This window comes from Synechococcus sp. CCAP 1479/9, from assembly GCF_019038535.1.
Classification (GTDB): domain Bacteria; phylum Cyanobacteriota; class Cyanobacteriia; order PCC-6307; family Cyanobiaceae; genus Cyanobium.
Genome location: NZ_JAFKRK010000024.1, coordinates 331,889 through 387,417, shown reverse-complemented (window position 1 = coordinate 387,417; position 55,529 = coordinate 331,889). Strand labels below are relative to the sequence as shown.

The window sequence follows — 55,529 nt, the reverse complement described above, 5'->3', positions numbered from 1 at the left end:
CCGGCCGCCGCGGGGGGGGAGGCCACCGGGCCGGCGAACAGGCGGGCCCGCAGGGCCGCCTCCAGCCGGGGATCGGGGCGGTTGATCGGTGGAATCACCGAACCCGGCGGTGCCAGGGGGGGCGGTCTGTCGCGGGGATCCGGACCATCGGGGCCCAGCAGGGACCGGGGCGGTGGGGCCGGCGGCGCCAGCGGAGGGGGCGCCAGGGGCTGGGCCGGCGCCGGCCCAGCGGCGGCGAAGAGCAGCAGCAGGGCGAACAGCCCCAGGGGCCCTGTCCTCTCAGCCCGCATCGGCCTCGTCGAGGGCGTCGAGATGCCGCTCGATGCGATCGGCCAGCGCCAGGCAGCGGTCCATCTCCTCCCAGAGCAGTTCCCGGCGCCGCGCATCCACGGCGTAGGAGCGGTGATGGAGATCGCGGCCCTGATAGCGGAGCGCGTCCCTGAGACGGCGCCAGTCGTCCGGGGCGAGGTGAGGAGGGCCGGGATCGGGAGTGGCGAGGTCGGGAGGGGAGGGGGCCATCAGGTCCGCATCATCCGGGCAGCGTCATGGCACAGGATGGAGCCGACAGCGGCATTGTCCCCCCTTTCCATGCAAGTCATTCCCGCCATCGATCTGCTCGACGGGCATTGCGTGCGACTGCATCAGGGCGACTACGGCCGCGTCACCCGCTTCAGCGACGATCCGGTGGCCCAGGCCCGCGAGTGGCAGCGCCAGGGGGCCACACGCCTGCACCTGGTCGATCTCGACGGGGCCAGGAGCGGCGAACCCCGCAACGACGCCGCCGTTCAGGCCATCGCCGCGGCCCTGGAGATCCCGGTGCAGCTGGGTGGAGGTGTGCGAACGGCAGAGCGGGCCGAACAGCTGCTGGGCTGGGGTGTGGACCGGGTGATCCTGGGCACGGTCGCCGTGGAGAACCCGGCCCTGGTGCACGATCTGGCCGCCCGCCATCCGGGCCGCATCGTGGTGGGGATCGATGCCAACGAGGGCAAGGTGGCCACCCGAGGCTGGATCGAGCAGAGCACGGTGGAGGCCACGGCCCTGGCCGCCAGCCTGGATGGCACCGGCGTGGCGGCGATCATCAGCACCGACATCGCCACCGACGGCACCCTGGAGGGCCCGAACCTGGCGGCCCTGCGCGCCATGGCCCAGGCCACCTCCCTGTCGGTGATTGCGTCGGGCGGTGTGGGCAGCCTCACCGACCTGCTCAGCCTGCTGAGTCTGGAGCCCCTCGGTGTGGGCGGGGTGATCGTGGGGCGGGCGCTGTACGACGGACGGGTGGAGCTGGCCGAGGCGCTGCAGGCCCTCGGTGATGGTCGGTTGCAGGATCCGTTGCGGTTGCCGATCGCCTGACGCTGGCCGGCCCCCGAAGTGAGGTCCATACCGGTGATGAGGCAATTGCCCTATAACAGAGCCAATGTGTTCTGAGGCAACGTTTGCCTTCCACCACGACCACCGCATCCTCCGCGGCCTCCGGCCGCCGTGGCGAGGCCGGTGATCGCCATGCGGTGGTCACGGCCCCGTCCCATGTGGAGGAGGTCTACCAGCGCTGCCGGGAGCTGGGCATGCGGCTGAGCCGCCAGCGGCGCATGGTGCTGGATCTTCTCTGGGACGAAAAGAGCCATCTCTCCGCCCGCGACATCTTCGAGAAGCTCAACAACCAGGGCCGCCACATCGGCCACACGTCCGTTTATCAGAATCTCGAGGCGCTGCAATCGGCCGGCGTGATCGAATGCATCGAGCGGGCCAGTGGTCGCCTGTACGGCTATCGCGCCGATCCCCACAGCCATCTGACCTGCACCCAGTCCGGCGCCATTCACGACCTCGACGTTCTTCTCCCCGACCATCTCCTCCAGCAGATCGAGGACCAGACGGGCTTTGCGATCGAGTCGTACACCCTGCATCTCTCCGGCCGCCCCCGCCCCTCCTGAAGCTCCGGCACTGGAGAAAGCCCAGCGCCTTGGTTAAGGTCGGCCCATCAGTTTCGTGGCAACGTGGGACGACGTCCGGCACAGCCCCTTCCCCAGCTGCTGCTGTTCGCCGATCCCCTGGAGCGGGCGGGCCTCACCAGCTGGCTGGAGGCTGCTGACACCAGCGCCGACCCCGATGGCTGGGGTGGCTGCCGGGTGGTGGTCGACAGTGGTGAGCTCCAGGGGGCACCCCAGCTCGTCCTCTGGTGCCTCGGCAGCCTTCCCGAACCCCAGGCCCTCGACGCCGAGAGCCGCCGGCTGCTCGAACGCTGGTATCCGGCGCCGCTGCTGCTGCTGCTGCCCTCCAAGCACCCTTACGGCAGCGATGTCCTGCTGCAGCTGCCGGCCCAGGGCCTGATCGAGCAGGCCGATGCCGAAACCCTGCGGCAGGCGGTCACCACGCTGCTGGCGGGCGGCCGGGTGCTGGCCATCGCTGCGACGCGACCGGGCGACGACCCGGGCCCCTCCGTGCCGATGGGCCTGGGTCAGTGGCTGCTGCTGAGCGGCCTGCAGCAGATCGATGCCGAACTGCGCCTCTGCCTGCGTCTGCTGGATCCGCCGCCGGTCGACCTGCTGCCGCTGCTCCTGCTTCAGGGCCGGGTCAGGGAGCTGCGGCTGGCCCGGCGGCTGCTCCTCTGGCTCTGGGGCCCCGTCAGCCTGGCCTGGAGCCAGCCCCTCCATGGCCCCGATAGGGCGCCCGTCGCCCCCACCGCACCCGAGGGCCCGGACAGCGGTTCGCCCGACGCCCGGGCCCCTGGTGTGGCGATCACCCTGCGGCAACGCACCGCCGAAGGCCTCTGGGAGGCCCTGCGCGGCCGGCTCACGGCGGCGGCCGCCGCTTGCCCCAGCAACAACAGCGGCCAGCTGCTGGCCCTCGACGGCCTCCATGCCTCCCGCCGCAGCGACCTGCTGCTGGGGCTGCTGGAGCAGTTCCACCGGCTGCGCCAGCGCCTGCTGCAGGACGATCCCCGCGGTGAGCAGCTGGAGCGACTCTGGAGGGAGCTCCAGCCCGAGCTGCGTCAGCAGGCCCTGCGCCACATGGCCGGGTCCTACGTGCAGCTGCCCATGGAGGGCCGGCTGTGCCCGGTGGCCGAGACGCTGCTGCACCGCAGCAGCCTCGACGCCGACGACCTCGAGCTGCCCGATCCCGCCGCCATGCTCAGCCCGCTGCTGCAGGCCCGTCCCCTGCTGGTGGATGGCCGGCTGGTGGCGCCGGATGAGCCCCAGGCGGTCCTGTATCTGGAGCTGCTGCTCAGCAACTGGCTGGTGCGCAGTGCCGAGCTGATCAGCGCCGAAGTGCTGGCGGCCTGCGCCGAGTGGCCCGAACTGCGCCGCTACCTGCTGCGCCCCGAGCTGCTCGCCACCCGCAACCTGGAACGGCTGCGCAACCAGCTCAACGCCCAGCAGCGCTGGACCAGCTGGTTCGAGCGGCCGATCCATCTCTACGAGAGCCGGCGTCCCCTGTTCCGATTGGGCGACGGCGCGATCGACTGCGTGGACCTCACCGAGCCCCGCGATGCCGAGCTGCGCCAGCTGGGCTGGGTGCAGCAGGCGGTCACCCTGGCCCTGGAGGCCCGCGATGCCCTGGGCCCCCAGCTCCGCAGCCTGCTGAAGCGCCTCGGCGACCTGCTGGTGGTGCTGCTGACCCAGGTGCTCGGCCGGGCCATCGGCCTGGTGGGCCGCGGCATCGTCCAGGGGATGGGCCGCAGCCTCAACCGCTGAGGCGGCCGGGTACCACGGCACAATGAGCCCACCCGCCCGTGTCCCCTTGCCCCGTTCGCTGTCCCGGCCCTTCGCCGGCCTCTGGGCCCTGCTGCTGACCGTGGTGCTGGGGCTGTTCTGGGCCCCGGGTCAGGCGGCAGCCAGCCTCGAGAACGACCGCTACGACGGCAACATCTTCGCCCTCTACGCCGGCAACGGCTCCCTGGTGCCGCCCCGCAGCAGCCTGGCCCAGTCCCTCGACGAGCACCGGGTGGCGGTGCTCGTCTACTACCTCGACGACAGCAGCGTCAGCAAGCAGTTCTCGCCGGTGGTGTCGGAGCTGCAGCGGGTCTGGGGCAACGCCATCGACCTGATCCCCCTGGTCACCGACCCACTCCAGAACCGGCCCGATGGCGGCGTGGCCGATCCGGCCCACTACTGGGACGGCCTGATTCCCCAGGTGGTGGTGATCGACGGCTCCGGCCGCGTCGTCTTCGATCGCCATGGCCAGGTGAGCGTCGATGCCATCAACACCGCCGTGAGCGACGCCACCGGCATCCCGATGGCGCCTGGCTCGGGGAACAGCGCCACCTTGAGCTTCAACGAACTCAACAGCGAAGTGGTGGCGTCCCGCTGATGCCGGCCACCCGCACCGAAACCGACAGCCTCGGCCCGGTGGAGGTGCCGGCCGAGCACTACTGGGGCGCCCAGACCCAGCGCTCCCTGCGCAACTTCCCCTTCGGCGCGCCGATGCCGCTCGCCGTGGTGCAGGCCTTCGGCCAGCTCAAGGCCGCCTGCGCCGAGGTGAACGCCGCCCGGGGCGTGCTTCCCGACCACCTGGCGGCCCTGATCGTGGCCGCCGCCGAGGAGGTGAGCCGGGGCCAGCTCGATGCTGAGTTCCCGCTGCGGGTCTGGCAGACCGGCTCAGGCACCCAGACCAACATGAACGTCAACGAGGTGATCGCCAACCGGGCGATCGCCGCCACCGGCGGCGTGCTGGGCAGCAAGAAGCCGGTGCACCCGAACGACCACGTCAACCTCAGCCAGTCGAGCAATGACACCTTCCCTGCCGCCATGCACATGGCGGTGGCGATCGAACTGCATCAGCGGCTGATCCCGAGCCTGGAGGCTCTGATCGGCGCCCTGCGCCATAAGGCCGAGACCTACGCGGGCCTGATCAAGATCGGTCGCACCCACCTGCAGGATGCCGTGCCCCTGAGCCTGGGCCAGGAGTTCGGTGGTTACGCCTCCCAGCTGGAGCTGGGCCTGGCGGGTCTGCGGGCCACCCTGCCCCAGGTGCTGCAGCTGGCCATCGGCGGTACGGCCGTGGGCACGGGGCTCAATGCGCCGGCGGGGTTCGGCGAGGCGGTGGCCACCCGGCTGGCCGAGCGCATCGGCCTGCCCTTCACCAGCGCCCCGGACAAGTTCCAGGCCCTTGCGGGCCAGGAGGGCCTGGCGGCGGCCCACGGGGCGCTGACCGTGCTGGCGGGCAGCCTGATGAAGATCGCCAACGACATCCGCTGGCTGGCGAGCGGGCCCCGCTGCGGCCTCGGCGAACTGGTGCTGCCGGAGAACGAACCTGGCTCCAGCATCATGCCCGGCAAGGTGAATCCCACCCAGTGCGAGAGCCTCACCATGGTGGCCGTGCAGGTGATGGGCAACAACACCGCCGTCCAGATGGCGGCCAGCCAGGGAAATTTCGAGCTGAATGTGTTCAAGCCCCTGATCGCCCACAACCTGCTGGAGAGCATCGGCCTGCTGGCGGGGAGCTGCGGCACGTTCCGGGAGTTCTGCATCGAGGGCCTGCGGGCTGATGTGGCCCACATCGAGGCCCAGCGGGACCGCAGCCTGATGCTGGTGACGGCCCTGACGCCGGCGATCGGCTACGACCGGGCCTGCGCTATCGCCCGCCATGCCCACGAGCACCGGCTGAGTCTGCGGGAAGCGGCCCTGGTGCTGGGGGAGATCAGCGGGGAGGAGTTCGACCGCCTCGTCAGGCCCGAACAGATGGTCTGAGGCTGATGGTTTCAGGCTGATGGTCCGGGAGCGTCCCGGTTGATTTTCCGAGGATCGTCCGTAAGATCTCCCAAAGACCCATGGTGTGGTCCCTGAGTTGTGTCCCTGAGGACGTTCTTCGGCTTCAGGATCCACTCAAGGACGGCCTTCTTCCGGGAGGCCCGCCTCTGAGTTCCCCGGTCTTCCTCCCGGGCGACGAAGAAGGGGAACCCGACGACTGAGATGTCCCAGAGCCCCCGTTCCGATCCCCCTCCCCCATCTGCCCGCGACGTTCTCCGCCGCGCCCGGTGGGTCATGCTCCGCAGGATCAGCGCCCGACGCAGCCGCCCTGAATCCGTACAGCAGGGGAACTCAGGGATGTCCGGGTTCACCCTGATCGAGCTGATGATCGTGGTGGCCATCGTGGGCATCCTCAGCGCCGTCGCCCTGCCCCAGTACCGCCGTACGGTGGCCATGGCCGAAGCCTCCAGCAGCATCCTGGAAGCGGTGGCCTTCGCCGAACAGTGCGCCGTGGCCCACAAGTCCGGGCTGCATACGGTGGTGGCCCAGCCAGGGGGCGGGCCCACCCGGAACTGCAACGGCACCGCGATCCGGCTGCTCAACAGTCGGCGCTGGACAGGGGATGCCGAAGGAACGCTGTGCTTCGGGGTCCCCGCCGCGGCCGGCGATCGTCGGGCCATCCTGCGGGTCAGCATGGATGGATCCACCATCACCTGCAGCTTCTCAAGCTGAAGGGCTCCAGTCCCTGGGGCTCCCGTCGACTTCGGTGGCAATGAGCCGCCTAGAGCAGGTTGGCGGCCAGCTCGGCAAGCTCGGAGCGTTCCCCCCGCATCAGGGTGATGTGGCCGGAGAGCAGTTGGCCCTTGAAGCGCTCCACCAGCCAGGTGAGCCCGTTGCTCTCCGCATCCACGTAGGGATTGTCGATCTGGTAGGGGTCACCGGTGAGGACGATCTTGGTGCCTTCCCCCACCCGGGTCACGATCGTCTTCACTTCATGGGGGGTGAGGTTCTGCGCCTCGTCCACCACCATGAACTGGCGGGGGATCGAGCGGCCGCGGATGTAGCTGATCGCCTCCACTTCCAGCAGTCCCATCCCTTTGAGGTCGCTCCAGTTGCTGCGGGGCGGGCGATGTCCCCCCCGGACGGGTTGGCCCTCGTCGCCACCGAGCAGGAAGTCGAGGTTGTCGACGATCGGTTGCATCCAGGGGGCCATCTTCTCCTCGAGATCCCCGGGCAGGAAGCCCATCTCCTTGCCCAGGGAGATCACCGGGCGGGTCACCAGCAGGCGCTCATAGAGGTGCTCGTCGGCCACCTGATGCAGACCCGCCGCCAGGGCGAGCAGGGTCTTGCCGGTGCCGGCCTTGCCCACCAGGGTCACCAGGGCCACCGCCGGATCGAGCAGCAGATCGAGGGCGAAGGACTGCTCCCGGTTACGGGGCTGGATGCGACCCATCTTGGCCTTGGCTGATTTCTGCAGCGGCTGCAGGGTGCCGGTGCGGCCGTTGTAGCGGGTGAGCAGGGTGTGGGCCGGCTGGGCCAGGTCCACCAGGGTCACCCCCTCGTTTGCCTGCAGCGGCGAGACGGCAACCGGCTGCTCCGGGATGGCATCGGCCGGCAGGCCGTCGCCGGTCTTCACCCGGTCCATCTGATCGGCGTCGACCCAGCGCTCGCAGAACCCCGGGTAGAGGTCCGCCATGTCCACCTTGTCGGTGGTGTAGTCCTGGGCGATCAGGCCCACCGCATCGGCCTTGATGCGCAGGTTGGTGTCCTTGGTGACGAGCACCACCGGCGGCTGGCTGCCCACCACCTCCTGCAGGCGCTGCTCCAGGGCCACGGCCAGGATGTTGTTGTCGCCGTTGCCCGCCTTCAGCTCGGGGGGCAGCTGGCGCAGGGTCTCGCTGCGGCAGAACACCACCTTCAAGGTGCCGCCGCTGACAGCGTCGATGGGCACGCCTTCGGCCAGGTTGCCCTTCTCGCGCAGCTGGTCGAGCAGCCGCGACACCTGGCGGGCGTTGCGGCCCTTCTCGGACGGGTCCCGCTTGAAGCGGTCGATCTCCTCGACCACCTCGATCGGGATCACCACCTGGTTGTCCTCGAACCGGTTCAGGGCCTGGGGGTCATGCAGCAACACGTTGGTGTCGAGCACGAAGGTCTTGCGCATGCCTGTGACCTGCCGGTTCCATGGGGCCGAAGCTAGGTCCGCGGGCGCATCTACGCTCCGGCCGGACATTCCCTGACGTATCGGCTTGCCGTTCCCCGTTTCCTGCCTGCTGGTTCTGCTGCTGCTCCTCGGCCTGGGGCTGGTGGTGCTCGAACTTCGCCATCGCCTCCGGCCCGCCTCCCCCCTGCAGCTGCTGCCGGGATCCTTCCAGGTGCGGCGCCGGGCCCAGGGCCTGGAGATCACCGGCGAGATCCGGATCCGCAACCCCCACCCCCGCATGGAGGTGATGGTGCCCGAGATCACGGTGGAGCCCACCCTGCTGGGCCGCAGTGACGTCAGCCAGGTGCGCCACGAGCTGCACATCACGCCGCTGCACCCCGACGAGGAGGCGCGTCCCGATGGCTACTGGGCCGCTTACATCGTCAAGGGCCGCAAGACCACCGCCGCCCACATCCGCCTCAACCTCACCGCGCCCGGCGGCCTGGATCTGGAGAGCGTGCTCGACACCCTCTGGATGGACATCCACTGGGTGAACTACGGCCCCTTCGGCCGCCTGCAGCGGCGCCAGGGGATCCTGCTGCCGCTGCAGATGCCGGAACCGGGCGACCCCTCCGCCCCGGGCTGGCGCGAAGGCGAGCGCTGCCGGGTGCTGCCGGTGCGCACCCACCTGCTCGGGGTGCTCGACGATCCGCTGGAGGTGCTGCAGCGCTACACCTCAGGCCTGCTCCAGCCCGGTGATGTGCTCACCATCGGCGAGACGCCCCTGGCGGTGATCCAGGGCCGTTACCACCACCCCTCGACGGTGGAGCCCTCCTTCCTGGCCCGCCTGCTCTGCCGGGTGTTCCACCCCACCAGCTCCCTGGCCACGGCCTGCGGCCTCCAGACCCTGATCGACGTCTCCGGCCCGGCCCGGGTGCTCGGTGCCTGGGTGGTGGGCACCGCCCTGAAGCTGGTGGGCAGCAAGGGCTGGTTCTATCGGCTGGCGGGCGAGCAGGCGCGTCTGATCGACGACATCACCGGCACCACGCCTCCCTACGACCAGACGATCGTGCTCGGCCCGGACCAGCCGGCCGCCTGGTGTGAGCGGATGGCGGCGGCCCTCGGGGTGGCGGTGGCGGTGGTGGACGTCAACGACCTGGGGCGGGTGAAGGTGCTGGCCGCCAGCGGCGGCACCGATGAAGCCCTGCTGATGCGGGCCCTGCGCCCCAATCCCGCCGGCAACGCCAACGAGCGCACGCCTCTGGTGCTGGTGCGTCCCACGTAGAATTCTGAAACGACGCCGCCAGCACCCGCCGCGTCGGTTCCGATTCGCCCACGCCCCCTTCTCCACCGTCGTCTGCCGTGCCAGTGCCTGCCGTGCCAGTGCCTGCCCAGGGCAGAACCTCCCCCACCTGGACGGTGGAACCCCTGCAGGGTTGGCACCTCCCCCTGCTCGATGACCCCGCCTTCCTGCCGCTGCAGCCGCTGCTGCAACGGTCGCTGCTGCTCGCCCTGCCGGAGCAGCTGCTGACGGCGGTGACCAGTCGCCGCCCGGTGGCCGCCCAGGTGCTGGTGGCCCTGCAGCGCCAGGGGCTCACCCGCCAGCAGGCCCTGGGCCTGATCGTCTGCCGCCGCCTCAACCGCAGCGGCACCTGCTGGCAGGTGCAGCACCTGCGCCTGGCCCTGGCCGCCACGGAGGGGGCGCCCCTGGCTGGGGATCTGCTGCGCCAGGCCATCGGCCGGGTCAAGGGCGCCGCCAGCTGGATCGCCACCGCCTCCAGCCTCGACACCCCCCGGCTGGCCACCCTGCGGGAGCAGGGCTTCCAGCCCCAGCGCACCGATCGCCTCTGGCGCTGGCAGCTCCCGGCCGACCGGCCTGCCCCCGCCGCTCCGGCCGATCTGCAGCTGCGCCCGCTCAACCGCCGCACCGCCCCGCTGCTGTGGCATCTGGAGCAGGCCACCTGCCCGGCCCACCTGCGCCAGCTGCAGGACCGCCGCATCGAGGACCTGCTCGACCAGAGCCGCAGCCATGGCTGGATGTTGGTGGATGCCGTCCGCAACGAGGCCGTGGCCGGCGTGCGCTGGCTCGATGAGCATCCCGGCGGCGGCCAGGCCGTGGAGCTGAGCGTCCACCCCGGCTGGGGCCATCTGCTTGGCAACGCGGCCGAGTCGTTGCTGCACCGCATCGGTCAGGGGGGCGGCAGCCTCTGGCTGCGTTGCGAAGTGAGCGACGGTGAGCGCCAGCGCTGGCTGCAGGCCCTCGGGGCCGAGTCCCATGGCGAGGAGGTGCTGATGGCCCGCAGCGTCTGGCGTCGCCAGGAGGGCCAGCCGGCCAAGCGGGCGGCGCGACGCATCGAGGCGGTGCTGGAGCAGCTGCAGCCGCGGCGGCGTCCCATGCCCACCCCCACCGGCCCCCTCGGCAGCCTGCCCACCGCCCCCCTGGTCCTGCGCTGAATGGCGCCCCCCAGCCCGCGTTCGGTGCTGGCCCTCGATGTGGGTCGCCGACGCATCGGGCTGGCGGGCTGTGATCCCCTCGGCGTCACGGTGACGCCCCTGCCGGCCCTGGCCCGGGGGGAGTTCCAGGCCGACCTGGACCGGCTGCTGGAGCTGGTGCGCCAGCGGCGGGTGGTGGCGCTGGTGGTGGGCCTTCCCCTCGATGCCGGCCAGAGGCCCACCCCCCAGGGGGTCCACTGCCGCCGCTACGGCCTGCGGCTGGCTCGGGCCCTGGCGGCCCTCGGCCAGCCCCTGCCCCTGGCCTGGGTGGATGAGCACGCCAGCAGCTGGGCGGCCGGCGAGCGCTTCGGCCTGCACGGCGACCGCAGCGGCCGGCTCGACAGCGCCGCGGCGGTGCTGCTGCTGGAGCAGTGGCTTAGGGAGGGGCCCGAACCGCTCGATTCGGCCGCATGCTCGGCCGCGTTCACGGCCGATCCGGTCGCCCCGGCGGCCATCGCCGTGGGCAGTCGGGCCGGCGCTGATTCATTCTGAGAAGACCCGCTTCCTCTTGATGGCCTCCGACCCCCCTGCGATGACGGGTTCCGGCGATGTGCCCACCGTGCAGGTGCGGGATGGCAGCGGCCGCCAGCTGCTCTGCTTCCTGGAGCAGCTGATCCCCCTCGACGGCCACGACTACGCCCTGCTGACCCCGGTGGACACCCCGGTCTGCCTGTTCCGGCTGCGGGAGGACGACGACCCCGAACTGGTGGAGACCCTGGATGCCACCGAGCCGATCCTGTCGGTGGCGGATGTGGTGCTCCAGGAGCACGACCTCACCCTGGTGCGTTCCGCCGTCACCCTCACCGTCAGCGGTGAGCTGGAGGAGCCCGATCCGGACGACCTCGAGGACGAAGAAGGCGATGACGACAGTGAGACCTACGAGCTGCTCGTGAGCTTCATGGCCGGTGATGAGGAGTACGGCCTGTACATCCCCCTGGATCCGTTCTTCGTGGTGGCCCGCATGGAGGGCGCCGACGCGGTGATGGTGGAGGGTGAGGAGTTCGAGCGGGTCCAGCCCCGCATCGAGGCCGAGCTCGACGAACGGGAGAGCGACGACTGATGCTGCGCGATCTGCTCACGCCCGACTGGCTGCCGGGAACGTCCCTGGCGCACCTGCCCCTGCAGGAGCTGGTCGATCGTGGCATTCGCGCCCTCGTCCTGGACGTCGATCGCACCCTGCTGCCGCGCCGCCAGGCCACCATGCCCCTGCAGGCCGAGGTGTGGCTGCGCCACGCCCGTGAGCGCATGCCCCTGCACCTGCTCAGCAACAACCCCTCCCGCCGCCGGATCGGGGCCGTGGCCGACACCATGGGCCTGCCCTACACCACCTCGGCGGGCAAGCCGCGGCGGGCGGCCCTGCGCAAGGTGCTGCAGGACCTCGCCCTGCCCCCGGCCTCGGTGGCCCTGGTGGGCGACCGCCTCTTCACCGACGTGCTGGTGGGCAACCGCATGGGCCTGTTCACGGTGCTGGTGAAGCCGATCGATCCCGACGGTGAACCCTGCCGCCAGGACCGGCTGCAGAACCTGGAGCTGCGCATGGCCCGCTGGGTGGGCTCGGTTCCCGGCTGATGGGGACCTCCGGCACCCCCGCCGCCGGCGGCCTGCGGCGTGTGATCAAGGTGGGCACCAGCTTGTTGCGGGGCACCCCCGAGCGGCCCACGGCGGCGGTGATCGCCGACCTGGCCGCCAGCTTCGGCCGCCAGCAGCGCCGGGGCGACCGGCTGGCCCTGGTGACCAGTGGCGCCGTGGGCCTGGGCTGCGAGGCGCTCCGCTTCAGCCGGCGCCCCACCGAGGTGGTGGCCCTGCAGGCGGCCGCCGCCGTCGGCCAGGGCCGGTTGATGGGGCTGTACCAGGAGGCCTTCGCCGTGCGGGGGATGGCGGTGGCCCAGGTGCTGCTCACCCGCAGCGATCTGGCCTCCCGGCGCCGCTACCAGAACGCCTGCCGCACCCTGGAGCAGCTGCTGGAGTGGGGGGTGCTGCCGGTGGTGAACGAGAACGACACCCTGGCCACCGACGAACTGCGCTTCGGCGACAACGACACCCTCTCGGCCCTGGTGGCGGTGGCGATCGGCGCTGATGAACTGGTGCTGCTCACCGATGTCGACCGGCTTTATTCCGGCAACCCCCGCACCGATGCCGATGCCAGCCCGATCGAGGAGGTGCGCGACCTGGCCGAGCTGGAGCGCCTCAGCCACGTGGCCGAAGGCGGCGGGCAGTGGGGCACCGGCGGCATGACCACGAAGCTGGCGGCGGCCCGCATCGCCACCTCCAGCGGCATCCGGGTGCGCCTGGCCGATGGCCGCGATCCGGCGGTGCTCGATGCCCTGTTCGCCGGCGAGAAGGTGGGCACCGTGTTCCAGCCGAGCGCCACCCCCCTGGCCGACCGCAAGAGCTGGCTGGCCCATGCCCTGCTGGTGAAGGGCAGCGTGCGGGTGGATGCGGGCGCCGAGCGGGCCCTGCTGCAGCAGGGGGCCTCCCTGCTGGCGGTGGGCATCCGTGAGGTGGAGGGCCACTTCTCCCGCCGTGACGCCGTACGGGTGCTGGCCAGCGACGGCCGCGAACTGGGGCGGGGCCTGAGCACCCTGAGCAGCGAGGAGCTGCGCCGGATCATGGGCCTCAGCAGCGAGGAGGTGCGCCGCCGGCTGGGGCCGGTGGGGGATGCGGTGGTGCACCGCGACCAGCTGGTGCTCACCAGCCGTCAACCGACCGATTGATCGAGGAGAGCCACCAGCTTCTCCAGAAGCTCGGCCGCCTCCCGTTCACCGGAAAGGCCGTCCACCACGATCGGCGGCCGGCGTTCGCTCCAGAGGATCACCCGGGGGTCGTTGCCGCCCAGCAGCAGCACCCCGGTGATCAGCCGCAGTGGCAGCTGGCGGCTGGGCTGGCCTGGGCGGCGGAGGCGGAGCTGGTCGCCCATCAGCGAGAGCTCCTGGGGGATCCACTGCCGGTAGCTGCCGACGCCGGCGGCGCCGAGGGCGGCGACCACCAGCATGGCCTGGACCACGGTCCACTCCGGCAGGGCCAGCGACAGCAGGCCCGGCAGGGAGAGATCCAGCACCAGGGTGGTGGGTTCGCTCAGGCCCAGGCGCGGCCCGAACATCCAGACCAGAAAGCCGCCGTACTTCACCATCACGGTGTTGAGCACGGCCACGAACAGCAGGTAGCTGCCCTGCTCGGCGAAGGAGCGCCACCACTGGGCCGCGCCCACGCCGCGGCGGCTGCGAATCAGGCGTGTGCTGGAGGACCCCCTCTCCAGCCTCCAGAGATCATCCGGCTGCGGCCCGGCCGGCCGGGACCCGGCGAGCTGGCGGGCGTCGAGGGCGCCGGCCAGGCGCAAGGGCACCCCCAGGTCGGCGGCAAGGGTGTGGGCCTGCTGCCAGGCGCCGGAGAAGCTGGCGGCACGGGCCAGCAGGTGCTCCCCGGCGGGATCGGCCACGGCCAGAACCAGATCCCAGCCGAGGGGCCGCTCCCCCAGCGGCGGCAGCTGGACGCTGGCCTGGCGGATCACCACGGCCGTGATGGCGGCCCGGTCCAGCTCCAGCCGTTCGCTGCACCCGGGCGTGTCAACGAACAGGCGGAGGCGGTCGCCCCAGCTCTGCAGCTGCACCCGCCGCTGCAGCGGTGCGCTGTAGCCCAGCCTGGCCATCAGCCACTCCATCGGCAGCAGGAACAGCAGCAGGCCGATCACGTAGCCCACAGCCCCCTGGAGGCTGACCAGCAGGCAGAGTCCGGAGAACAGCAGGAAGGCCAGCAGGCTGACGAGCGGGTTGGCGGGGACCTCGTCCTCAACCAGTTCCCGCCAGATCATCCGTTCCAGGGCCAGGGCCAGCCCCTGCACGGAGCGGCGCAGCAGCACCAGCGGGGTGAGCAGCAGCCCCAGTCCGTTGCGCCGGGCGCCGCGAACCGTGGCGCTGAACGCGATCAATCCGCCAGCAGGGGCAGGCCGGCCGGCGGGACCGCCAGCAGCAGGAGGCGTTCAGCGGCCACCTGCTGCTTGAAGCGCCGCCACTGGGGCGAGGCGATCACCTCCTGGCTGATCGCCACGGCGAGGCGCTGGCCGGCCAGCACATCACTGGGGTAGTGCATGGCGCAGTAGGCACGCACGTAGCCCCCCTGGAGGCCCACCGGCAGCAGCCGCTCCCGGCGCTCCGGCAGCAGGTCGGCCAGCAGCAGGCTCGCGGTGGCAAACCAGGTGGCATGGCCGCTGGGGAACGACCAGGAGCTCTCCAGGGGCAGGCAGGGCTTCAGATCCGGGTGGCTCAGGAAGGGGCGTGGCCGCGCCACCCCATCCTTGAGCTGATCCTTCAGACCATCGGCCCGCGCCAGAAAAGCCGGCAGGCCCGCGTAGAGGAGGGGAGAGGTGCGGGCCAGATCGGCGCCCACGGCGGCATCGAAGACGCTGAGATTGCGGTTCAGGAAGCGCCAGCTGTGCACGATCCCGGCGGGCGTGCGGCTGCGCTGGTTCCAGCGCAGGATGGCCAGATCGTCGAGCTCCAGCCGGCTGCCGGGGGCCGGTGGCTGGCCGAGCACGCTGCGGTAGGCGGCCGGTTGGAGCACCAGGCCCGCCGCCGGATCCGCCGGCTGGGCCAGCGACGGCCCGCCCAGCGCCAGGGTGCCCGGCAGCAGGGTGGTCTGGAGCAGCAGCAGGCCGGTCAGCCAAGGTGCCGGGCGCAGGGTGTGCATGGCTCCGGCGCCGGCGGTGGGATGGCAGCACCGTAGGGGTGCTCCATGCTCCCTCATTCAGAACCGTTCGTCGCCGATGGCGGGCAGGACCAGCTCGCGCACGAAGGACGCCGGTGAGAGCTGCAGCAGGGCCGAGACGATCCGGATCACGTCGTGGAGCGGAATCTGACGGCCCTCACCGCGCCCGGCGGCCGCCTCGGGCGACACCTCCAGGCCGTCGTCGGTGTTCAGGTAGCCCAGCTGCAGGCAGGTCACCGCCAGTTGCCGGTCCCGGAAGCTCTCCCGCAGGGCATCGGCGATGCCGCTGAGGGCGAACTTGGAGGCGCCGAAGGTCACCTCCGGCTGCCCGCTCTGGCGCAGGCCGGAGGTGGAGCCCGTGAGGATCAGCTGGGGCCTGGTGGAGCCGAGCAGGCGCGGAATCAGCCGCCGGAGCAGCATCAGGGTGCCGGTGATGTTGATGGCCACCAGGTTGGCGATGCTGTCGTCGGGATCCTCCAGAAAGCTGTAGGCCTCGCTGAAGGCGTTCGCTTCCCAGACGCCGAGGTTGTAGATCAGCACGTCCAGCTGGGCGGGGGCCTGCTGCTCGATCCACCGGGCCGCCAGCAGCGGCTCCGCCAGATCCGCCTCGATCCAGGCCAGCTCGACACCCTCCGGCAGCCTCAGGCCATCGGGCCGTTGCCTCGAGACGCCGATCACCGTGTCACCGACGCTGCCCAGACCTTCGACAAAGGCACGGCCAAGCCCGCGGCTGGCCCCGACCACCATCAGCTTCATGGACCCGCTCCCGCAGGGGCGATGTCGAAGTGCAGCACATCTTCCCCGACACCCAGCCTGGCGTAGAGGGCGATGGCGGGTCCATCGTCGCGATGGGCCTGGACGAAGATCCCGTCAAAGCCGCGCTCGGCAGCCAGCGTCTGGAGGCGCTCGATCATCGCCTTGGCCACTCCCTGCCGCCGGTGATCGTGAGCCACGGCGAGGTCGTAGAGGTAGAACTCGCAGCAGGCCTGCTCAAACTTCGGCAGGACGTAGCCCGTCAGTCCACCCACCACCCGCGTCCCGGCCTCGGCGACGATCGCCAGGAACATCTCCGTGCTGAGCAGTTTGTGCAGGTAGGGATCCGAAGGCTGCCGCTCGAGGTATCTCTCCGGATCCTCGAAGGCATCGGCAAACACCGCCAACAGGGAGCGCAGGGTGCCCACGTCGGCCGGTCCGAGGACACGAACGGAGGGCTGAATCGTCATGGGCAGAGGTGATCCACAACATCTGGCCAGTGTGGACGTGATCGGGGTGCGGGCAGGATGCGGCGTAACGCCCACCCCATCGCTCTGCACCAGCACCAGCCAGAGACCGGGGAACCGTCCATGCTGGACCCCGTACCGGAGGCGGGAAGACTTTGGTGATCGGTGCCCGAAGGATTCCAGAGACCTCTGGTGTCGCGCCGGAGCCTCCCCGTTCGCCCATGACGCGGTCAGCTCGTTCCTCGTTGGCCCTGTTCCGCTGGGGAGCCGCCCTCGCCATGCTCCTGCTGGCCGAGGGGCCTCGGGCTGCTGCCGTCGATCACCAAGGCCCGTCTTCACGGCCACGGCAGCAGGGGTGGCTCGCCCAGCCGTTGGGAGAGCGCTACCCCCAGATCCCAGCCCAGGTTTGGGACTGGATTGACCAGGCCAACGCCCTCGAAGCCAAGGGCGACTACGCAAAGGCGGCGATCCTATGGGAACAGGTGCTGGCCTGGCGTGAGAAGGCGCAGGGTCCCGACCATCCCGATACCGCCACCAGCCTCAACAACCTCGGGCTGCTGTACATCAAGGAGAGCAACTTTTCCAAGGCAGAGCCCCTGCTTGTTCGTGCCCTGGCGATCAGAACCAGGATCCTCGGGCCGGACCATCCCTTCACCGCCCTCAGCATTAACAACCTCGCCTGGCTGTACTACAAGCAGAACAACAATGCCAAGGCCGAACCGCTCTACCTGCGAGCCATTGCCATCGCTGAGAAGGCTCTGGGGCCTGACCATCCGGGGCTCGCCCTCGGCTTCGACAACCTTGGACTGCTGTACACCAGTCAGGCCAAGTATGCGAAAGCGGAACCCTTCTATCTGCGCGGCCTGCGGATCAGAGAGAAGGCGCTGGGCCCTGATCATCTTGACACCTCGACAAGCCTCATCAGTCTTGGGATCCATTACAGCAAGCTGAACCTCTATCGGAAGGCCGAACCTCTGCTTCTTCGTGCTCTGGCCATCAGGGAGAAAACACTGGATGCTGATCACCCTGATGTCGCCGTTGGTCTGGTCACTCTTGGTCTGCTGTATAGCAATATGGGCGCTTATTCCAAGGCCGAAACTCTCTATCTGCGCGCCCTTGCAATGATGGAGAAGCGGCGAGGGCCTGACCATCAGGAAGCCGCTCTCAGCCTGAACAACCTGGCAACGCTCTACATCAACCAGGGCCGGTACGCCGAGGCGGAGCCCCTGCTGCGCCGCACCCTGGCCATCAAGCAGAAGGCCCTGGGTGACGATCACCCCGACACCGCCACCAGCCTCAACAACCTGGCGGCGCTCCAGGAGAACCAGGGTGCCTTCGCCAGGGCCGAACCCCTCTATCAACAGGCCCTGGCGATCAACGAGAAGGCGCTGGGCCCGGAGCATCCCGCCACGGCCACCAGCCTGAACAACCTGGGCCTGCTCTACCGGAGCCAGGGGGCCTATAGGCGGGCGGAGCCCCTGCTGCGCCGTGCTCTGGCGATCCGGGAGAAGGCGCTCGGCGCCGGCCACGCCGATACCGCCGCCAGCCTGAACAACCTGGCCATGCTGTATAGCGATCAGGGCGCTTACGCCCGCGCCGAACCGCTGCTGCGCCGGGCCCTTGCCATCCAGGAGACGACGCTGGGGCCCGCCCACCCCGTCACCGCCACGGGTCTCAACAACCTGGCGGTGCTCCTCGACCACCAGGGTGCCCCCGAAAGGGCCGAGCCGCTGCACCGACGTGCCCTGGCGATCCGGGAGAAGGCCCTGGGGCCCCACCATCCCGATACCGCCGGCAGCCTCAACAACCTGGCGGATCTCCACCGCCTTCAGGGGGCCCACGCCAAGGCGGAACCCCTGTTCCTGCGGGCTCTGGCGATCTACGAGACCGCGCTGGGGCCCGATCACCCCACGACCGCCCTCAGCCTCAACAACCTGGCGAAGGCCTACCTGAGCCAGGGGGCCGAGGCCCGGGCCGAACCCCTGCTGCGCCGCGGCATCGGCAGCCAGTCCCTGTTCCTGCAGCGGGAAGCCCCCCTGCTGCCCCAGGCCCGGCGACAGGAGCAGATCAAGGCCCTCGGCAACGTCTGGGAGATCCCCTATTCCCTTGGGGTGCGCTCGCCGGCGGGCGCCTCCCTGGCCCTGTTCACCCGCCTGAACCGCCACGGTCTGCTGCAGGACATCGAACGGCGCCAGGCCCAGCTGGGCCGTGGCTCCCCTGCCCAGCAGATCCTGGTGAGCCAGCTCACGGACCTGACGGCCCGGCTGGCCGATGTCAACCTCAGTGAGTCGCAGCGCCGGACGCTGCAGGGGCAGCGGGAGCGGCTGGAGCAGGAGCTCTACCGCCAGCTGCCGGCCCTGACCCCGCGCCTGGTGGACGCCGCCCAGGTGGCCGCTTCCCTGCCGGCGGATGGGGTGCTGGTCGAATTCCAACGCTTCCGCCCCTACGACGCCCGTCAACCGGAGGCCAGGAGCTGGGGGGAGGCGCGCTATCTGGCGATGCTGCTGTTCCCCGACCGGACAACCCGCGCGGTGGACCTGGGCCCGGCGGCGGCCATCGATCCCCTGATCCAGCAGGCCCTGGCTGAAAGCCTGGCCCGCAACCGCCCCGCCGGACCGTTCTGGGCCCAGGTGAGCCAGAAGGTGCTGGGGCCCCTGCTGCCGCAGCTGCAGGGGCGGCGGCGGTGGTTCGTCTCCCCCGATGGCGAGCTGAGCCGCATCCCGTTCACGGCGCTGCCGGCTCCCACCGAGGGTCCCAGCGGGGCAGGGTCCGACTCGGCTCCCACCCTGGGCCAGCAGGTGCAGCTGCGGATCCTCACCAGCGGCCGCGACCTGCTCAGCCTGGGCAGCCCCGGTGCCGGAGGCCAGCGCGCCCTGGTGCTCGCCGCCCCCGATTTCGGTGGCCCTGGCCAGTGGCAGCCGCTGCCCGCGACGGCCGCCGAGGGGAGCTGGATCGCCGAACGCCTCGGCGCTGCCCTCTATCAGGGATCCGCCGCCACGACCGCCGTGCTGCAGGAGGCGCGCGGCCCCAGGGTGTTGCACATCGCCAGCCACGGGTTCTTCACCATGGGCAGCGGTGACCCGCTGCTGAACAGCGGCATCGTGCTGGCGGGCGCCAACCACAGCCGCGAGGCGGGCGACGACGGCTACCTCACCGCCAAGGAGGCGGCCCAGCTGCAGCTCGATGGCACCGAGCTGGTCGTGCTCTCCGCCTGTGACACCGCCTCCGGAACCCTGCAGACCGGCGAAGGGGTCTACGGCTTGCAGCGTGCCCTCACCGTGGCCGGCGCCCGCTCCACCCTGCTGTCGCTGTGGAAGGTGGACGATGACGCCACGGCGGCGTTCATGCAACGCTACGTCGCCCTGCTCAAGCGGGGAATGGGTCGCATGGAGGCGCTGACGGCGGTGCAGCAGGAGTTCCGCAGCAATCCGCCGGAGCCGGACTGGGCCGACCACAAGTTCTGGGCCGCCTGGCAGCTCACGGGTGATGGGGGGCCGATCCCCGGTTTATGAGCCAGGCGCTGCACACCAGGCAGACTGAAAGCCGGCCGTGAGTCGGTGTTGCCAACCCATGCGAAATCACCGGGGGTCTGCGGCACTGGGCGCTCTGCTGGTCACCGCCTCGCTGCTCGCGCCGGTGGCCCCTGGGGCCGCTGCCCCTGAACTGGACGCCATGGTGGCCTCCATTGCCGGCCAGCTTCGCCAGAGCTGGAACGCGGATCCAGGCACCGCCTCACTGCCCTGGCCGGCCATCGAGGTGCTTCCCGCCGGCCAGACGCCCCAGTCGGCCTGCCCCGGGGCCAGCACCGCAGCCAGCGCGGCCGGGGGAGTTCAGAGCCCGGCCCTCTACTGCGCCGGCGGCGGCAGGGTGCTGCTGGATCGCACCAGGCTGGCGAAGGAGGCCAGCCGCCATGGGGAGTGGGGCGTGGCCTACTGGGTCGGGATCGGCCTGGGCACGGCAATCCTTGGCCAGCGGCCAATGGCGCGTCGTTCAGCCGCCGCCGCCAACCTTCAGGCCAACTGCCTGGCGGGGGTGCTGATCGGTGGCACCAGCCTGCAACCCAGGCCCCAGGACCCCCCCAGGCCCGACCAACTCGTTGCCCCGGCCAACGGGGCCTACGCGACCGCCATGGCCGAGCAGATGGGCACCCGCAGCCAGCGCTCCTATGCCCTGCTCACCGGCCTTGGCATGACGGAGCTGGCTGGTTGCTCCGATGGGGCGATGGCCCAGCTCGCCAGGGACCAGGTGCCCGATCCTGCGCTGCTGAGCGCCCTGGCCACGGGGACAGACCGGGCCGCCTTCAACACGATGGCGGTGATGAACCGACGCTGCAGGAGGCTGCCCAACTCCCCCTGCCCGAGGCGTGTGCCCCCCTTCACCGGCCAGAAGTGAGGCACCCCTCGAACCCGTGAGCAGCGAACCCCCGATCAAGCCCCATGGAGACAGTGAGACGCTGCCCCCGAAAGGCATGCCGGGCTCCCGAACCAGGGCGCGATCGTTGCACCTGCCGGCCTGGATGCGCTCGCCGTCGCTGCACGAATGGGTCAGGACGCTGGGCATCATCATCGCCGCCTCCTGGGGGATCTACACCTTCGTGTGGAAGGAGATCTATGTGCCTTCCCAGGCGCCCGCCAGCATCAGTCTGGAGATCAGCCTGACCCCTATCGCCGCCGACGGACCGAGTACGGGATCGTCGCCCTCGCTGCAACGGGAACTGAAGGTCAGCGCCACCAACGCCAGCACGCGCAGGCTCTACCTGCTCAGCAGCTTCTGGGAGCTGTTCCCGATCCGCCGCCAGGTGCTGAATCGATCGACGTTTCCGGCGCGCGCCAGCGGCCCCTTCGATGTCATCCACGTGGAGAGGGGGGCGGTGCTCCAGCCCTATCCCACCGAAGCGGCCGGCAAGTTGTTCGTTGACGACCACATCAATCCCGGCGAAACGATTCACCGTTCGGTGATCGTCTCCCTGCCCTCGGGAGCCTATGCGGCCCAGGTGGATGTGCTGGTTCCCGTCCTGACGCGGGAGCCACCCAAGGGCAACGCCCTGCTGGGGGGGAGGGTGTTGGAGTGGGGCTATGACAAGAGTGACGTGGTCATTCCATTGCTGTGCGCGGAAGGCAACCCCACCGACTGCCAGCGCCTGGATGATCCGGACAAGCAGGACCGCCTGATGGATCGAAAGCTGAAGGCCTTCGATTCGAACTATTTTCTGAATGAGCAGAGCGTGCAGGTTGGGCTCTCGGGGGGTTCGTAGCACTCAGGGCAGACGACGGGCGCCTCCCATCGGCCCACGTTTGCCATCGGGGCCCAGCAGCCAGAAGCGAATCGCATCGCCGTCCACCTCGAACTCCTCCACGACCTTCAGCCCAGCGATGCCCGGATCCGAGGGGAACAGCACGCGCCAGGTCCGGCGGGAGCCCTCGCAGGTTCCCTCCCAGGCACCGGCGGCGGTGCCGCCCCGTTCCGAAACGATCCACACCACGTGATGGCGACCGTCGGCCAGCTTGGTGACCACGGCCCGCCCCGGCTTGCTGGGTGCCACGTAGTCCCAGGTGCCGAGCGCCGCCTCACAGGGTGATGCTGCTGGAGAAGCCCAGGTCGGCGTTGCACCCATGGCCAGGGCCATCATCACGGTGAGGATGCGCTTCCGCGGTGTATCGGCTGCTGGAAGCGAGCGGAAGGGATGGGGCACGGTGTTGAGACTTCTGGACAGACTGGGAACACTGCCATAGCTTCGGATCAAGGAGTAGGCGGCCAGATCATGTATCCCTTCCCATCGTCCTGTCCGCAGCCGAGAATCAGTCGCTCGAAAACAAGCGCCAAGTCCAGATCGCAGCCCCTGTTCGGTGACATCTGCCGTCTTGTGAAGCCGTCCAGCATTCTCGAGATCGGCAGTTGGATGGGAGCCTCATCGATCGCCTGGGCCGAGGCCGCAAAGGAAGTGCAGCCTGACGCTGTCGTCTACTGCGTGGACACCTGGCTGGGCTCCGTTGAGCATTTCCTGAGCAGTTGCGGCGACGAGTGGAACCTGGACAAGCTTTCCCTCAGTGACTACGGACCGACGTTCTTCGACGATTTTCTGGGCAACGTCTGGGACAGTGGCTTTCAGGACAGGATCGTGCCATTCAGGGCCGCCTCATCCTCCGCCCTGCCGTTCTTTGCCCAGCAGGGCCTCACCTTTGATGTGGTCTACGTCGATGGAGCCCATGACACCCACTCCGTATGGACCGACGTTACCGGTGCCTTGAAGGTCACGTCGAAAAAGGGGCTCGTCTGCGGCGATGACTTCTGCTGGAGTTCCGTCAGAAATGGCCTGCGTTTTCTGGCGCTGACGCACCGGAGTCCCCTTCATTTTTATGTCAGAGGGGCAGACTTCGTCGTCCTGACGGCCTCCAGTGTTGACTACGGCCAGAGCCTCGCCCGGCTGGGCTATGGGAGATGGAGGCCCCTTGCTGTTCGTGAGAACCTCCATCGTCTCGTTTGCTGGTGCAGGTGGGGGCTTCCGGAGCGACTCCGCCCACCGCGCTCCAGCGCCCTCTCCAGCGGAGGCTGAACCTCCTGCCCGCCCCGCACAGCATCACGCCGCCGCCTGGGGCTAGAAGGGATCAACGGCGGAGCCCAAGGGGTGGATCTCGAGCGCTTTCAGAAGCTGTTCACGGCCCCGCTGCTGCCCCTGGGCCGCCAGAGCTTCTCCCTGCTCTGGATCGTGGAGGTGCTGCTGCTGCTGCTGGCCGTGAGCCTGGCGGCGCGGGGCTTGAAGCGGCTGCTGGCCGGACGGGTGCTGCGCTGGTTCTCCCTGCCGGAGGGGCGGCGCGAGGCGGTGGCCACCCTCCTCTCCATGGGGCTGGCCGCCCTGGGTTACGTGGTGGTGGCCCAGGGGATGGGTCTCGACATCGGCGCCCTCGCCGTCATCTTCGGGGCCCTCGGGGTGGGGATCGGCTTCGGGCTGCAGGAGCTCACCCGCAACCTCACCAGTGGCCTCACCCTGCTGATGGAGGGGAAGCTGAAGGTGGGCGACCAGATCGAGTTCGGCGACACCAGCGGCTTCATCCGCGAGATCTCGATCCGCTCCACCGTGATCCGCACCTTCCAGGGCGCCGAGATCGTGGTGCCCAATTCGGCCATCACCAATGCGCCGGTGAAGAACCTCAGCTACCTGAGCTCCGATGGCCGGGTGGATGTGGAGGTGACGGTGGCCCACGGCAGCGACCCTTTGGCCGTGACCGAGGTGCTGCTGGAGGCGGCGCTTGCCGAACCCTCGGTGCTGGCCGATCCGCCGCCGAAGGTGCTGCTGCATGGCCTCCAGGGCCAGGGGATGGCGTTCGAGCTCTGGGCCTGGACCTCGGCGATCCACGCCAGCCTCAGCCTGCGCAGTTCGCTCAACTACGCGATCGAGCAGGGGCTCCGGGAGCGCCGCATCGAACTGGCCGGCTCCCGCCAGCAGATCCAGCTGCTGTCCTCCCGGCGCAAGGTGGATGAGGAGGGAGCGGGCCCGGACTGGAGCCCCCTGCGGGCGTCCCTGCCCGACCATGCCTGCTACAGCGGCATGGATGATCGGCGCCTGCGGGAACTGGTGGGCAGTGGCGCCCGCCGCTCCCTGCCCGCCGGCACGGTGCTGGTGCGCCAGGGTGATGAGGGCCGCTCCTTCCACCTGGTGCTGAGTGGCGCGGTGGATGCGATCCATGAAACGGACCGGGTGAGCCGCAAGCTGTTCACCTTCACCGCCGGGGAATTCTTCGGTGAACTGCCGCTGCTGCTCCAGGTGCCCTACCCCACCACCATGGTGACCGCTGAGGACACGACGCTGTTCGTTGTTCCCAGCGGCAGCTTCCGCGCCCTGCTGGCGTCGCGGCCCGAATTCGCCGACACCGTCGCCAGGGAGGTGGCCCGCCGCAGCGATGTGCTGCGCAGCTACGAGGACTGCCTGCGTCAGCGCGGCCTGCTCGAGGACGCCGACATGGGCCACCCCCTGCAGTGGTTCCGCGAGCGGCTGAAACGGGTGCTGGCCGGACGCCCCGCCATGGCCTCGGTGGAGACGGAGGCGGGCTGAGCGCCGATCCGCTGGATCAAGGCAGCAATTCAATCGGACCGGGACGCCAGGTCTTGTTGAACCAGGGCTCCAGCGGACCATACAGACGCAACAGGGTGAACCAGCCCTTGCCGGGAATCGTCTGGACCCAGTTGTTTTCGAATCCAACGGGGGCCTTCGGTCCAAACCAGACATCAACCGAACCGTCGGCATTGGCTTTGATGCCCTTGTCCTGGCTGCTGACACTCGGTGCCTTTTGGTCGGTCTGCAGCATCGATCGCGTCTGGGTGTCATAGACGATCACGGACCAGAAATCGGCGACGGGGACGTTGGCAGGCAGGCGCAGCCGATAGGTTTTGCTGCCATCGAGGCGCTCGCCCTTGGCATCGAGTGCGGCCCAGGGGTACTGGGAGCCTTTGCCGACGATTTTCTGCTCCATGGCCGGTGTGACACCGGTGGCGAAGTAGTAGTAGAAAATGGCACCATCCAGGTTGGCCACACCTGGGGACACTTCAAACCTGTAGCCGCCGAAGAACGGCAGGCGCCAGGAGCTGTCCGGGTAGAAGTAGGCCTCCGGCTCGCGAATCTTCAGGGCCAGGGTCCGTGCGGTCACGGCACCGATGTTGGCAGCATCACTGAGGATCTTCTTCCAGCGTTCGTTCGGGTTGAAGGGTTTGCCTTTGACGATCCCCACCGAGGCGAAGAGGCCCAGTGTGGTCGGGTCGGAGCCGGTGGCAGGTTCCTCCTGAATCACCTGGTTGAGGAGTGCCCAGAAGGAGTAGTCGCCAGGGGCCACGAAGTTGGCCGGCACGCCGGAGGCGTTGGCGAACCGGATCGCGGGTGGGTTGGCCGCAGCGGAGAGCGGGTAGATCTTCAGGTTGGCCTTGACCGACTCCACCCCGGGTTTGGGGGACCCATCCACCAGAAAGGAGCGGAAGAACAACCAGTTGCCGTAGGTCTTCGGCCGGACGACCTGATACCCCTGGGGGATGGGGCCCTGGTAGCCGGGGGGAAGGAACAGATACTTGCCACCCGCCCCCTTGTCGGCTCCGGTGATGCCGACGTCGACCACCCAGCGATACCAGAAATCATTGACAGCACCCAGCACCTTGGGGGGGACGTCGACCACCAGGGGGCCCTTCTTGGTGTCGAGCCAGATGAAGCTGTACACGGTGTTGTCGTTGGCCGTGAGCTCCACCGTGCGGGGGTCCACCAGGTTCTCCCAGATCACATTGGTGCTGTTCTCGGGGCCGAACTTGCGCAGCGAGTCCCGCATGCCCGCCTGATTCACGATCGGTATTGCCAGCAGGTAGGCCTGCAGGGCCCGGGAGCGATCCAGGTTGTCGTAGATCTTCTCGATGGTGTCGGGTTTCGGGAACCCATCGATCAGCTCCAACGGGCCGATGGACGTCTCGAGCCGATCCGGCGTGGCCACCCCCGGTGCAATCGGGGTTGTCGTCCTGAAGGTCTGGGCTGAGGCGGCGGTGGCCCATGAGGTCACCAGGGCCGCCATGGCCAGGGCCCGTCGTTGGTGGGACGACCTCATCGCGACGGCTCCTGGCGTTGGGGAGGGCAAGGGAGGAAGGCTATGTCAGTGGCAATGGTCTGTATGGCACAGCGGAAGCATGGCTCTGGGCATCACCGGACTCCCGATTCCCGGACCGCTCGCCTGCTGCAACTTCGCCCTGACGCTGCCCTGGAACGCCCTACAGGGCCGCCATGATCGCTGCATCCAGGGCTGTGGTTGGCCGGCCAAGGAGTCTGCTGAGCTGCCTGCCGTCATCGAACAGGGCGCCCTTGGAGGCGCCCGTATCGGAATCGGCCAGCAGAGCGGCCAGGGGTTCCGGCAGGCCTGCGCCAAGCAGTGAGCTGCGGTAGTCCGCTTCGGGAAGGTTGATGTAAGGGATCGGCTGGCCGATCTGCGTGGAGATCGCCGCGGCGAAGTCGCTCAGGGTGTAGGCGCTGTCGCCGGCGAGTTCATAGATCTGGCCGGCCGGATCGTCGCTGGTGAGGATGGTGGCGGCGGCTTCGGCGTAGTCGGCCCGGGTCGCGGAGGCGATGCGCCCCTCACCGGCGCAGCCATAGACGGCCCCCAGCGACAGGGCTGAGGGAAGGCCTGCCGTGTAGTTCTCGGTGTACCAGCCGTTGCGCAGCAGCACGAACGGCAGGCCGGACGCAAGGATCGCCGCTTCGGTTTCCCTGTGTTCCTGAGCCAGGGCGAGGACCGAGGTATCGGCGTGCAGAACACTGGTGTAGGCCAGCCGTTGGATGCCTGAACGCTTGGCCGCGTCGATGACGGCCTGATGCTGGCGTGTGCGCTGGCCGATCTCGCTGGAGGAGATCAGCAGGAGCCTGTCCGCGCCTTGCAGGGCGGCCTCCAGGCTGGCGGGCTGGTTGTAATCGGCCTGGCGAACCTGCACACCCATGGCGGCGATGTCGCTGGCTTTCTCGACGTTGCGGACGGCGGCGACGATGCTGTCAGCGGGGACCCTCCTGAGCAGGACATCGATGACCAGGCGGCCCAGTTGCCCGGTGGCTCCCGTGATGACGAATTGGGTCATTGCCGTTCGCTGGCGTGGCTTGATGGAACGGAGGCAACCTACGCCTTACGATTTCTTTTCGTAAGTACTTACAAAAAGGTAAGCCTCATGAATGCGGGCTCGAGGCTTGGCGAGACCCTGCGGCGCGGGGAGGTTCTGGCGCCGGAATGCCCGTCGCGGGAGATCCTCAAGCACGTGACCAGCCGCTGGGGGGTGCTGGCGCTGGTGGCCCTGATGGAGCGAACCCATCGCTTCAGCGAGCTGCGCCGCAGGATCGGGGGCGTCAGCGAGAAGATGCTGGCCCAGACGCTGCAGCAGCTGGAACAGGACGGCTTCATCCGGCGCGTGTCCTATCCGGTGGTGCCACCGCACGTGGAGTATTCGCTCACCCCCCTGGGGGTGGGCATCGGCCGTCAGGTCGAGGCGATGACCGACTGGATCGAGATCAACCTGCCGGAGATCCTCAAGGCCCAGCAGGCGCAGCCGACAGCGAGGCCGAACGCTGATCAAACGCCACCGGCAGCGATCTGAGCCCACGCAGTTCCAGGTTGTCCTGATACTCCAGCGGCTCGCCGGTCAGTCGCAGCCCGGAGACGCGCCGCAGCAGTGCGGTGAAGGCGATCGTCGCCTCCATCCGGGCCAGGGCCGCGCCCAGGCAGAAGTGGGGGCCATGGCCGAAGGCGAGGTGGACGTCGGACCGGCGCCGCACGTCGAGCCGTTCGGGATCCGGGAACCGGTCCGGGTCGCGATTGGCGGCCGCGAACATCAGATACACCAGCTGGCCCTTGCGAATCGAGCGGCCGCCGATCGTCAGATCCTCGCCCGCCTCCCGGTACATGAACTGCACCGTGCCGTCGTAGCGGAGGAACTCCTCGACGGCGTTCGGAATCAGCGACGGGTCGTCGCGCAGCAGCTGGAGTTGCTCTGGGTGGCGCAGCAGGGCCAGCAGGCCGTTGCCGATCAGGTGGGTGGTGGTCTCGTGGCCGGCCGCCAGGAACAGATTGGCGTTGGCGATCAGCTCCGTCTCGCTGAGCCGATCGCCGTCAATCTCGGCGTGCACCAGCAGGCTCAACAGATCGTCGCTTGGATTTGCCCGGCGCTTGTCGAACTCCGCGCCAAAGAAGTCCGTGAGCTCGTGGGTGCTCCGTAACGCCCGCTGGTACTGCTCGGGGGTCACGGCGGAGGGATCGGTGCCGAAGATGGCGGAAAAATCGTCCGACCAGCGCTTGAGGCTTTCCAGGTCGCCCGTTTCCAGGCCGAGCAGGCGGGCGATCACCCGGGCCGGCAATGGGAAGGCGAAGTCGGCGATCACATCGAAGCGGCCCTGCTTCGGCAGCCGGTCCAGCAGCTCATCGACCAGCGTCTCGACGGCCGGCCGCAGGTGGTCCACGGCCCGTGGCGTGAACACCTTGGCCACCAGGGCACGGAGCCGCTGGTGACGTTCCGGGTCCGTGATGTTCATCTGGGCCCCGATCACCTCAAAGAGGCGCTGCAGCTCGGGGCACCCGGCCCGCTCACCCATCCCGCCGGCGCGATCGGAGTGCAGCCGTGGGTCCTGGGTGGCCGCCACCACATCGTCGTAGCGGGTCAGCACCCAGGCCCCGAACGGTTCATGCCAGTGGACGGGGTCGGTACGCCGCAACGCGGCGTAGGTCGGGTAGGGATCGACCAGCATCGCCGGGCTGAACAGGGCTGTGGTCATGGTTGAGGACACACACGGACGACGGTATCGAGATCGCCCCGATGGTGCCTGGTCAGCCTGGAATCACGCCGAGCTGCTGAAGCATCCCGTAGGTATCGACGATGATCCAGTCTTCCTCGATCTTGCCGTCGGCAAGTCGGTAGATCGCCTGACCGGACACGCAGACGCGCCTGTTGGTTGGTGGAATTCCGTTGAATTCTCCTTGCTGGGTTCCTTCGGCAGACCAGCGCAGCGAGACTCTGTCTGCTTCTCCGAACAGATCGTGGACCTGCATGTGAAGGTCGGGAAAAGCTGCGACGAGCGCTCCGATGTAGGCCTTGGCGGCCTCGGGTCCATTCGCCAGATGGGGAGCCGAAGGATCGTGCATGATGAAGCTGGCCGAGCAAAGCTCATCGATCACGGCAAAATTGCGCCCATTCCATCCTTCTGCGATCAGTCGTCGGACGATGCTCTTGTTTGCCTCTGACATGTGGCTGTACTCCATGAGGTAAGTGGGCAGGCGGTTCTCCGCTTGGCGGATGAACTGTCAACCGCTCAGACGCTTGTCGGTTCGATCTGGAGGATTGGCACCACCGGACCATGTCAAGAGTATCCAGATTCTTCGTGAAGATCACGCGGTCTTCACCTTCCCCGTCATCGCCCACAGCAACGGGCACGCCGTCGACCTTGAAATCGCATTAAAGGGGGCGAGAATCCCATGCGGCCGTGGCAAAGAAATGCTCATAGGCCTGGTCCGGATCGCTATGCGACACGAATCCGATGAGGAACGCGACGACCTGACCATGCATCAACGACCGAGATGATCGGTTGATCGTCGTCCGGCTCTACATGGCGGATGACAACCTCGTTTTTGGATTCCCCCTCAGCGGACAGTACGCTCGACGGCCGAGTTAAGCCGCCCGAGCAGGCGTGCATGGCTTGGGTAGTGCATGCCATGGTTGCTCAGCTGGAGCGAGGTGTCAGGCGTCACTTCGCGCCATTCGGCCCAGGCCTGAAGAACAATCGAGCGAGTAGAAAGGTTCCGACGAAACAGTTCGCCACCAGCACAAGGTAGAAGAGGAGGAGAACAAGGAACCAGACAGGGTGGTCTGAGAAGTGGATCGTGCTACTGGCGGGACCAAAGTTTCTACTCGGGCTGCTGATCTGCCCCGTCGTAATGAAGCGGTAAAGGCCAAAGACAAGTCCTGCACAAGCTGCTGTGAACACGGGGACAAGAACAATCCTGCCGATCCAGATCGCCCATTTCTTGTACGTAGGCATTGGGGCAGGTCTTGGTCGTTCTATCGGATTCATAATGCTTGCTGATTCTGCGATGTCTCGATGGTGCTGGTGCAAGCAGAGGCCAGGGGAGCTCGCGTTTCGTGGTGTTTACCTTTTTGCGGTTCTTGGCGGTGGCCCAACATCGACAGCCCTTGTGGGGCCTAACAAACAGTCAGGCCACATGGGAGGACTCACAGAGCGTTTTGAGTTTTTCAAGCGCCTTCGGCCATGCTTGGCCTATGGACTCCTCCCACTCTGCGGTGACGTCTTGGTCGACAACCATGCGTGTGCCTTCTTTCGTGGATAAGAACGTGTAGTTCTCAAATGCAGGTGCCCAGGTTCGAATTGCCTCGCTTGTGGTGTCTTCAACCCCGTTTGCAATGAAGCCGAGGTGTCGGATTGAGATGAATTCATTAGGCCGACTCTCAGCGATCTCGGAAACCATTCCGTCCCCATTCGGTGCCAAGAACAAAATCCTTGCTCCTGATTCCCACGTGCCCTGAAAGTGCGAGCCTTCAGCGAATGCTGATGTCCACTGCTTGTAACTTTCAGGATTGGTTACGTGTCGCCAAACCACGCTTGCCGGTGACTTGATCGTCACGTTGAACTGGATATGCTTCGTTGATGGCATCCGAGTCTCCGAGTGGCGTTTGTGTGTGGCCAAACCTGTTGTTAGATGGTTTCCATGAACGCATCCTTGCGCCCTACCCATTCCGTGAACCACCAGCCAACAACCCGTGGCGATGGCTGAATGCCCCAGGGGCAAACCTGCTCAATCCTTTTGCGGCAGGATCTAAGCCGGGGTTCACGGACCCGTGAACCCTCAGGTCTCCAGCAACATCTTCGAAAGATTCGGCAGGCCCGCCCCCTGGTGGTAGCGGTCCCGTTGCAGGTCGGTGCAGTGCTCCAGCAGGATCCGCTTCACCCGGTCGGGATAGCCGATGAATTCGGTGCGCACCGAGAGGAACGCGGCCAGCAGGCCGGAGATGTGGGGCGCCGCCATGCTGGTGCCGGAGAGGGCCACGTAGAGCTCATCGAGGCTCTTGCCCTTGTCGCGGCTGGGGGTGCGTTTGGGGTCGCTGCTGCTGCGGCAGGACAGGATCTTCTCTCCCGGGCCCACCACGTCGGGCTTGAGGCGGCCATCGGCGGTGGGGCCCCGCGAGGAGAAGTAGGAGGTGCCGTAGCGGTGGGGCAGGGTCGGGTGCACCGACCCCACGGCGATCGCCTCGTCCAGGTTGGCCGGATCGCCGATCGACAGATCAAACGAGCGGGTGGCGCTGAAGCCGTCCACCACGATGTCGCCGCTGCCCTCGTTGCCCGCCGCCAGCACCACCAGCACCCCCTGGCGCACCAGCCGCAGCAATGAGGCGCACAGCGGTGAATCGCCGCAGCCGAAGCTGGCCGGATCGAACGGTCCCCCCAGGCTCAGGTTCACCCCCTGGATCGCCAGGCGCCGTCCCTCCTGGTTCTGCCTCCAGATGTGGTCGATCGCCTTGATGATCCAGGCGTCGTAGCCGCCGCCGTTGTCGGCCAGCACCTTGTAGCTGACGATCCGGGCCCGGGGGGCCATCGCCAGCAGGTCGGGGCCGCCCTCGCCGCCCACCGACAGCAGCCCGCCGGCGATGATCCCCGCCACGTGGGTGCCGTGGCCGTTGGCATCGTTGCCGCTGCCCTTCGTCACGGGCCCCCGCGCGGTGCAGTCCCATTCGGCGGCAATCGTTCCGTCCGGGGCGAAGGTCGCGTTGTGGAAATGGGGGTGATGCCGGTCGATGCCCGTGTCCAGCACGGCCCAGGTGATGCCCTGGCCGCAGGCGTTGTAGCCCAGCTGGGCGGTGCGGGCCTGCACCGTGTGGATGGAATCGTGCATCAACGCCTTCTTGCGGCTGTTGCTGAACATCCGGTACACCGCCGGCGAGGTGGCGCCGTACTGGCGGCTCATCGCCCCCGCCAGCGTCTCCACTTCGGCGCGGGTCAGATTCACCGCCACGTAGCGATCCAGCTGATCCTCCAGGAACACCGTCTCGGCGGTGATCGGACCCTGCAGCACATGCGCCCGGATCCACTCCAGCACCGACTCCCGCGCCTTCTGGAGCGAATCGCCCCCCTCCGGCCCCGCCGCGGAGCGATCCGCCAGCTCGATCAGCACCGGCACCCGGGCCGTGGCCTCCACATCCAGCGCATCGGCCAGGCTGCGGGCCACCGTCATCGGACTCACGGGCTGGAAGCGGGAGCGGTCCAGGGCCGCCATCACCGTCTCCTGGGTCGACTGGCGCGACAGATAGCGACTGGCGGAATGGGCCTTGCTGGGCGGCCACACCACCCCCATCACCCGTTCATCGACGATCTTCGGCTTGCCGGCAGCGCTGTATTCGTCGGCCAGGCTCTGGTCGAGGCAGACGATGTCGCCGTCCTGGGCGATGTTCACCCAGCGCTTCACACCGGCCGGGATGGGCAGCTTCTTGCCGTGCCATTGCTGCAGCACGTCGGTCACCTGGGGCAGCCCCAGCGGTGAGCCGATCGTCACGTACAGATCCACCTCCAGGGCGGCGCCCAGCTCCATCAGCGCCTGGTAGGTCACCATGCTCCCCTGGCTGTGGCCGACCACCACGAAGGGACCGCCGCCGGTGCTGACCCGCTCCTTCACCGTCTGCACCATCCGCTGACGCTTCGTCGCGTTGAACAGGAAGTCGTTCACATCCGCCAGGAACGCCTGGGTGAACATCGCCGTCACCGGGCTCCACAGCCCCTTGGCCTCCACCGACAGCGTCGCCGGGCCTCCCATCGGCGCCCCCCGCTGGGCCGCTGTCTGGGCGGACGCCTCCAGCTGCGCTGTCAGGGCGTCCACGAAGGCCTGCGACTCCGCCGGCGAATCGCTGTCCTGGATCGAGGCGGCCAGCAGCGCCTCCGCCTCCGACTGCAGCGTCGCCCGGTCGTCACCGATCGCCCGGGTGGAGAAGCCCGCCGTCTCCGGATAGCGCTCCCGATCGACCCAGTAGGCCATGCGGGTGCGTTCCCCCTGGTCGGCGCCGAACAGGGCCCGGTCCCACTCCGAGCGCAGCACCCCCTCGGGGGGCATGTTGGAGATCCCATGGCAGTAGATCACTGTGCGGGCCTGCCCGCGCGCGATCGGGGCGCTGGCGCTGCCGGCGGCGGCGGCTTTCTTCGGGGCGGTCATGGTGGCGCGAAGAAGAAGAAGGGAGGCGACCCCCGCCCTAGCCAGTCCCGCCGTCGCCGGACCACGACCCGCCGCCGGTGTCATCGTTCTTGAGGCCGCCCCCGCCCATGACCCTGCTCCTCACCGTTCTGGCCCTGGTCCTGCTGCTGGATCTGCTGGTGCTGGTGGTGCTGCTGCCCTCGTTGCTGATCCGCCTGCTGCTGGTGCCCCTCTGTCCGGAGGTGGTCTGGTGCGGTCCGGGCCGGCAGAAGACGCTGGCCCTCACCATCGACGATGGCCCCAGCCCCGGATCGGAGGCCCTGCTGGCCGTGCTGCGGGAGCTTGAGGTGCCGGCCACCTTCTTCCTGATCGGCTCCCACCTGGAGCGCGACCCCCGTTTCCCCCGCCGGGCCCTGCAGCAGGGCCATGATCTCGGCAACCACCTCTGGTGCGACGAGTCCTCCGCCGCCTTTCCGCCCGCGGTGTTCCAGCAGCTGCTGACCGACACCGAACGGGTGATCGCCCGGGCCGCTGCCCCCGCCAAACTGCGCTGGCGCTGGTTTCGCCCCGGGCGGGGCTGGTTTCACCGGGCCATGCTCGACGCCCTCGCGGCCCGGCGCTACCGCCTGGTGCTGGGTTCGATCTTTCCCTGGGACATCCTGCGGCCCCCCCTCTGGTTCGTGCGCCTGTTCGTGGGTCTCAATGCCCACCCCGGCGGGATCCTGGTGCTGCACGACACCCCGGACCTGAGCGGCCGCACCCTGGAGAGCCTGCGCTGCCTCATCCCCGACCTGCGCCGCCGCGGCTACCGCTTCGTGCCCCTGCAGGAGCTGCTCGATCCGGCCGCCTGAGTGGGGCCTACGATCCGGGCCGTCCGCCCCCTGGGGAATGCGCTTCAGCAGCCTGCTCACCCGGATCGGCGCCGTGCAGGACGGCAGCCCGCGGCACCTGGCGGCGGATCCGGAGATCACGGGCGCCGAAGCGCTGGATCGCGCTGGCCCTGGCCAGCTGGCCTTCCTTGAACCCGGCAACGCCCTGGCGGCCGCCCTCTCCGCCAGCGGTGCCGCCGCCCTGCTGCTGCCCCTCGACGAAGAAATCCAGCAGCTGGCCAGCGAGCGCGGCCTGGCCTGGGTGGCCCTCAAGGATCCCCGCCTCGGCTTCGCCCAGGCGCTCGGGGCCCTGCATCCCCCCACGCCGAAGCCCCCGGGGATCCACCCCAGCGCCGTGGTTGACCCGGGGGCGACCGTGGCCGCCGATGTCCACGTGGGTGCCCACGGGGTGATCGGCGCCGGCAGCGTCGTGGCCGCCGGCTGCGTGCTCCATCCCGGCGTCGTCCTCTATGAGGACGTGCAGCTCGGCGCGGGCTGCGAGATCCACGCCAACGCCGTGCTCCATCCCGGCAGCCGTCTCGGGGCGGGGTGCGTGGTCCAGTCCCAGGCAGTGATCGGCGCCGAGGGCTTCGGCTTCGTTCCCACCGCGTCGGGGTGGGTGAAAATGCCCCAGACCGGCCGGGTGGTGCTCGAGGACGGCGTCGAGGTGGGCTGCGGCTCCACCATTGATCGCCCGTCCGTCGGCGAGACCCGCATCGGTGCCGGCACCAAGATCGACAACCTCGTCCACGTCGGCCATGGGGTGGTGACGGGCAAGGGCTGTGCCCTGGCCGCCCAGGTGGGCATCGCCGGCGGAGCCGTGCTCGGCAACGGCGTCATCCTCGCCGGCCAGGTGGGTGTGGCCAACCGGGCCGTGATCGGCGACCGGGCCATCGCCTCCTCCAAGTCCGGCATCCATGGCGAGATCGCCGCCGGCGAGGTGGTCAGCGGCTACCCCGCCATCCCCAACCGGCTCTGGCTGCGCTGCTCCGCCGTCTTCAACAAGCTGCCCGAAATGGCCCGCACCCTGCGGCAGCTGCAGAAGTAGCCTCGCCTGCTGCCCGGCCCCCTCTCTCGATGACCAGCTACAGGATCACCCTGCTCGCGGGGGACGGCATCGGTCCGGAGATCACCGCGGTGGCCCGCACCCTGCTGGAGACGGTGAGCGCCCGCCACGGCTTCAGCCTGGAGTTCGATCCGCAGCCCGTCGGCGGCGCCGCCATCGACGCCACCGGCGTGCCCCTGCCGGAGAGCACCCTGGCCGCCTGCCGGGCCTCCGATGCGGTGCTGCTCGCCGCCATCGGCGCCCCCCGTTTCGATGCCCTGCCCCGGGAGCAGCGCCCCGAGAGCGGCCTGCTGGCCCTGCGCTCCGGCCTGGGGCTGTTCGCCAACCTGCGGCCCGTCAAGATCATCCCGGCCCTGGCCGGCGCCAGCAGCCTGCGGCCCGAGGTGATCGAGGGGGTGGATCTGCTGGTGGTGCGCGAACTCATCGGTGGCATCTACTTCGGCACCCCCAAGGGACGCATCGAGGTGGATGGGGGCGTGCGCGCCTTCAACACCATGGTCTACAGCGACCACGAGGTCGACCGGATTGCCCGGGTGGGCTTCCGCCTGGCGGCAGCCCGCCGCGGCCGGCTCTGCTCGGTCGACAAGGCCAACGTGCTCGATGTGAGCCAGCTGTGGCGCGACCGGGTGGAGGCGATCCACACCGAGTTCCCCGAGGTCGAGCTGAGCCACATGTACGTCGACAACGCCGCCATGCAGCTGGTGCGCGAGCCGCGCCAGTTCGACGTGCTCCTCACCAGCAACCTGTTCGGCGACATCCTGTCGGATGAGGCCGCCATGCTCACCGGCTCGATCGGCATGCTCCCCTCGGCCTCCCTGGGCTCGGAGGGTCCGGGCCTGTTCGAGCCGGTGCACGGCTCCGCCCCCGACATCGCCGGCCAGGACAAGGCCAACCCGATCGCCATGGTGCTCTCCGCCGCCATGCTGCTGCGGGTGGGCCTGCAGCAGGAGGCCGCCGCCGCCGACCTCGAGAGCGCCGTCGACCGGGTGCTGGCCGCCGGCTACCGCACCGGCGACCTGCTCATGGGCGAGGGCTGCACCCGGGTGGGCTGCCAGGCCATGGGCGAGCAGCTGCTGGCGGCCCTGCCGGCCTGAACGCCCCCCTCCGGTGAAGGCCGCGGGGGGCCCGGACCGGCGACCTGCCAAACTCACACCCTCTGAACCCCCCTGCGTCGATGTCGAAGCGTCACCCGGTCGTGGCTGTCACCGGTTCCTCGGGAGCGGGAACCAGCACCGTCAAACGGGCCTTCGAGCACATCTTCTCCCGCGAGGGCATCATCCCGGCGGTGGTGGAAGGCGACAGCTTCCACCGCTTCGAGCGGGGCCCGATGAAGCAGGCGATGGCCGAAGCCCAGGCCCGTGGCGAGAACTTCTCCCACTTCGGCCCCGAGGCCAACATCTTCGACAAGCTCGAGGAGCTGTTCCGCACCTACAGCGAAACCGGCAGCGGCGACCGCCGCTACTACCTCCACTCGGTGGAGGAGGCGGCCGAGCACAACGCCCGCCTCGGCACCAACCTGGAGCCCGGCCAGTTCACCCCCTGGGAGCCCATCCCCTCCGGCACCCAGCTCCTCTTTTACGAAGGTCTCCACGGTGGGGTGGTGGGCGACGGCTACGACGTGGCGTCCCTGGTGGACCTGCTGATCGGCGTGGTGCCGATCGCCAACCTGGAGTGGATCCAGAAGATCTCCCGTGACAACGCCGAGCGGGGCTACTCGGCCGAAGCGATCGTGGACACGATCCTGCGCCGCATGCCCGACTACATCAACCACATCTGCCCCCAGTTCAGCCTCACCGACATCAACTTCCAGCGGGTGCCCACGGTGGACACCTCCAACCCGTTCATCTGCCGCAACATCCCGACCCCGGATGAGAGCTTCGTCATCATCCATTTCCGCAAGGGGGCCCGTGAGAAGTGGGGCATCGACTTCTCCTACCTGCTGCGCATGATCAACGGCTCCTTCATGTCGAGCCCCACCAGCATCGTGGTGAACGGCGGCAAGATGGGCTTCGCCATGGAGATCATCCTCACTCCGATCATCCACAAGATGATCGAGGAGCAGAAGAAACTCAGCTGAAGATCCGCCGCTTGATCTTCCTTTCGGCCCTAAGATCCCCCGAAAGGAATCGGTGAATCCCATCACCGCCCAGCCCCCCACCATCCACCCGTCCGGACCCGGCACCCCCCCATCCGGAAGCCCCTCGTTCCGGATCCGGGGCGGGGAGTCCTCGGCCTCCCCCTCGGCCGGCGCCCTGCGCCTGGACCGCATCAACAGCGCCGAACTGCTGCGCTGCTCGCGCCGGGTCTACTTCCGTTTCCTCGAGTCCTGCCCCACCGCCCCCGAACCTCTGGGGGTGGTGCTGCTCGGCACAGGGCCCCAGGGACGGGTGGTGTTCGAGGTGCCCATCCTCCTGCCGGACGAGCAGTTCGTGCCGATGGAGCTGCTTCGCCCCCGCTCGGCCCGGGGCCGCAGTGCCCGCGGGGGATCCAGCCGCCCGCTGCCATGAGTCCCGACGCCCTGCTCGCCCCCACCGCCGCCCTGCCCCTGCTGGCCCCCCTGGTGGCCCTGGTGGGCGCCTGCATCGGCAGTTTCCTCAACGTGGTGGTCTGGCGGCTGCCGCGGGAGGAGTCGCTGGTGTTCCCCGGCAGCCACTGCCCCTGCTGCGGCGCCTCCCTGGCCTGGTTCGAGAACGTGCCGCTGCTCAGCTGGCTGCTGCTGCGCGGCCGCTGCCGCCACTGCCAGGCGCCGATCGCCGTCCGCTACCCGCTGGTGGAGCTGCTCACCGCCGGCCTCTGGGTGGCCATGCTCTTCGCCCGCCCGGCCGCCATGGGCCCCGACCCCAGCCCCTGGCTGCTGCTGGCGGCCGGCTGGTTGCTGGCCAGCTGGCTGCTGCCCCTGGCCCTGATCGACCTGGACAGCCTCTGGCTGCCGGAACCGCTCTGCCGCTGGGGCGTGCTGCTCGGCCTGGCGGCCACCGCCGGCATCGGCTTCCCGCAGGGGGCCGAAGTGGGCCGGGCGCTGCTGTTCTCCCACCTGCTGGCGGTGGCCGCCGGCCTGCTGGGCTTCGAGGCCCTCAGCGCCCTGGCCGAGAAGGCCATGGGCCGGCCGGCCCTGGGCCTGGGGGACGCCAAGCTGGCCGCCCTGATGGGCGCCTGGCTCGGACCGCTCGGCCTGGGCCTGGCCGTGAGCCTGTCGGTGCTCGGGGGTGCCCTGATCGGTGGCATCGCCCGCCTCAGCGGCCGTCTCGGCCGCCAGCAGCCCTTCCCCTTCGGCCCCTTCCTCGCCGCCGCCGCCCTGGCGGTCTGGATCGGCGGCCACGGCCCCTGGCTGCGCCTGTGGGGCCTGGGTCTTTAATGGCCACTGGTCTCCGTTCCCCGTCGCCGCCGTCGCCCCATGTCCCTGTTCGACTGGTTCGCCGATCGCCGCAAGAACGCCCCTGCCGTTCGGGCCAGCAAGGGCCCTGAGGCTGACGAGGGGGATGGCCTCTGGAGCAAATGCGCCGAATGCGGCCTGGTGGTCTACCGCAAGGACCTGATCGCCAACGCCAGTGTCTGCAAGGGCTGCGGCCACCACCACCGCATCGACAGCGCCGAACGCATCCGCCTGATCGCCGATGAGGGCAGCTTTGAGCCCATCGATGCCGATCTGGCCCCCACCGACCCCCTGGCCTTCAAGGACCGCCGCAGCTACGCCGATCGGCTGCGGGACAGCCAGCGGGCCACGGGTCTGCGGGATGCGGTGGTCACCGGCCTCTGCCGCCTGGACGGCATGCCCCTGGCCCTGGGGGTGATGGATTTCCGCTTCATGGGCGGCTCCATGGGCTCGGTGGTGGGCGAGAAGCTCACCCGCCTGGTGGAGCTGGCCACCGCCCGCCGCTATCCGCTGCTGATCGTCTGCGCCTCCGGCGGCGCCCGCATGCAGGAGGGGATGCTGAGCCTGGTGCAGATGGCCAAGGTGTCCGGCGCCCTGCAGCGCCACCGCAGCGCCGAGCTGCTCTATCTGCCCCTGCTCACCCATCCGACCACCGGTGGGGTCACCGCCAGCTTCGCCATGCTCGGCGACCTGATCCTGGCCGAGCCCAAGGCGATGATCGCCTTCGCCGGCCGCCGGGTGATCGAGCAGACCCTGGGAGAGAAGCTGCCCGAGGGCTTCCAGACCGCCGAATACCTCCAGGACCACGGCTTCGTCGACACGATCGTGCCCCGGCCCGAGCTGCGCGGCACCCTGGCCACCCTGCTGCGGCTGCACGGCAGCCTGCGGCCGGCCGTGTTCGTGGTGCCATGAGCGGTGTCATGGGGGGTGGTCGCGCCCCGTTCGCCGCCTGCCTGCTGGCGGTGCTGCTGCTGGTGGGCTGCTGGCTGGCGGCTCCCGCGGCCGCCATGGCCGGCCCGGTCGACTGGCAGGAGGTGGAGGCCGGCCCTGAGGGCCGCCAGTGGTGGGACTCCGGCAGCCTCCGCTTCGATCGCGAGGGGCGCCTTTCTGTGCTGAGCCGCTACCAGCCCGCCGCCGCCGCCGATGCACCCGAGGACGCCCGCCCCCCCGTCGGCCAGCTGTACGTGATGCAGCTCGATTGCGACGAGGAGCTCTACCGCGACACCGCCGTCAACGGCCTGCCCCGCTGGGGAGCCACCTGGCAGGCCGCCGCCGGCGACAACCTCACGATCCGGGTGCTGCATGCCGCCTGCGCCGCCGCCCGCCATCCCCAGGAGAGCGATGCGACGGCCTGAGGCGCCCCTGCGGGTCGCCGTTGCCGGCCTCGGCTTCGGCGAGAAGGTGATCCTGACGGCCCTGCGGGACGCCCCGGGCACCGAGCCGGTGGCCCTCTGGCACCCACGCAAGGAGCGGGCCGCCGCCGCGGGCCAGGCGGCGGAGCTGCCCGCCTTCGACGATTTCGCCGCCCTCCTGGCCGATCCCTCCGTGGAGGCGGTGGTGATCGCCACGCCGCCGGAGCCCCGTTTCGCCCTGGCCCGCGCCGCCCTGGAGGCGGGCAAGCACCTGTTCCTGGAGAAGCCGGTGGCCCTCAATGCCGGCCAGGTGGAGGAGCTGCAGCGCCTCGCCATCGCCCGGGGCCTGGTGGTGGCGGTCGACTTCGAATACCGGGCCGTGCCCCATGTCCAGCAGCTGGCCGCCCTGCTCGAGACGGGAGTGCTGGGGGATCCCTGGCTGGTGACGTTTGACTGGCTGATGTCCAGCCGCGCCGATCCGAGCCGGCCCTGGAGCTGGTACTCCCAGGCCGCCGCCGGCGGCGGGGTGCTCGGCGCCCTGGGCACCCACGCCTTCGACACCCTCCACTGGCTGATCGGCCCCAGCCGCAGTCTCACCGCCCGGCTCAGCACCGCCATCGGCGAGCGCCCCATCCCGGGCTCCGGCGCCATGGGCGTGGTGGATGCCGAGGACACCGCCCTGATCCAGCTCGACCTCCAGGACCGGCGCGGCCGCCCCGTGCCCGCCCAGCTCGCCCTCTCCTCGGTGGCGCGGGCGGGACGGGGCTACTGGATCGAGCTTTACGGCAGCGAGGCCACCCTGGTGCTGGGCTCGAGCAACCAGGCCGACTACGTCCACGGCATGCAGCTGTGGATGGCCCGTCCGGGCGAGGCCCTGCGGCCCGTGGCGGCCGATCCGGCCCTGGCCTACGGCCGCACCTGGGAGGACGGCCGGATCGCGCCGGTGCGCCGGCTGCTGGGCTGGTGGGCGCAGGCGGTGCGGGAGCGGCGTCCGATGCTGCCGGGGCTGGCTGAGGCGGTGGCCAGCCAGCGCTGCTGCGACTGGGCCCGCCAGGGAGCAGGAACCCTGGAGGGCATCCCCTAGACTCCCCGGCAGACCCGGCGGGACGACCCCGCCAGCCGTCCTTCGACCACGGTTCTCCACAACCGTACCCACCCCAATACCGCGAGATTTCCCATGGCGCTCGTACCGCTTCGCCTGCTGCTGGATCACGCCGCAGAAAACGGCTACGGCATTCCTGCCTTCAACGTCAACAACCTGGAGCAGGTGCAGTCGATCATGGAGGCTGCCTACGAAACCGACAGCCCGGTGATCCTGCAGGCCTCCCGCGGCGCCCGCCAGTACGCCGGCGAAAGCTTCCTGCGCCACCTGATCCTGGCCGCGGTCGAAACCTATCCCGACATCCCGGTGGTGATGCACCAGGACCACGGCAACAGCCCCGCCACCTGCTACGGCGCCGCCGCCAACGGCTTCACCTCCGTGATGATGGACGGCTCCCTCGAGGCCGACGCCAAGACCCCCGCCAGCTACGACTACAACGTGGCCGTCACCAAGGAAGTGGTGGATGTGGCCCACGCCATCGGCGTGAGCGTGGAAGGCGAACTGGGTTGCTTGGGTTCCCTGGAGACCGGCAAGGGTGAGGCCGAGGACGGCCACGGTTTCGAGGGCTCCCTCGACCACTCCCAGCTGCTCACCGACCCCGCCGAGGCCGCCGACTTCGTCGCCAAGACCAAGGTCGACGCCCTGGCCATCGCCATCGGCACCAGCCACGGCGCCTACAAGTTCACCCGCAAGCCCACCGGTGAAGTGCTGGCCATCTCCCGGATCGCCGAGATCCACAAGGCCATCCCCAACACCCACCTGGTGATGCACGGCTCCAGCTCCGTTCCCCAGGAATGGCTGGACATGATCAACAAGTACGGCGGTGCCATCCCCGAGACCTACGGCGTCCCCGTCGAGGAGATCCAGGAAGGCATCCGCAACGGCGTGCGCAAGATCAACATCGACACCGACAACCGTCTCGCCTTCACCGCCGCCGTCCGGGAAGCCGCCGCCAAGGATCCCGCCAACTTCGATCCCCGCCACTTCAACAAGCCCGCCCGGGCCTACATGAAGAAGGTCTGCCTGGATCGTTACCAGCAGTTCTGGTGTGCCGGCAACGCCAGCAAGATCAAGCAGCGCGACATCAACTACTACGCCACCCTCTACGCCAAGGGTGCCCTCGATCCCAAGACCGCTGTCGCCGCCTGATCGGCGTCCCACCAGCGATCCAGCATCGATCCATCGGGGGCCCACGGGCCCCCTTTTTGATGGCCGGCCATCCCGGGCGCTCAGGCTGGGGTGCTCAGGCTGGGGCGCTCAGGGCAGCGGCAGGGGCAGCGGCGTGCCGTCGGGGAGCGGCGGGTCGGCGGACGCCGCCTCCTTGGCGGTGGGGGCCGCGTCCACCAGCCGCTCCAGGGCGCGGCGCAGGCTGCGCTCCATCACGAAGCGGCGGCCATCGGTGACCACCACGCGCACCAGGGTGGGCAGGTCGTTGCTCTTCGACTGCAGGTAGATCGGCTCCACGTAGAGCAGGCCCTCGCCCACCGGCAGCACCAGCAGGTTGCCGCGGAACAGCCGCGAGCCGAGCCGGTTCCAAAGGCCGAACTGGAAGCTGATCGTCGGGTCCTGGTCGATCAGGGCCGTGATCTGCTGGGGGCCGAGCAGCAGCCGCTGCTGGGGGAAGCGCACCAGCATCAGTTCCCCGTAGTGGGGCGGATCGTTGCGGGCCGCCAGCCAGCCCACCAGGTTGGAGCGCTTCAGCGGCGTGAAGGGCAGCAGCAGCACGAACTCGGAGCGCTGCTCGCCGGGCAGCTGCAGGGTGAGGTGGTAGGGCGACACCGGCACGGTGCTTTCGCCGTAGATCTCGGTGGGCACCGCCCAGACGTCGTCGCCGTTGTAGAAGGTGCGCACGTCAGTGACGTGGTAGCGCAGCAGCCGCTCCGCCTGGATGTCGAACTGGCTCTTGGGCACCCGGATGTGGGCCAGCAGTCCCTTCGGCATGGCCGACAGCGGCCGGAACAGTTCCGGGAAGGCGCGCACCCAGGTGCGCAGCACCGGATCGCGGGCGTCATTGACGTAGAACCAAAGCCGGCCGTCGTGGGCATCCACCACCGCCTTCACCGGGTTGCGGAAGTAGCGCAGGCCCTGGGGGTTGGGATCGCTGTAGGGGTAGGAGCGGCTGGTGGTGAAGCCGTCCAGCAGCCAGTACTGGTACTGCTCCGGCCGGAAGCCCTCACTGCCGGCCACCCGGGCGGTGACCAGGTAGGGCTGGCTTTCGAAGCGCAGGAACGGCGCCAGGGCCGTCAGGCGTTGGTTCACCTGCCGCCGCAGCAGCAGCAGGGAGCGGTCGGTGAAGGAGCCGGTGAACAGCAGTCGCGGCTCCCGCAGGTAGATCGCCGCCCCCAGACGGTTGAGGGGAGGGGCGAGGGAGATCCCCCGGGTGCCGGTGTAGTGGGTGTAGACGTTCAGTTCCCCCTCCGGATAGGAGAACTCCTTCACCTTGGTGGGGGCGATGGCGTAGGGGGAGGGCCCGGAGGCGAAGTAGAGGCTCGGGCTGCCCACCGGCAGTGCCGCCCGGGCCTCCTTGTCGGTGATGTCCAGCTCGGGGATGCCTTGCACCCGGCCGCTGCTGCCCAGGTCCTTGACGAAGAACAGGGGCAGGCCGTCGGAGCCGAAGGCGTTCACCGGCGAGACGGTGAAGCCGTGGCCGTTGGTGAACACCAGATGGCGGTTCAGCCAGGTGCGCGAGCCGGGCGGCAGGGCGCTGCTGTCGAGTTCCCGGGCCGAGATCAGCACCTGCTGGGAGCCGTTCCGGGCCGACTTGCCCTGCAGCGGATAGCGATCCACCGCCGCCGAAGGGAAGGTGTAGTACAGCCGCAACTGCTGCAGCTCGCGGTTGGCGGCCAGCAGGGGCTGGCTGTCCCAGAGGCGGATGTTGTCGAGAGTGCCGGGGGCCCTGGCCAGATCCGCCTTCGTCAGGCCCTGGTTGGGTTCCAGCCGGATGGTGCGCACATTCTCCAGGCCGAAGGCGCGGCGAGTGGCCCGGATGCTGCGCTCCAGATAGGGGGCCTCCACCGCCAGCTCCCGCGGCTGCACCCAGAAGCGCTGGGCCAGGGGCGTGATCACCCATTCGCTGATCGGCACCAGCACGGCCGAGCCCGCCAGGGGCAGCAGGGCGCCTCGGCGCACCCAGCCCCGGGGCAGGGGCACCAGCAGGGCGCCGGCCGTGAGCAGCAGCAGCACCGCGAACAGCAGGCGCAGGGGCAGGCGCACGTGCAGATCCACGTAGCCCGCCCCCGAGGCCACGCCGCTGCCCTGCACCATCAGATCGAAAGGCGCCAGGGCGTTGCTGAGGGCCATGACGACGGCCAGGGCCGCCACCTGGGGCTGCAGCACCCGCTGCTGGGCCTTGCTGAGCCCGTCGAAGCGCAGATCGCTCAGGCTGCGGCCCTTGCCGATGGTCAGCAGCAGGCAGGCCGCCAGCCCCACCAGCCCCTGGGCCAGCAGCACGCTCAGCAGCAGCCGCAGGGCCGGCAGGCGCAGCACGGTGAACGACAGGTCCAAGCCGGTGAGGGGATCCCCTTCGCCGAAGGGGGTGGCCAGCAGGGCCGGCAGCCACAGGCTCCAGCCCCGGGCCACCGCCGTGGCCGAGCCCGCCAGGGCGGCCGCCAGGGTGATCCGCAGGGTGGTGAGGGGCCAGAGCAGCAGCGGCAGCAGCAGGCCCCCCGCCAGGCCCGCCACCAGCAGGGGCGGCAGATCACGGAGCACGGAGAAGCCGGTGATCACGTCGCCGTTGAAGGGGTTGGCGATCAGTCCCCGGGCCTGCACCATCAGGTAGCTGAGGCCGCCGGCCAGCAGCAGCACCAGGCCGATCAGCACCGCCACCAGGGCGCCGTTGCCCAGCCGCAGCAGGGGCGCCCCCGGCCGGGGCGCCTCGGGCCCCTGCTCCCTGAGCCGCCAGCAGCGCTGCAGCTGGGCCAGCTGCAGGGCCGAACCGAGGCCGAAGACCGCCGCGAAGGCGGCGATCTGCAGCATCCAGCGGCGCAGCAGGATCTGCTGGAAGTCGAATTGGCTGAACCAGAGCCATTCGATGGCCAGCCGGGCCCCCGCCCAGAGGGCCAGCAGCAGAGCGAAGGCAATGGCCAGGCCGATGGCGAGGTGGGGCCTCCGGCGGGACGGCAGAGGGGTGGGGACGGGCACAAACGGAGCGTAGGCAGAACCCTGCGGGCGACAAGTGCCGGCCTCGATGCCATACCCGATGCTGGAGGTCGGCTTTGCCGGCAGGGACCGGACACCACTGTTAGCGTGTCCCCCAGTGACCGGGATTCCCTTGACCGCCACCCTTTCCCGCTCCACCTTCACGGGCCTGCGCTGCAAGGAATGCGGTCATCCCTACGAGGCCGGCGCCCGCCACGTCTGCGAGGACGTCTGCTTCGGGCCCCTTGAGGTGGTCTACGACTACGACGCCATCCGCAGCCGCGTCAGCCGCGCCACCATCGAGGCCGGCCCCACCTCGATCTGGCGCTACCGGGAATTCCTGCCCGTCGAGGGCGACCCCATCGACGTGGGCACCGGCTTCACACCCCTGCTCAAGGCGGATCGCCTCGCCCGCCGTCTCGGCCTCTCCTCCCTCTACATCAAGAACGACGGCGTCAACATGCCGACGCTGTCCTTCAAGGACCGGGTCGTCTCGGTGGCCCTCACCCGGGCCCGGGAACTGGGCTTCACCACGGTCAGCTGCGCCTCCACCGGCAACCTGGCCAACTCCACCGCCGCCATCGCCGCCCACGCCGGCCTGGAGTGCTGCGTCTTCATCCCCAGTGATCTGGAGCTGGGCAAGGTGCTCGGCACCCTCGTCTACAACCCCACCCTGATGGCGGTGAAGGGCAACTACGACCAGGTCAACCGGCTCTGCTCCGAGGTGGCCAACACCTACGGCTGGGGCTTCGTCAACATCAACCTGCGCCCCTACTACTCCGAGGGCTCCAAGACCCTCGGCTACGAGGTGATCGAGCAGCTCGGCTGGCAGCTTCCCGACCACATCGTCGCCCCGCTGGCCTCCGGCTCCCTGTTCACCAAGATCCGCAAGGGCTTCGACGAATTCATCAAGGTGGGCCTCGTCGACGAGAAGCCGGTGCGCTTCAGCGGTGCCCAGGCGGAAGGCTGCTCCCCCATCGCCCAGGCCTTTGCCGCCGGCCGTGACTTCATCACCCCGGTGAAGCCCAACACGATCGCCAAGTCGATCGCCATCGGCAACCCGGCCGATGGCCCCTACGCCATCGACATCGCCAACCGCACCGGCGGCACCATCGCGGCGGTCACCGACGAGGAGATCATCGACGGCATCAAGCTGCTGGCCGAGATGGAGGGGGTGTTCACCGAAACCGCCGGGGGCACCACCATCGCCGTGCTCAAGAAGCTGGTGGAGCAGGGCAAGATCGACCCCTCCGAAACCACCGTCGCCTACATCACCGGCAACGGCCTCAAGACCACCGAAGCGATCGCCTCCTCCATCGGCGCCCCTTACACGATCGAGCCCCAGCTGGCCAGCTTCCACGAAGCCTGGGAGCGCTCCCAGGCTTCCCACGGCGATGCCGCCCCCCGGGCCTGATCCCCCCCCGATCGCGCCGCCCCCCTTTCTCCCGTTCTTCCTGCCCCACCGACCCATTCCATGGCCATCCAGGTTCTGATCCCCACCCCCCTGCAGAAGTTCACCAACGACGAGGCCAGCGTCAGCCTGGAGGCCACCAGCATCGACGGCCTGCTGCAGGCCCTCGAAGGCCGCTACCCCGGCATCCAGGCGCGTCTCTGCGATGAGAGCGGCAAGCTGCGCCGCTTCCTCAACCTCTATGTGAACAGCGAGGACATCCGCTTTCTCGACAACCAGGCCACCGTCCTCAGCGACGGCGACGAGGTGAGCATCGTGCCGGCCGTCGCCGGCGGCTGAACGTGCCTCCCTGCCGGTAGAGCGCTCCCGGCAGGGAAGGCGCCGACGATGGAAAGAAATCCATAAGATCTGTCAACGATTGCAACCTGATCCCATGGGGCAGATCCAAGCGTCCAGGCCCCCCAGCCCTGCCGCCATCGCCGGGGGTCACGACTGGCACGCTGAAACCCTGCTGTTCGACTACCGCCAGGCCGCCAACCCGATCCGTTCCGGTCTCACCGAGCCGATTCCGGAGGGCCGCTGGGGCCCCGATCTGCACGCCACGGGTCCGACGGCGGTTCTTCCCCTCGATCTCAGCGCCCGTCTGGGCTGCCCCTCGCCGGCCACAAGCCCGGCCCTGAGCGCCAACTTCGTGCGGATCCTCCGTGGCGAATCGATCGGGGTGGCCGCCAACGCCACCAGCTCCCTCTTCTACGTGTACCGGGGCTCTGGGCGCTGCCACTGCCCCTCCGGTGCCGGGGATGAACCCCTCGATCTGGGCTGGGGTCGCGGAGATCTGTTCGTGCTGCCGGCTGGGCTGGAGCCTCGACTGGAGGCCTCCGAAGAGAGCGTTCTCTACTGGATCCACGACGGGCCCCTGCTCACCTTCCTCGGGGTGCGGGCCGAATCCCCCCGTTTCGCCCCCAGCCACTACCCGGCCGCCTGGCTCGATGAGGAGCTGGCGGCGCTGGCGGCGGATCCCAGCAGCGCCCGCAGCAACCGCCTCAGCCTCCTGATGGCCAACCGTGCCCTGCCGGCGAGCCGCACCGTCACCCACACCCTCTGGGCCATGTACGGACTGGTGCCGGCCGGTGCGGTTCAGCCCCCCCATCGGCACCAGTCCGTCGCCCTCGACCTGGTGATCGACTGCCAGCCGGGCTGCGCCACCCTCTCCGGTCCTGAGCTCAACCCCGACGGCACGATCCGCAACCCTCTGCGGATGGAATGGGAGCCGGGCGCCGCCTTCGTGACGCCGCCGGGCCACTGGCATTCCCATGTCAATGAGAGTGGCCATCCGGCCCGGCTGCTGCCGATTCAGGACGCCGGTCTACACACCTACCTGCGCAGCCTGGACATCCGCTTTGCCTCCGGCCTGGGCGGCGAGGGCTGAAGCGCCCTTGGCCTCATGGGCCTCCACCAGGGCGCGGAAGCTGTCGCCGTCGATGGTTTCCAGATCGATCAGCTGGTTGACCAGCTCATCGATCAGTTCGCGCCGTGGGGTGAGCACCGCGACGGCCTTCTCCAGGGCCTCGAAGGCCAGCTGGCGCACCTGTTCGTCGATGCGGTTGCCGGTGCGCACCGAGGTGTGGGGGCTGGAGCGGATCCAGTCGCGGCCGAGGAACACCTCTTCCCCCTCCTCCTCCAGGGCCAGGGGGCCGAGGCTGGAGAAGCCGTAGCGCAGGACCATGTCGCGGCAGATGCGGCGCACCAGCTGCAGATCGCTGCTGGCCCCCTGGGTCACCTCGCTGGGGCCGAACACCACCATTTCGGCGGCGCGGCCGCCGAGGGCCACCACCAGCCGGGCCCGCAGGTAGGCCTTGCTGATCAGTCCGGAATCGATGATGTCCTCATCGGGCATGGTGCGGGCGAACCCTCCGACGCCACCGGCCCTGGGCAGCAGCGTCACCTTGTCGAGCCTGTCGGCGTGGGGCAGCAGTGTGGTCAGCAGGGCGTGGCCGATCTCGTGGTAAGCGATCAGCCGCTTCTTGGCGCTGTCCTGCAGTGGGGCGGCCGCCAGGCCCATGGTGATGCGCTCGAGGGCGTCGCCGATGGACTGGTCATCCACCTGGCTCTTCTGGCGTCGGGCCGTGAGGATGGCCGCTTCGTTGAGCAGGTTGGCCAGATCGGCGCCGGAGAAACCGGGGGTGCGGCGGGCCCAGTCGGCCAGGGACACCTCCTCGGCCAGGGGCCTGGTGCGGGCATGGACCGAAAGGATCTCCTCCCGGCCGGACCGGTCCGGCAGGTCGACGCTGATGCGGCGATCGAAGCGGCCCGGCCGCAACAGGGCCGTGTCGAGCACGTCGAGACGGTTGGTGGCGGCCAGCAGGATCACCCCCGAGTTGTCCTCGAAGCCATCCATCTCGGTGAGCAGCTGGTTGAGGGTCTGCTCCCGTTCGTCGTTGCCGCCGCCGATCCCGGCCCCCCGCTGGCGGCCCACCGCATCGATCTCGTCGATGAAGATGATGCACGGCGCCTTGGCCTTGGCCTGGCGGAACAGATCCCGCACCCGGCTGGCGCCCACGCCCACGAACATCTCGACGAACTCGGTGGCCGCCATCGAGAAGAAGGGCACGCCGGCTTCACCGGCGATCGCCCTGGCCAGCAGTGTCTTTCCGGTGCCTGGGGGGCCCACCAGCAGCACCCCCTTGGGAATCCGGGCGCCGATGGAGGTGAACCGTTCGGGGGTTTTGAGGAAGGTCACCACCTCCTGGAGCTCTTCCTTGGCCTCGGCGATGCCGGCCACGTCTTCGAAGCGCACCGTGATCGCCCCCTCCTCCTGCAGGCGGGGCTGGCTGCGGCCGAAGCCCATCGCCTTGTTGGCCACCTGGGCGGAGCGGCGCACCAGCAGCACCAGGCCGGCGATCAGCAGGGCCACCAGCAGGCCGTTGGTGACCAGACCGGCCATGGCGTCGTCGCGCCGCTCGTCCCGCACGGTCAGCGGCACCCGGGCCTGCTCGGCGGTGCGCAGCAGCTGCTGGTTGTCGCTGAAGACGGACACCTGGCGGCTGCGGCCGTCCGCGAAGGTGGCGGTCACCACGCGCTGGGCAGGAGCGAGCTCCAGGCTCTTGATCTTTCCGGCTTCGATGTCCCGCAGCAATTGGCTGTAGGAGGGCGCCCCGGCCCCCTGGCCCCCCAGGCTGAACCCGGGACGCACCGGCGGGGCCGGCTTGGATGGCGCAGGAGTGGCCGGGGCCGCAGGGGTGGAGGACGCTCCGGCCTCGGTGCCTTGCGCCACCATCGTCCCGGGGGCGGCCAGGGCGGCGGAGATCTTGGCCGGCTCCGGAGGAGAACTGCTGCTCACAGGCCTGGCGTCCTTTTCAGGAGTTGCTTATCGGAAGTCGACTGTAGCGATTTGACGAAAGGCGAGTCGGCGAAGCAGGATCATCGTTTGGCAGTGAGTTGGCGGGATGGCCGTTCCCAAGAAGAAAACCTCCAAGGGCAAGCGCAACCAGCGCCACGCCCACTGGAAGGCCAAGGCCGGTGTGGCGGCCCAGAAGGCCATGTCGCTCGGCAAGGCTGTGCTGAGCGGCCGCGCCCAGGGCTTTGTCTATCCGATCGCCGAAGAGGCCGAAGCGGGCGAAGAGAGCTGAATCCCGAGGGGGTGGGCACGCCTGCGTCCGTCCAGGATCACCCCACCCTCGAACGGAATCCCTGACCCGGTGGGTCCCAGCAGTGGGTCCTGGTAGAGCGCTGGCGGCAGGGAGTGGAGCGTGGCCCGCACCATGGCGTCGAGCTGCCGCCCGATGAGCCATCCGCCACCGGCCCGACGCTGCCGGGCCTCCGCCTGGAAGCGCCAGCGGCGGGGCAGGCTCCAGCGCTCCGGACGCAGCAGCCAGAGGCCGTCACAGGCCTCCCAGAGTTCTTCGTAGGCCGCCAAGTGCTCGTCCCAGCGGGGCAGCCAGCGGCGTTCAGATGCGTTCAGCGCCTCCAGCCCCGCTCCTCTGCCTAGCCGCTCGCCCAGCGCCTGGGGGCCGAGGGACCGGCAGCCCATCAGCCAGCCCTCGATCACCAGCGCCTCGGCGGGCTCCTCCCGCCAGCCGTTCCGGTCTCCGTCCCCGCCGGCCAGGGTCTTGTCGAACCGGGGCAGCCGCAGCGTCCCCCCGGCCCGCCAGGCGGCCAGCGCCTCCAGCAGCAGGGGCAGGTCGTGGCTGCCGGGCGGCACCCGGCCCACCCCGAAGGGATTGCCCGCCAGCCGCGAGCGGCGTTCGGCGGCCGGCAGGTAGAGGTCGTCGATCGAAGCCACCGTCAGCCGCAGGCCCCCGAGGGCGGCGAGGCGCTCCAGGGCACGGCCCAGGCTCGTCTTGCCGGCGCCCACCGGCCCGTTCAGGGCCAGCACGGGCCGCCGCGTCGTCGCTCCGTCCCGCAGCCCGCGCTCCAGCCGGCGCAGCATCGGCAGGGCCAGGAGCCGCAGCAGGCTGGGGTGCACCGGGCCCAGGTCTCCCGCCCGGGCCAGCCGTCCGTCCCAGGCATCCGGCGCTGGCTCCGAGGGCAAGGAGAGCTCTGGTGGCACCACCCGCTCAGGTCCCCACCTTGAAGGCCTCGAGCACGATGGCGTAGGTGGCGCCGATGCGCAGGTTGTCCACCAGCACCCAGGCCAGGGAGGGTTCGGGGCCCACCAGGCGGGTCCGCAGACGCACCAGGGTCTCGATCGTCAGCAGCAGGCCGAGCACCACCGCCGGGCGGCCCCCCGGGGTGGTGAAGAGCAGCAGGCTGGTGAGGTTCTGACCGGCGAAGAAGCCCAGCAGCAGCGCCAGGGCGGCCAGGCTGCCCGCCCGCCAGCTGCGCCGCGCCACGCCGACCAGCCGCGTGCCCAGCCGGCTCACCAGCCCCTGGAAACGGGTGCGCTGCACGGGGAGGCGGGTCATGGCGTGTCCAGCAGACGCTCCAGCCACGACAGCGTCACCTGGCCTTCGGGGCAAGGAGGCCCGCGGCGCACCACGACCGTGGCCCCGGGTTCCTCCAGGCCCTCGACCACGGCCCGGGCGGCGCTGAAGCGGGAGGCTGGCTCCTCCCGTGTCGCGGCGCTCAGGCAGACCAGACAGCTCAGCCCGGCGCCGGTGGCCGCCGCCAGCCCGACCGGGGAGTCCTCGAGCACCATGACGCCAGCCACCTCCCCACCGAGCTGCCCCAGGGCCAGCCGGTAGGCCTCCGGATCGGGCTTCTTGCGGGCCACATCGTCGCCGCAGACCCAGAAGTCGAAGGCCCGACCCAGGGCCGGTGGGGCCCCCTCCAGCAGGGCCTGCACCGCGCTGCGGCCGCTGGTGGTGACGATCCCCTGCCGCAGGCCTGCCGCCGCCGCGTCAGCCACCAGCCGGGCCACCCCGGGCCTCAGGGCGAGGCGGCCCTGCTGCACCAGCTCGGCATAAAACCCCTGCTTGCGGCGCTGCAGTTCCTCCACCCGGCCCCGTTCCGGGGTGCGGCCCTCCACCTGCCGCAGGAAGGCGGTGATCCGTTCGTGGCCGCCGCCCACCGCCAGCAGCCGCCCGTAGGTGGGACGGTCCCAGCGCCAGGGGAGCCCGGCGGCCTCGAAACTGCGGTTGAAGGCCACCCGGTGGCCCTCGAACTCCGTCTCGGCCAGGGTGCCGTCCACGTCCCAGAGCAGGGCCGACAGGGCCGGGGCCATCGGACGCCGCGCTTGTGTAGGGAGTCAGGCTAAGGGGTGCGCCCTGCAGCCCCGCCTTCCACAATGCGGGGGCCCCGCCTGCCCCTCGTTGCTCTCTGCCGTCGACGAGCGACGCTGGCTTTTGCCCTCCCCCCTCGGCGGCGACGGCCCTGCCGAGGCGGCCGGGGCTGGGGATGCCGACCTCCCCTGTGAGCTGCTGGCCCTGCTGCAGCGTCGCGGCCTGGTGACGGCCGAGGCGGTGCGCCAGTTGCTGGATCCGGAGGCGGCCCCCGATCCGGAGGCCCACTTCCCGGCTCTGGCGCTGGCGGTCGAGCGGCTGGTGCGCTGCTGCCAGGGGGCGGAGGCGGTGGCGATCTGCGGCGACTACGACGCCGACGGCATGACCAGCACCGCCCTGCTGGTGGGGGTCCTGCAGCGGCTCGGCGCCCGCCCGCGGGCCGCCATCCCCAGCCGCATGGACGACGGCTACGGACTCAACGCCGCCATGGTGGAGCGGCTGGCGGCCGATGGGGTGCGGCTGCTGATCACGGTGGACAACGGCGTGGCCGCCATCGAGGCCCTGGAGCGCGCCGCCGCCCTGGAGGTGGAGGTGATCCTCACCGACCACCACACCCTGCCCCCCCAGCTGCCGCCGCACCTGGCCCTGCTGCACCCGGCCGTCACACCGGAGGGCTCCCCCTACCGGGGTCTGGCGGGGGTGGGGCTGGCCCACGTCCTGGCGACCGCCCTCTGCCGGCGGCTGCGCCACCGCCACGGGCTGGAGATCGCCCTCAACCTGTTCTGCATCGGCACCATCGCCGACATGGCCCCCCTGGAGGGGGTCAACCGCCGCTGGCTGCTCGATGGCCTGCCCCTGCTCGGCCGCAGCCCCCTGCCCGGCCTGCAGGCCCTGCAGCAGCTGGCGGGCCTGGAGAAGCACCGGGTCGATGCCGAGGCGGTGGGCTTCCAGCTGGCCCCACGCATCAACGCCGTCGGCCGGTTGGGGGACCCCCAGCTGGTGGTGGACCTGCTGACGACGGAGGATCCTGAGGAGGCCCTGGAGCTGGCCCGCTCCTGCGAGGCCCTCAATCGCCAGCGGCGGGAACTCTGCAGTGCGATCGAGGCGGAGGCCCTGGCCCTGCTGGAGGCCGATGGTCCCCGCCGGCCCGCCTTTCTGCTGCTGGCCCAGGGCCACTGGCACCACGGCGTCATCGGCATCGTCGCCTCCCGGCTGGTGGAGCGCTTCGGCCGTCCCGTGGCCCTGCTGGCCGGCGAAGGGGGAGGTCGGCTGCGGGCGTCGGTGCGGGCCCCGAAGGGCTTCGCCGTCGATGGGGCCCTGACGGCCTGCGCCGAACTGCTGGAGCGCCACGGCGGCCACCCCGCCGCCGGCGGCTTCACGGTGCGGGCCGAGAACGTCACGGCGCTGCAGGAACGGCTCGACGCCCTGGCCAGCGGCTGGCTTGCGGCGGCGGGCGATGGCCGCACGGTGGAGCCCGAGGCCCTGCTGCGGCTCGAGCGGATCGACCGGGAGTTCTGGCGCCAGCTCCAGCGGCTGGCCCCCTTCGGCATCGGCCATCCCACCCCCCTGTTCTGGAGCAGCCGCTGCCAGGTGGTGGAGCAGAAGCTGTTGCGCGGCGGCCACCTGCAGCTGCAGCTGGCCCAGGGGGAGGCACGGCTGCGGGCGATCGGCTGGCGCTGGCAGGGGCCCGACCAGTGGGCGGGCCCGGTGGATGTGGCCTACCGCCTGCGCCGCGATGACTGGCAGGGGGTGGAACGGTTCCAGCTGGAGCTGGAGGCGATCCGCTCCAGCGGTGGTGACACCGTGGTGCTGCAGCGCCGCGACCGCACCTACTGGTGCCGCCGCCAGGGGGACAGCCTGGTGATCCGCAACGCCGCCGGCGAGGAACTGCGCTCCGCTATCCCCTCCGATGGCACAGGCCCCGCCGCCCTGGTGGATCCGCCCCACCCCTACGTTCAGGGGCTGATGCGGGAGGCGGCCATGGCCCTGGGGATGGTCGAAGGATGAGCCGGTCCCCGCTGGGCCCGGTGCGTTCCCTGGTGCTGCTGGCGCTGCTGGGGGCCGCGGTGGGGCTGGCCTGCTGGCCGCTCAACCGCATCGACCTGCTCCAGGATCGCCTGCTCTCCACCCTGCCGGCGTTCAGCGGCGGCGGCTGGAGCGCCAGTGGCTGGCTGCTGGCTCTGGCCCCGATCCCCCTGGTGCCGCTGCTGCTCTGGTTCCAGCGGGGACCCTGGCGCCGCGGGGCCGGCTCGGGCATTCCCCAGGTGATGCTCTGCCTGGAGGATCCCCACCGGGGCTCCCAGCTGCTCTCCGCCGCCCCGACCGGGGAACGGCTGGGCCTCTGGACCGTGGCCAGCCTGGCCCTGCTCCCCCTGGGCCGCGAGGGTCCGGTGGTGGAGGTGGGCGCGGCCGTGGGGCAGGCCCTGCTGCGCAGCTGGCCCGGCCTGCTGCACCGGGCCAGCCGGGGCCACCTGCTGGCCGGAGCGGCAGGGGCCGGGCTGGCCGGCGGCTTCAACACCCCCCTGATGGGGATGGTCTTCGTGGTCGAGGAGCTCACCGGCAGCTTCCAGCAGCGGCTGGTGTGGCCGGCGCTGGTGCTGACCAGCGCGGCGGCCCTGGTCAGCGGCCTCGGCGGCCAGCCGATGTTCGCCCTCGGGATCAACGCCAGCCCGGTGGCGGAGACCGAGCAGTTGCTCTGGGCGATTCCGATCGGCCTCGGCGGCGGGGCCCTCGGCGGTCTGTTCGCCTGGCTGCTGGTGCGCGCCACGGGCCTGATCACCCCGATCGCCCGCCGTCAGCCCCTGCGCCTCGGCCTGGCGGCCGGGGTGGCCCTGGCCCTGCTGACCCTGGCCACCGGCGGCGCCAGCGGCGGCGATGGCGAGACCCTGATGCGTCTGATGCTGGATCAGGACGGGGACACCACCATCGACGCCGGCTGGGTCGTGCTGCTGGTCTCGCGGTTGATCGGACCGGTGCTGGCGCTCTCGGCGGGGATTCCCGGAGGGCTGATCGATCCGGCCTTCGCCGTGGGGGGGGTGTTCGGCTCAGGGGTGGTGCGGGCCCTGGCGGGGGATCCCCACCTGGGTCTGGCCCTGGGCATGGCGGCGGGTCTGGCGGGGGCCACCCAGCTGCCGGTGATGACGATCGCCTTCGCCATCCGCATGGCGGGCGACCAGCAGCTCATGCCCGGCCTGGTGGCCGCCGCTGTGATCGCGGCCTACACGGGCCAGGCGATCCAGCGCCGACCCGTGTATCACGCCCTGGCCGACCTGCTGGTGCCGGAGCGATCAGAGGGCGCCGCGGCGGTAGTAGAGGATGAAGATCACGGCCGGACCGGCCAGGGTGATCAGGGCCAGGGCGCCGAAGTTGGAGATGAGATGGAAATCGATACCCATGGTGCGGCTGCCGGCGAGGGGGACAATCGGCCAGGAGTGTAGGTCGCCCGGCGGCCGCTTCAGGGCCCCGCCCCTGTCGCCGTGATCGGTTGTCATGGCTGGCGCCGGCCGTGGGCTGGGAAGACGGCGTCGGGCTGGGAAGACGGCGCCGGGTGTGAGTGAATGGAACGACCCCGTGGCGTCCCCGTGCCCCGACCCGAGCACTGGCAGTGCATCCGTGGCTGCGGTTCCTGCTGCCGCC

General features: G+C 69.8%; 53 protein-coding genes and 1 pseudogene (2 of these 54 running past the window's edge). 34 read left to right on the top strand and 20 right to left on the bottom strand.

The annotated features are described in order from the left end of the window. Together KUG38_RS11515 and KUG38_RS11510 are read right to left on the bottom strand one after the other, a co-directional pair. A protein-coding gene (locus KUG38_RS11515) for a COG3650 family protein (RefSeq protein ID WP_216921606.1) crosses the window boundary here: on the bottom strand, positions 1-290 show its 5' end (the start). Its footprint begins 472 nt before the window's first position; only the first 290 of its 762 coding nucleotides appear in the window; its start codon is at positions 288-290; the stop codon falls past the left edge of the window. Further along, on the bottom strand, positions 280-519 hold the full coding sequence (locus tag KUG38_RS11510; protein ID WP_216921604.1) for a hypothetical protein: 240 nt from the start codon (positions 517-519) through the stop codon (positions 280-282). The genes KUG38_RS11515 and KUG38_RS11510 overlap by 11 nt, the downstream gene beginning before the upstream one ends. A gap of 69 nt (positions 520-588) precedes the next feature. On the opposite strand from KUG38_RS11510, the gene hisA reads away from it, so the two are divergent. From hisA to KUG38_RS16950, 6 genes are all read left to right on the top strand, one after another. Then, positions 589-1,350, top strand: a complete 762-nt coding sequence (gene hisA, locus KUG38_RS11505) for a 1-(5-phosphoribosyl)-5-[(5-phosphoribosylamino)methylideneamino]imidazole-4-carboxamide isomerase (protein WP_216921601.1) — start codon at positions 589-591, stop codon at positions 1,348-1,350. Positions 1,351-1,562: 212 nt separating this feature from the next. Beyond that, a complete protein-coding gene (locus tag KUG38_RS11500) occupies positions 1,563-1,928 on the top strand; it encodes a Fur family transcriptional regulator (RefSeq protein WP_199296954.1) in 366 nt (121 codons plus the stop codon). A 63-nt stretch (positions 1,929-1,991) separates the two neighbouring features. Continuing rightward, a complete protein-coding gene (locus KUG38_RS11495) occupies positions 1,992-3,689 on the top strand; it encodes a DUF3685 domain-containing protein (RefSeq protein ID WP_216921596.1) in 1,698 nt (565 codons plus the stop codon). A gap of 22 nt (positions 3,690-3,711) precedes the next feature. Beyond that, positions 3,712-4,305 carry a thylakoid membrane photosystem I accumulation factor gene (locus KUG38_RS11490; RefSeq protein WP_216921593.1) on the top strand — a complete coding sequence of 198 codons (594 nt, stop codon included), beginning with the start codon at positions 3,712-3,714 and terminating at the stop codon, positions 4,303-4,305. Then, the gene (gene fumC / locus KUG38_RS11485) at positions 4,302-5,684 is read left to right on the top strand and encodes a class II fumarate hydratase (RefSeq protein WP_216921792.1); all 1,383 of its coding nucleotides are present in this window, start codon (positions 4,302-4,304) and stop codon (positions 5,682-5,684) included. Before KUG38_RS11490 ends, fumC begins: the two co-directional genes overlap by 4 nt. Before the next feature lie 357 nt (positions 5,685-6,041). After that, the gene (locus KUG38_RS16950) at positions 6,042-6,416 is read left to right on the top strand and encodes a type IV pilin protein (RefSeq protein WP_286195899.1); all 375 of its coding nucleotides are present in this window, start codon (positions 6,042-6,044) and stop codon (positions 6,414-6,416) included. A 49-nt stretch (positions 6,417-6,465) separates the two neighbouring features. On the opposite strand, the gene KUG38_RS11475 is transcribed toward KUG38_RS16950, so the two are convergent. Next, complete coding sequence (locus KUG38_RS11475; RefSeq protein WP_216921590.1) at positions 6,466-7,845, bottom strand: PhoH family protein; 1,380 nt, start codon at positions 7,843-7,845, stop codon at positions 6,466-6,468. 85 nt (positions 7,846-7,930) lie between these two features. Here KUG38_RS11475 and KUG38_RS11470 point away from each other — a divergent pair, with 85 nt between their 5' ends. The 6 genes from KUG38_RS11470 (at position 7,931) to proB (ending at position 13,031) form a co-directional block, all read left to right on the top strand. Further along, positions 7,931-9,109 (top strand): F420-0:Gamma-glutamyl ligase, encoded by a 1,179-nt coding sequence (locus KUG38_RS11470; protein WP_216921587.1) that lies wholly within the window; start codon positions 7,931-7,933, stop codon positions 9,107-9,109. A 92-nt stretch (positions 9,110-9,201) separates the two neighbouring features. Further along, entirely contained in the window at positions 9,202-10,278 is a 1,077-nt protein-coding gene (locus tag KUG38_RS11465; RefSeq protein WP_353617791.1) for a hypothetical protein, read from the top strand. Next, entirely contained in the window at positions 10,279-10,809 is a 531-nt protein-coding gene (gene ruvX / locus KUG38_RS11460) for a Holliday junction resolvase RuvX (RefSeq protein ID WP_216921584.1), read from the top strand. 19 nt (positions 10,810-10,828) lie between these two features. Next, positions 10,829-11,377, top strand: coding sequence for a DUF3727 domain-containing protein (locus KUG38_RS11455; RefSeq protein WP_216921581.1), 549 nt, complete (start codon positions 10,829-10,831; stop codon positions 11,375-11,377). Beyond that, positions 11,377-11,886 carry a YqeG family HAD IIIA-type phosphatase gene (locus KUG38_RS11450; protein WP_216921579.1) on the top strand — a complete coding sequence of 170 codons (510 nt, stop codon included), beginning with the start codon at positions 11,377-11,379 and terminating at the stop codon, positions 11,884-11,886. The genes KUG38_RS11455 and KUG38_RS11450 overlap by 1 nt, the downstream gene beginning before the upstream one ends. Then, positions 11,886-13,031 (top strand): glutamate 5-kinase, encoded by a 1,146-nt coding sequence (gene proB / locus KUG38_RS11445; RefSeq protein WP_216921576.1) that lies wholly within the window; start codon positions 11,886-11,888, stop codon positions 13,029-13,031. The genes KUG38_RS11450 and proB overlap by 1 nt, the downstream gene beginning before the upstream one ends. Here the strand turns inward: proB and KUG38_RS11440 are convergent. The 4 genes from KUG38_RS11440 to KUG38_RS11425 are packed head-to-tail and all read right to left on the bottom strand — an operon-like array spanning position 13,016 to position 16,241. Continuing rightward, the gene (locus KUG38_RS11440) at positions 13,016-14,242 is read right to left on the bottom strand and encodes a hypothetical protein (protein WP_216921573.1); all 1,227 of its coding nucleotides are present in this window, start codon (positions 14,240-14,242) and stop codon (positions 13,016-13,018) included. The two genes, proB and KUG38_RS11440, sit on opposite strands and share 16 nt — an antisense overlap. Beyond that, positions 14,239-15,000: a phosphatase PAP2 family protein gene (locus tag KUG38_RS11435; RefSeq protein ID WP_216921570.1), complete on the bottom strand. Its 762-nt coding sequence runs from the start codon at positions 14,998-15,000 to the stop codon at positions 14,239-14,241. The genes KUG38_RS11440 and KUG38_RS11435 overlap by 4 nt, the downstream gene beginning before the upstream one ends. Before the next feature lie 57 nt (positions 15,001-15,057). Continuing rightward, entirely contained in the window at positions 15,058-15,774 is a 717-nt protein-coding gene (locus KUG38_RS11430) for an SDR family NAD(P)-dependent oxidoreductase (RefSeq protein ID WP_216921567.1), read from the bottom strand. After that, a complete protein-coding gene (locus KUG38_RS11425; RefSeq protein ID WP_216921563.1) occupies positions 15,771-16,241 on the bottom strand; it encodes a GNAT family N-acetyltransferase in 471 nt (156 codons plus the stop codon). Before KUG38_RS11425 ends, KUG38_RS11430 begins: the two co-directional genes overlap by 4 nt. A 218-nt stretch (positions 16,242-16,459) precedes the next feature. Here KUG38_RS11425 and KUG38_RS11415 point away from each other — a divergent pair, with 218 nt between their 5' ends. From KUG38_RS11415 to KUG38_RS11405, 3 genes are read left to right on the top strand one after another with little or no spacing between them, the layout of a single operon-like run. After that, complete coding sequence (locus tag KUG38_RS11415) at positions 16,460-19,750, top strand: CHAT domain-containing tetratricopeptide repeat protein (RefSeq protein ID WP_353617790.1); 3,291 nt, start codon at positions 16,460-16,462, stop codon at positions 19,748-19,750. A gap of 58 nt (positions 19,751-19,808) precedes the next feature. Continuing rightward, a complete protein-coding gene (locus KUG38_RS11410) occupies positions 19,809-20,630 on the top strand; it encodes a hypothetical protein (RefSeq protein WP_216921556.1) in 822 nt (273 codons plus the stop codon). A gap of 16 nt (positions 20,631-20,646) precedes the next feature. Next, on the top strand, positions 20,647-21,492 hold the full coding sequence (locus KUG38_RS11405; protein ID WP_216921553.1) for a hypothetical protein: 846 nt from the start codon (positions 20,647-20,649) through the stop codon (positions 21,490-21,492). A gap of 3 nt (positions 21,493-21,495) precedes the next feature. Here the strand turns inward: KUG38_RS11405 and KUG38_RS11400 are convergent, their stop codons facing one another. Continuing rightward, the gene (locus KUG38_RS11400; RefSeq protein WP_216921550.1) at positions 21,496-21,930 is read right to left on the bottom strand and encodes a hypothetical protein; all 435 of its coding nucleotides are present in this window, start codon (positions 21,928-21,930) and stop codon (positions 21,496-21,498) included. A gap of 69 nt (positions 21,931-21,999) precedes the next feature. On the opposite strand from KUG38_RS11400, the gene KUG38_RS11395 reads away from it, so the two are divergent. Beyond that, positions 22,000-22,791: a class I SAM-dependent methyltransferase gene (locus KUG38_RS11395; protein ID WP_216921548.1), complete on the top strand. Its 792-nt coding sequence runs from the start codon at positions 22,000-22,002 to the stop codon at positions 22,789-22,791. A gap of 72 nt (positions 22,792-22,863) precedes the next feature. Beyond that, entirely contained in the window at positions 22,864-24,288 is a 1,425-nt protein-coding gene (locus KUG38_RS11390) for a mechanosensitive ion channel domain-containing protein (protein ID WP_216921545.1), read from the top strand. A 16-nt stretch (positions 24,289-24,304) separates the two neighbouring features. Here the strand turns inward: KUG38_RS11390 and KUG38_RS11385 are convergent, their stop codons facing one another. Continuing rightward, positions 24,305-25,813 (bottom strand): DUF1254 domain-containing protein, encoded by a 1,509-nt coding sequence (locus KUG38_RS11385; protein WP_216921542.1) that lies wholly within the window; start codon positions 25,811-25,813, stop codon positions 24,305-24,307. 160 nt (positions 25,814-25,973) lie between these two features. Then, positions 25,974-26,828 carry an SDR family oxidoreductase gene (locus KUG38_RS11380; RefSeq protein ID WP_216921540.1) on the bottom strand — a complete coding sequence of 285 codons (855 nt, stop codon included), beginning with the start codon at positions 26,826-26,828 and terminating at the stop codon, positions 25,974-25,976. A gap of 87 nt (positions 26,829-26,915) precedes the next feature. Here KUG38_RS11380 and KUG38_RS11375 point away from each other — a divergent pair, with 87 nt between their 5' ends. Next, positions 26,916-27,338, top strand: a complete 423-nt coding sequence (locus KUG38_RS11375) for a winged helix-turn-helix transcriptional regulator (protein ID WP_216921537.1) — start codon at positions 26,916-26,918, stop codon at positions 27,336-27,338. On the opposite strand, the gene KUG38_RS11370 is transcribed toward KUG38_RS11375, so the two are convergent. The 4 genes from KUG38_RS11370 to KUG38_RS11355 all read right to left on the bottom strand — a co-directional run bounded on the left by KUG38_RS11370 (position 27,271) and on the right by KUG38_RS11355 (position 32,944). Next, complete coding sequence (locus tag KUG38_RS11370; RefSeq protein WP_216921534.1) at positions 27,271-28,509, bottom strand: cytochrome P450; 1,239 nt, start codon at positions 28,507-28,509, stop codon at positions 27,271-27,273. The two genes, KUG38_RS11375 and KUG38_RS11370, sit on opposite strands and share 68 nt — an antisense overlap. Positions 28,510-28,561: 52 nt before the next feature. Beyond that, positions 28,562-28,978 (bottom strand): ester cyclase, encoded by a 417-nt coding sequence (locus KUG38_RS11365; protein WP_216921531.1) that lies wholly within the window; start codon positions 28,976-28,978, stop codon positions 28,562-28,564. A 963-nt stretch (positions 28,979-29,941) separates the two neighbouring features. Then, the gene (locus tag KUG38_RS11360; RefSeq protein ID WP_216921528.1) at positions 29,942-30,400 is read right to left on the bottom strand and encodes an SRPBCC family protein; all 459 of its coding nucleotides are present in this window, start codon (positions 30,398-30,400) and stop codon (positions 29,942-29,944) included. Positions 30,401-30,592: 192 nt separating this feature from the next. Then, on the bottom strand, positions 30,593-32,944 hold the full coding sequence (locus KUG38_RS11355; protein ID WP_216921526.1) for a S8 family peptidase: 2,352 nt from the start codon (positions 32,942-32,944) through the stop codon (positions 30,593-30,595). Between the two features lie 107 nt (positions 32,945-33,051). On the opposite strand from KUG38_RS11355, the gene KUG38_RS11350 reads away from it, so the two are divergent. From KUG38_RS11350 to fba, 10 genes are all read left to right on the top strand, one after another. After that, positions 33,052-33,774, top strand: coding sequence for a chitin deacetylase family protein (locus tag KUG38_RS11350; RefSeq protein ID WP_216921524.1), 723 nt, complete (start codon positions 33,052-33,054; stop codon positions 33,772-33,774). 37 nt (positions 33,775-33,811) lie between these two features. Beyond that, positions 33,812-34,840: a UDP-3-O-(3-hydroxymyristoyl)glucosamine N-acyltransferase gene (gene lpxD, locus KUG38_RS11345; RefSeq protein ID WP_216921522.1), complete on the top strand. Its 1,029-nt coding sequence runs from the start codon at positions 33,812-33,814 to the stop codon at positions 34,838-34,840. Positions 34,841-34,869: 29 nt separating this feature from the next. After that, on the top strand, positions 34,870-35,952 hold the full coding sequence (gene leuB / locus KUG38_RS11340) for a 3-isopropylmalate dehydrogenase (RefSeq protein ID WP_216921520.1): 1,083 nt from the start codon (positions 34,870-34,872) through the stop codon (positions 35,950-35,952). An 80-nt stretch (positions 35,953-36,032) separates the two neighbouring features. After that, complete coding sequence (locus KUG38_RS11335; protein WP_216921519.1) at positions 36,033-36,935, top strand: phosphoribulokinase; 903 nt, start codon at positions 36,033-36,035, stop codon at positions 36,933-36,935. Positions 36,936-36,987: 52 nt separating this feature from the next. Next, positions 36,988-37,365, top strand: a complete 378-nt coding sequence (locus tag KUG38_RS11330) for a hypothetical protein (RefSeq protein ID WP_353617789.1) — start codon at positions 36,988-36,990, stop codon at positions 37,363-37,365. Further along, a complete protein-coding gene (locus KUG38_RS11325) occupies positions 37,362-38,213 on the top strand; it encodes a prepilin peptidase (protein ID WP_216921517.1) in 852 nt (283 codons plus the stop codon). The genes KUG38_RS11330 and KUG38_RS11325 overlap by 4 nt, the downstream gene beginning before the upstream one ends. A gap of 39 nt (positions 38,214-38,252) precedes the next feature. Further along, on the top strand, positions 38,253-39,143 hold the full coding sequence (gene accD / locus KUG38_RS11320) for an acetyl-CoA carboxylase, carboxyltransferase subunit beta (protein ID WP_216921514.1): 891 nt from the start codon (positions 38,253-38,255) through the stop codon (positions 39,141-39,143). After that, on the top strand, positions 39,140-39,586 hold the full coding sequence (locus KUG38_RS11315) for a hypothetical protein (protein WP_286195895.1): 447 nt from the start codon (positions 39,140-39,142) through the stop codon (positions 39,584-39,586). Before accD ends, KUG38_RS11315 begins: the two co-directional genes overlap by 4 nt. After that, positions 39,573-40,667, top strand: coding sequence for a Gfo/Idh/MocA family protein (locus KUG38_RS11310; RefSeq protein ID WP_216921500.1), 1,095 nt, complete (start codon positions 39,573-39,575; stop codon positions 40,665-40,667). The genes KUG38_RS11315 and KUG38_RS11310 overlap by 14 nt, the downstream gene beginning before the upstream one ends. Before the next feature lie 93 nt (positions 40,668-40,760). Next, positions 40,761-41,834 (top strand): class II fructose-bisphosphate aldolase, encoded by a 1,074-nt coding sequence (fba, locus tag KUG38_RS11305; RefSeq protein WP_094586189.1) that lies wholly within the window; start codon positions 40,761-40,763, stop codon positions 41,832-41,834. Positions 41,835-41,942: 108 nt separating this feature from the next. Here fba and KUG38_RS11300 read toward each other — a convergent pair whose 3' ends face one another. Next, positions 41,943-44,825, bottom strand: a complete 2,883-nt coding sequence (locus tag KUG38_RS11300; protein WP_216921498.1) for a UPF0182 family protein — start codon at positions 44,823-44,825, stop codon at positions 41,943-41,945. A gap of 130 nt (positions 44,826-44,955) precedes the next feature. Between KUG38_RS11300 and thrC the strand changes: the two genes are divergently transcribed. The 3 genes from thrC (at position 44,956) to KUG38_RS11285 (ending at position 47,662) form a co-directional block, all read left to right on the top strand. Next, positions 44,956-46,236: a threonine synthase gene (thrC, locus tag KUG38_RS11295; RefSeq protein ID WP_216921496.1), complete on the top strand. Its 1,281-nt coding sequence runs from the start codon at positions 44,956-44,958 to the stop codon at positions 46,234-46,236. Positions 46,237-46,296: 60 nt separating this feature from the next. Then, a complete protein-coding gene (locus tag KUG38_RS11290) occupies positions 46,297-46,572 on the top strand; it encodes a MoaD/ThiS family protein (protein ID WP_094586186.1) in 276 nt (91 codons plus the stop codon). Positions 46,573-46,666: 94 nt separating this feature from the next. Further along, a complete protein-coding gene (locus tag KUG38_RS11285; RefSeq protein ID WP_216921495.1) occupies positions 46,667-47,662 on the top strand; it encodes a cupin domain-containing protein in 996 nt (331 codons plus the stop codon). Here the strand turns inward: KUG38_RS11285 and ftsH are convergent. Beyond that, positions 47,600-49,573 (bottom strand): ATP-dependent zinc metalloprotease FtsH, encoded by a 1,974-nt coding sequence (gene ftsH, locus KUG38_RS11280; protein WP_216921492.1) that lies wholly within the window; start codon positions 49,571-49,573, stop codon positions 47,600-47,602. The genes KUG38_RS11285 and ftsH overlap by 63 nt on opposite strands. A gap of 106 nt (positions 49,574-49,679) precedes the next feature. Here ftsH and rpmF point away from each other — a divergent pair, with 106 nt between their 5' ends. After that, positions 49,680-49,862, top strand: coding sequence for a 50S ribosomal protein L32 (rpmF, locus tag KUG38_RS11275; protein WP_190609576.1), 183 nt, complete (start codon positions 49,680-49,682; stop codon positions 49,860-49,862). Here rpmF and KUG38_RS11270 read toward each other — a convergent pair. Genes KUG38_RS11270 through KUG38_RS11260 form a run of 3 tightly spaced genes read right to left on the bottom strand, consistent with a single transcriptional unit; the run spans position 49,820 to position 51,895 of the window. Then, positions 49,820-50,764, bottom strand: a complete 945-nt coding sequence (locus KUG38_RS11270) for a phosphoribulokinase (RefSeq protein ID WP_216921489.1) — start codon at positions 50,762-50,764, stop codon at positions 49,820-49,822. The genes rpmF and KUG38_RS11270 overlap by 43 nt on opposite strands. 25 nt (positions 50,765-50,789) lie before the next feature. After that, a complete protein-coding gene (locus KUG38_RS11265; protein ID WP_216921486.1) occupies positions 50,790-51,137 on the bottom strand; it encodes a DUF565 domain-containing protein in 348 nt (115 codons plus the stop codon). Then, on the bottom strand, positions 51,134-51,895 hold the full coding sequence (locus KUG38_RS11260; RefSeq protein ID WP_216921483.1) for an HAD-IA family hydrolase: 762 nt from the start codon (positions 51,893-51,895) through the stop codon (positions 51,134-51,136). Before KUG38_RS11260 ends, KUG38_RS11265 begins: the two co-directional genes overlap by 4 nt. 88 nt (positions 51,896-51,983) lie before the next feature. Here KUG38_RS11260 and recJ point away from each other — a divergent pair, with 88 nt between their 5' ends. Then, positions 51,984-53,900 carry a single-stranded-DNA-specific exonuclease RecJ gene (gene recJ, locus KUG38_RS11255; protein WP_216921478.1) on the top strand — a complete coding sequence of 639 codons (1,917 nt, stop codon included), beginning with the start codon at positions 51,984-51,986 and terminating at the stop codon, positions 53,898-53,900. Continuing rightward, complete coding sequence (locus tag KUG38_RS11250; RefSeq protein WP_353617788.1) at positions 53,897-55,330, top strand: chloride channel protein; 1,434 nt, start codon at positions 53,897-53,899, stop codon at positions 55,328-55,330. Before recJ ends, KUG38_RS11250 begins: the two co-directional genes overlap by 4 nt. On the opposite strand, the pseudogene KUG38_RS17155 reads toward KUG38_RS11250, so the two are convergent. Then, positions 55,229-55,529, bottom strand: a pseudogene (locus KUG38_RS17155) (hypothetical protein); its annotated part runs 98 nt beyond the window's last position; the annotation flags it as partial. The gene KUG38_RS11250 and the pseudogene KUG38_RS17155 sit on opposite strands and share 102 nt — an antisense overlap.

Bases quoted from the DNA above. Each gene is read 5' to 3' on its own strand.
- KUG38_RS11510 (WP_216921604.1), bottom strand. From the start codon at position 519: ATGGCCCCCTCCCCTCCCGACCTCGCCACTCCCGATCCCGGCCCTCCT.
- hisA (WP_216921601.1), top strand. From the start codon at position 589: ATGCAAGTCATTCCCGCCATCGATCTGCTCGACGGGCATTGCGTGCGA.
- KUG38_RS11500 (WP_199296954.1), top strand. From the start codon at position 1,563: ATGCGGCTGAGCCGCCAGCGGCGCATGGTGCTGGATCTTCTCTGGGAC.
- KUG38_RS11490 (WP_216921593.1), top strand. From the start codon at position 3,712: ATGAGCCCACCCGCCCGTGTCCCCTTGCCCCGTTCGCTGTCCCGGCCC.
- KUG38_RS16950 (WP_286195899.1), top strand. From the start codon at position 6,042: ATGTCCGGGTTCACCCTGATCGAGCTGATGATCGTGGTGGCCATCGTG.
- KUG38_RS11475 (WP_216921590.1), bottom strand. From the start codon at position 7,845: ATGCGCAAGACCTTCGTGCTCGACACCAACGTGTTGCTGCATGACCCC.
- ruvX (WP_216921584.1), top strand. From the start codon at position 10,279: ATGGCGCCCCCCAGCCCGCGTTCGGTGCTGGCCCTCGATGTGGGTCGC.
- KUG38_RS11455 (WP_216921581.1), top strand. From the start codon at position 10,829: ATGGCCTCCGACCCCCCTGCGATGACGGGTTCCGGCGATGTGCCCACC.
- KUG38_RS11450 (WP_216921579.1), top strand. From the start codon at position 11,377: ATGCTGCGCGATCTGCTCACGCCCGACTGGCTGCCGGGAACGTCCCTG.
- proB (WP_216921576.1), top strand. From the start codon at position 11,886: ATGGGGACCTCCGGCACCCCCGCCGCCGGCGGCCTGCGGCGTGTGATC.
- KUG38_RS11435 (WP_216921570.1), bottom strand. From the start codon at position 15,000: ATGCACACCCTGCGCCCGGCACCTTGGCTGACCGGCCTGCTGCTGCTC.
- KUG38_RS11430 (WP_216921567.1), bottom strand. From the start codon at position 15,774: ATGAAGCTGATGGTGGTCGGGGCCAGCCGCGGGCTTGGCCGTGCCTTT.
- KUG38_RS11425 (WP_216921563.1), bottom strand. From the start codon at position 16,241: ATGACGATTCAGCCCTCCGTTCGTGTCCTCGGACCGGCCGACGTGGGC.
- KUG38_RS11415 (WP_353617790.1), top strand. From the start codon at position 16,460: ATGACGCGGTCAGCTCGTTCCTCGTTGGCCCTGTTCCGCTGGGGAGCC.
- KUG38_RS11410 (WP_216921556.1), top strand. From the start codon at position 19,809: ATGCGAAATCACCGGGGGTCTGCGGCACTGGGCGCTCTGCTGGTCACC.
- KUG38_RS11395 (WP_216921548.1), top strand. From the start codon at position 22,000: ATGTATCCCTTCCCATCGTCCTGTCCGCAGCCGAGAATCAGTCGCTCG.
- KUG38_RS11385 (WP_216921542.1), bottom strand. From the start codon at position 25,813: ATGAGGTCGTCCCACCAACGACGGGCCCTGGCCATGGCGGCCCTGGTG.
- KUG38_RS11380 (WP_216921540.1), bottom strand. From the start codon at position 26,828: ATGACCCAATTCGTCATCACGGGAGCCACCGGGCAACTGGGCCGCCTG.
- KUG38_RS11375 (WP_216921537.1), top strand. From the start codon at position 26,916: ATGAATGCGGGCTCGAGGCTTGGCGAGACCCTGCGGCGCGGGGAGGTT.
- KUG38_RS11370 (WP_216921534.1), bottom strand. From the start codon at position 28,509: ATGACCACAGCCCTGTTCAGCCCGGCGATGCTGGTCGATCCCTACCCG.
- KUG38_RS11365 (WP_216921531.1), bottom strand. From the start codon at position 28,978: ATGTCAGAGGCAAACAAGAGCATCGTCCGACGACTGATCGCAGAAGGA.
- KUG38_RS11360 (WP_216921528.1), bottom strand. From the start codon at position 30,400: ATGCCATCAACGAAGCATATCCAGTTCAACGTGACGATCAAGTCACCG.
- KUG38_RS11355 (WP_216921526.1), bottom strand. From the start codon at position 32,944: ATGACCGCCCCGAAGAAAGCCGCCGCCGCCGGCAGCGCCAGCGCCCCG.
- KUG38_RS11350 (WP_216921524.1), top strand. From the start codon at position 33,052: ATGACCCTGCTCCTCACCGTTCTGGCCCTGGTCCTGCTGCTGGATCTG.
- lpxD (WP_216921522.1), top strand. From the start codon at position 33,812: ATGCGCTTCAGCAGCCTGCTCACCCGGATCGGCGCCGTGCAGGACGGC.
- leuB (WP_216921520.1), top strand. From the start codon at position 34,870: ATGACCAGCTACAGGATCACCCTGCTCGCGGGGGACGGCATCGGTCCG.
- KUG38_RS11335 (WP_216921519.1), top strand. From the start codon at position 36,033: ATGTCGAAGCGTCACCCGGTCGTGGCTGTCACCGGTTCCTCGGGAGCG.
- KUG38_RS11325 (WP_216921517.1), top strand. From the start codon at position 37,362: ATGAGTCCCGACGCCCTGCTCGCCCCCACCGCCGCCCTGCCCCTGCTG.
- accD (WP_216921514.1), top strand. From the start codon at position 38,253: ATGTCCCTGTTCGACTGGTTCGCCGATCGCCGCAAGAACGCCCCTGCC.
- KUG38_RS11315 (WP_286195895.1), top strand. From the start codon at position 39,140: ATGAGCGGTGTCATGGGGGGTGGTCGCGCCCCGTTCGCCGCCTGCCTG.
- KUG38_RS11310 (WP_216921500.1), top strand. From the start codon at position 39,573: ATGCGACGGCCTGAGGCGCCCCTGCGGGTCGCCGTTGCCGGCCTCGGC.
- fba (WP_094586189.1), top strand. From the start codon at position 40,761: ATGGCGCTCGTACCGCTTCGCCTGCTGCTGGATCACGCCGCAGAAAAC.
- KUG38_RS11290 (WP_094586186.1), top strand. From the start codon at position 46,297: ATGGCCATCCAGGTTCTGATCCCCACCCCCCTGCAGAAGTTCACCAAC.
- KUG38_RS11285 (WP_216921495.1), top strand. From the start codon at position 46,667: ATGGGGCAGATCCAAGCGTCCAGGCCCCCCAGCCCTGCCGCCATCGCC.
- rpmF (WP_190609576.1), top strand. From the start codon at position 49,680: ATGGCCGTTCCCAAGAAGAAAACCTCCAAGGGCAAGCGCAACCAGCGC.
- KUG38_RS11265 (WP_216921486.1), bottom strand. From the start codon at position 51,137: ATGACCCGCCTCCCCGTGCAGCGCACCCGTTTCCAGGGGCTGGTGAGC.
- KUG38_RS11260 (WP_216921483.1), bottom strand. From the start codon at position 51,895: ATGGCCCCGGCCCTGTCGGCCCTGCTCTGGGACGTGGACGGCACCCTG.
- KUG38_RS11250 (WP_353617788.1), top strand. From the start codon at position 53,897: ATGAGCCGGTCCCCGCTGGGCCCGGTGCGTTCCCTGGTGCTGCTGGCG.